This window comes from Curtobacterium sp. KBS0715 (assembly GCF_005938005.2).
GTDB classification, from domain to species: Bacteria; Actinomycetota; Actinomycetes; order Actinomycetales; family Microbacteriaceae; genus Curtobacterium; species Curtobacterium flaccumfaciens.
In genome coordinates this window covers 2495285-2552087 of sequence record NZ_VCCA02000001.1, presented here as the reverse complement: position 1 = coordinate 2552087, position 56803 = coordinate 2495285, and the positions used below count along the sequence as shown (strand labels likewise).

Sequence of the window (56803 nt, the reverse complement as noted above, 5' to 3'; positions counted from 1 at the left end):
AGTCGCTCGGAGACGGCGCGCTCACGATCCCCGGGTACGGGACCGACGGGTGGAACGTGCGGCTGTACGCCGAGTCGGGCTACTTCGACCGGGACACCCCGATCCGTGACTTCACCGAGCAGGAGCGGCAGGACTTCCTGTACCGCGAGCCGACGAAGCAGAAGATCGCCGGCATCAACATGACCTACGAGGGACTCGTGCACCGGGTCCGGCGCTCGTTCCTGCAGAAGGACCGCGAGGCGATGCAGCCGCACATCCGGGCCTTCGTCGACCGTGCGGTGACCTTCACGACGTGTCCGGCCTGCGACGGCACCCGGTTGAACGACACCGCCCGATCGTCGAAGATCGCGGACCGCAGCATCGCCGACGTCTGCGCGATGCAGATCACCGATGCCGTCACCTGGCTTCGGAGGCTCGACGACCCGGGGGCCGGGCCGTTGCTCGAGGCGCTCCGCGACCTGCTCGAGTCCTTCGTCGAGATCGGACTCGGCTACCTGTCGCTCGACCGTCCGACCGGCACGCTGTCCGGGGGAGAGGGGCAGCGCGTGAAGATGGTGAAGCACCTCGGCTCCTCGCTCAGTGACGTCACCTACGTCTTCGACGAGCCGAGCACGGGGCTGCACCCGCACGACATCGAGCGGATGAACGAACTGCTCGTCCGGTTGCGCGACAAGGGCAACACCGTGCTCGTCGTCGAGCACAAGCCCGAGGTGATCGCGATCGCCGACCACGTCGTCGACCTCGGACCCGGTGCCGGATCCGGCGGTGGCACGCTCTGCTACCAGGGGCCCGTCGACGGGCTGCGTGCCAGCGGCACCGTGACCGGTCGGCACCTGGACGACCGCGTCACCGTGAAGTCCGCGGTGCGTCGTCCGGACGGGGCGATCGCGATCCGCGGTGCCTCGGCCCACAACCTGCACGACGTCGACGTCGACGTCCCCACGGGGGTGCTCACCGTCGTCACGGGGGTCGCCGGCTCGGGCAAGAGCACGCTCATCCACGGGTCGCTGGCCCGGCGCGACGACGTGGTCGCCATCGACCAGAGCGGGATCCGTGGCTCACGGCGGAGCAACCCGGCGACGTACACGGGCCTGCTCGAGCCGATCCGGAAGGCCTTCGCGAAGGCCAACGGCGTGAAGCCCGCACTGTTCAGCGCCAACTCCGAGGGCGCTTGCCCGGCGTGCAACGGTGCCGGTGTCGTGTACACCGACCTCGGCATGATGGCGGGCGTCGCGAGTCCCTGCGTCGAGTGCGACGGCAAGCGGTTCGACCAGTCCGTGCTCGGGTACCACCTGGGCGGGAAGGACATCAGCGAGGTGCTCGGCATGTCCGTCGCCGACGCGCTGGCGTTCTTCGCGGCGGGGGAGCCCGCACTGCCGGCGGCCCACACGATCCTCGCCCGGCTCGCCGACGTGGGGCTCGGGTACCTGACGATCGGGCAGCCGCTCACCACGTTGTCCGGGGGAGAGCGGCAGCGGCTCAAGCTCGCGACGCACCTCGGCGACCGCGGCGGCGTCGTGGTGCTCGACGAGCCGACCACCGGCCTGCACCTGGCCGACGTCGACCAGCTGCTCGGCCTGCTCGACCGGCTCGTCGACGCCGGTCGGACGGTCGTCGTGATCGAGCACCACCAGGCGGTGATGGCGCACGCCGACTGGATCATCGACCTCGGGCCGGGTGCCGGTCACGACGGCGGGCGGATCGTGTTCGAGGGGACGCCCGCCGAGCTCGTGGCGGCACGCTCGACCTTGACCGGCCAGCACCTGGCGGCGTACGTCGGAGCCTGAGCCGGGGGACAGGCTCAGGGGGCGAAGCTGGGCACCAGCCGTGTGCGAGGACTATTCTTCTGACCGACGCTCACGATCGGCTACCCGGCCTGGATCAGCGTCCTGACCAGAAGGAGCTCCACCATGTCCAACCCCGGCAACGCGCCCGCGCAGTCGAACACCTTCGCCGTCGTCTCCCTGGTGCTCGGCATCGTCGGGACCGTCGGTGGCATCTTCCTCGCGATCATCGGTGTGGTCGCGGGCATCGTCGGTCTGGTGCTCGGCATCCTCGCGCGGAAGCGCGGCGGCAGCCGGGGGATGATCCTCGCGGGCATCATCCTGTCGGTCGTCGCGATCGTCGTCGGCATCATCGGCTACATCGTCACCGCGGCCTTCCTGACCCAGGCGTGAGTCAGAGCCCGCCGAACTCGCAGCTGTTCAGGAACGCGGGCGTACCGTCCGGCGCATGAGCTACAGCCAGCCTGACCCAGCCGAAGAGACCACCCAGAGCGAGTCGCCGGAGCAGCCCGACACCGACCAGGACACCCTGGAGGAACAGGGCGGCGAGCCGGCGGCGCTCGAGATCGACGCCGACGACGTCCCGACGAAGCCCGTCGACTGACGCCGTCGTCACCCAGTGAGCAGAAAAGGTCGAGTCCGGAGAACGGACTCGACCTTTTCTGCTCACTCAGCGTTTTCCGCGGACTTCCGCCTGTGCGCCGATAATGCATATTATGTCAACTCGGAGGTTACGAGTGAACTCGCTCGGCTGACGGCACGCTCGACATCGCTTCCCTAGCGTGGACGTGTGCACGATCACCGAGATGCCCAACGCCGCTCACGGACCGCGACGCGCCGGGTCCTGTTCGCCGTCGCCCTGTCCGCGTTCCTCGTGCTGATCGGCACGACACCCGCATCGGCGCACGCGGCACTGACCTCGAGTGATCCCGCGGACGGCGTCACGGTGAGCACCGACCTTGAGCGAGTCACGCTCACGTTCAACGAGGCGCCGCTGGCCGGGCTCGAAGCCGGTCTGCGCGTCGAGGTCCGCGACGACGGCGGCACCGACGAGTCCTCCGGAGCGGTGACCGTCGAGGGCACCTCGATGTCGAAGGCGGTGTCGCTCTCCCCCGGCCCGCACACCGTCGTCTGGCGCTCCGTCTCCCCCGACGGCCATCCCATCGAGGGGCAGCTCGCGTTCACGGTGGAAGCGGCCGCATCGCAGTCCGTTCCCGCGCCCACGACCAGCCCGACGGCCGCGACCACGCCGTCCTCGGATCCCACCGCAGCGGCAGCCGCATCGAGCACGGGCGACGGTACGCACGCGCACGGGCACGGCGGCCAGACGCTCCTGTTCGGGGTCGTCGGGATCCTCGCGGTGCTGGTCATCGGCGCGGTCGTGCTGCGCATCCGCCGAGGCGCGGACGCGCGGACCGAGGGCTGACGCGAACGCCGAGCCTCAGAACACCGCGACGGTCATGCCCGACGACGTCGCGGGTCGGTCCATCGCGACGAGCGCCTCGGGCAGGTCGTCGAAGTCGATGGTGCGGCCGATCGTCTGCTCCGGACGCAGCCGCCCGGCCACGACGGCGTCGAGCATCGCGCCGTACTCCCCGACCGCTGCGCCGTGGCTGCCGAGCAGTTCGAGTTCGTCGGCGATGACCCGGCCCATCGGGATCGCCGGAGCGGCTTCGTCGTCGAGGAGCAGCCCGACCTGCACGTGCCGGCCGCGCGGACGCAGGGACGCCACGGCGGCGACGGAGGTGGCACGGCTGCCGTAGGCGTCGAGCGAGAGGTGCGCCCCGCCACCCGTACGGGACCGGACCGTCGTGACGGCATCGGAGTCCATCAGCACGGTGTCGGCGCCCAGGGCGGCGGCGCGCTCGAGTGCGGCCGTGGAGACGTCGACGGCGACGACGTGTGCTCCGGCGGCCACGGCGACCATGACCGCGGAGAGCCCGACTCCGCCGCAGCCGTACACCGCGACCCACTCCCCTGCTACGACGCGTCCCCGGGCGTGCAGAGCGTGGAACGCGGTGCCGAACCGGCAGCCGAGCGCCGCCGCCACCGCGAAGTCCACGGCGTCCGGCAGCGCGACGAGGTTGAGGTCGGCGTGCGGGACGACCAGGGCGTCCGCGTACGAGCCCTGCAGGTCGAACCCGGGCTGCTGCTGGGCGGTGCACACCTGGGTGGCACCGTCGAGGCATTCCGCGCAGGTCCCGCAGGCGAACACGAACGGGGCCGTGACCCGGTCGCCCACGGCGAAGCGCTGGACGCCCGCCCCGATCGCCGCGACGACACCGGCGAACTCGTGGCCGGGCACGTGCGGCAGCCGGATGGAGTCGTCGTGCCCCTTCCACGCGTGCCAGTCGCTGCGGCAGACACCGGTGGCAGCCACCCGGACGACGACGCCGTGCTCGGGCGCGACCGGTTCCGGCAGGTCGACGATCGAGGGGACGGAACCGAACTGGGCGTACTGGACGGCGCGCATGCGGCCATCCTGACAGACGCCGGACGCCGGACCAGCGCGACCAACCGCCCGACGCGACCCGCGCGTCGGGGTCCCCTCGGGCCTCCAGGCCGACGGGCACCCGGCCACCCGACCACGCGAGCGGTCCACCCCGACCCGATCGGCCGTTGCGCCGCAGGCGCGTCCGCCGGTTGACTCGTCACGTGACCGATCTGCGCTTCTCCGCCGACCCTGCCGACCTCGACGTCGACCGCGTGCACCGCTGGCTGAGCGAGGAGTCGTACTGGGCCCGCGGGCGTGACCGGGCGACGCAGGAGGCGATCATCGCCGGCTCCCGGAACTTCGGCGTCTACGACGCGACGACCGGCGCGCAGCTCGGCTACGCGCGGGTGATCACCGACGGCGTGACGTTCGGGTGGCTCGCCGATGTGTTCGTGGACCCCGACGCCCGCGGCCGCGGTGTCGGGGTCGCACTCGTGCGCGGCGTCACCGAGGCGGTCGACCCGCTCGGCCTGAAGCGCTTCGCCCTGTTCACCGCGGATGCCCACGGGCTGTACGAGCGGTTCGGGTTCCGCCCGCTGCCCGACCCGGACGGCTGGATGATGCGCCCCGGGCCGGGGTTCGGTGCCGACGTGCACGACTGACGGAGCGCTGCCCCTCAGTACTCGATGCGGCCCTCGCGGTTGTGGAACTCCCCCGTCGGCCCGTCGGTGCCGATCGTCGCGAGCATGACCGTGGCGTCGGTGCCCTCGGTGATCGTCTGGTGTCCGCCGAACCCGTTGAACTCCGTCGCGGTGTAGCCCGGGTCGCTCGCGTTCACCCGGAACCCGGGCAGGTTCTTCGCGTACTGCACGGTCAACGCGATCACGGCCGCCTTCGACGCCGCGTACGGCACCGCCGGCACCCCGTACTCGTCGTGCCCCGGCGTCGTCAGCCAGCGCGGGAACCCCACCCCCGACGAGACGTTCACGATGACGGGTGCTGCCGAGCGTCGCAGCAGGGGCAGCGCGGCCTGGGTCACCCGGACGATGCCGGTGACGTTGGTGTCGAGCACGGTCGCCATCGCGCTCGCGTCGAGGTCGTCGACCCCGAACGAGGTGCCGAGGATCCCGGCGTTGTTCACGAGGACGTCGAGCTCGGGGATCGTCGCGATCGCCGCGTCGATGCTGGCCTGGTCGGTGACGTCCAGGCGCACGACGTGGGCGCCGAGTGCGCGGGCGTCGTCGCCGCCGGCCGGGTCGCGCATGCCGGCGTGGACGGTGTGGCCGGCCTCGATCAGTCGGCGTGCGGTCTCGAGTCCGAGGCTGCGGTTGGCCCCGGTGATCAGTGTCGTTGTCATGTGCCCAGCCTGCCCCCGCCGGCCCGGCTCCCCCAGGCACGGTGCGACGGTGGGACCGGCAGTACCAGGACGGACAGGAGGCGCGGGGCGATGATGGTGGACATGAGCGAGTTCGCGAACGTGTTGCGTTCCTGGCGTGACCGGGTACGTCCCGAGGCGGTCGGCCTGCCGACCGGCCCCGGCAGACGGACCCCGGGCCTCCGCCGCGAGGAGCTCGCCGCGCTGGCGGGCGTGAGCGTCGACTACGTCGTCCGCCTCGAGCAGGGCCGGGCGACGAACCCGTCGCCGCAGCTGCTCGCGGCCCTCGCGACGGTGCTCAGGCTGTCGTCCGAGGAGCGGGACCACCTGTGCCGGGTGGCCGGCGTCGCCCCGCCGTCGCGTCAGGTGGTGCCGCGGCACATCACGCCCGGCGTGCAGCGGCTGGTCGACCGGCTCGGCGACGTGCCACTCGCGGTGTTCACGGCGACCCACGACATCGTGCTCTGGAACGAGCTGTGGGCCGCGGTGAACGCCGACCCCTCGCGGTACGTCGGGCTCGATCGCAACCTGGTCTGGCGGCACTTCATGCGGGAGCGCGACGGGGTGGACTGGGACGACGAGCACCAGGAGGAGTTCTCGAGCGACCTCGCCGCCGACCTGCGGCAGGCCTACGGGCGCTACCCGGCGGACCGTGACCTGGCGGACCTGGTCGAACGGCTGCTGCGGGAGTCCCCCGAGTTCGCCCGCCGCTGGGAGACCGGCCGGATCGCCGAGCACCGTGCGAGCCGCAAGGTCGTGCACACGCCCGTCGGGCCGGTGGAGATCGACTGCGACGTGCTGAGCGTCCCCGGCGGTGACCTGCGGATCGTCGTCTACACGGTCGTCCCGGGTTCCGAGGACGCCGCGAAGCTCGACCTGCTCCGGGTCACCGGGCTGCAGGAGCTCACGCCGCGGTGAACACCAGCGACGCGTTCTGACCGCCGAACCCGAACGAGTTGTCCAACGCTGCACGGAGCGGAGCCGTCCGGGCGCTGCCGGAGACGACGTCGAGGTCCACCGCCGGGTCGAGCCGGTCGAGGTTCAGGGTCGGCGGCACGGTCCCGGTCTCGAGCGCCCGCAGGGTCAGGATCGCCTCGACCGCGCCGGCAGCGCCGAACATGTGCCCGATGGCGCTCTTCGGAGCGGTGACCAGCGCTCCGGTCCCCACCGCACGGCTGATGGCGGCTGCCTCGCCGACGTCGCCGACCGGCGTACCCGTTGCGTGCGCGTTCACGTGGTCGACGTCCGCACCGGTGAGGCCCGCCATCCGGATTGCGGCGCCCATGGCCCGCTCCTGCTCGCTGCCGTCCGCCAGCGGTGCGGTGATGTGGTGCGCGTCCGAGGTGATCCCCCACCCGGCGAGCGTGCCGTGCGACCGCTGCCCTCGGGCGGCGGCGTGGTCTGCTCGCTCGAGCACGACGATGCCCGCGCCCTCGCCGAGGACGAAGCCGCGGCGGTCGGCGTCGAACGGCCGGGACAGGGTCGTCGGGTCGTCGCCGTCGGGCTTCGCGAGGGCCTGCGACTGGGCGAACGACGCCATCGTCACCGGGGTGACGGCGGCCTCGGTCCCGCCGGTGATGACGACGTCGGCCTCACCGGTGGCGATGAGTCGCGCGGCGGTGGCGATGGCCTCGGCCCCCGAGGCGCAGGCCGACACCGTCGTGTAGGCGCCGCCCCGCGCCCCGTACGCGATGCTGATCTGCGCGGCGGCACCGTTCGCCATGAGCATCGGCACCGTGCGCGGTGAGACCCGCCGGGCACCGGACGCACCGAGCACGTCGTGGGCGTCGAGGAGCGTCTCCACTCCCCCGATCCCGGTGCCGATCACCACGGCGAGGCGGTCGCCCTCCACCGCGGGGGCACCGGCGTCGGCCCAGGCCTCGTCCGCGGCGACGAGTGCCAGCTGCTGGCTGCGGTCGAGACGGTTCGCACGGACCCGCCCGAGCGCACCCTCGGCGTCGAGTGCGGCATCGGCCCCGACCCGGATCGGCACCTGTTCCCAGAGCGCTCCGTCGCGGTGCAGGGCGCGGACGCCGGAGCGACCGGCGACCAGGGCGTCCCAGAGCGGCGCGACGCCGTGGCCGAAGGGTGAGACCGCGCCGTAGCCGGTGATGACGATGTCCAAGGGAACTCCTCTTGTACGTTGAACAAGTGGAGTTGTACCACGTACAATTCCGACATGGCAACCACGGTGGAGGGCTCCGGCACGGCTCGCGGCGCGGCGACACGGGCGAAGATCCTCGCCGCGACGGCCGGACTGCTCAGCGCGGGCGCTCGGAGCGTCACCGTCAGCGAGGTCGCCCGGGCCGCGGGTGTCTACCCGAACCAGATCACGCACCACTACGGCTCGAAGGACCGCCTGGTGCTCGACGCCGCGTTCGCGCTGTTCCTCCGCGACACCACGCGACTGCAGGCGGCCGGCCGTCGCGCGCGCTCGCCGGAGTCGTTCCGACAGGTCCTCGCCCGCACCGCCCTCGCGATGCCGTCGACCCCGCTCGTGGTCCGCGCGCTCGGGGCAGCCGGGGACGACCCGGCGCAGCGTGAGCGCGTGCGGCTGCTGCTCGCCGTGCTGTTCCGGCAGTCCGAGCGCTACCTGGAGCGCGTCGTCGGCGACCAGGGCTGGACGAGCCCCAGCGGTGTCGCCCGGGACGCCCGCACGTTCTGGAGTGCCGTGTTCGGTGCCACCCTGCTCGCGGACGCCGGGGTCACCGGCGGCCCCTCGGACCTCGACCTGGCGGGGACGATCTCGATCCGTTGACCGGGACGGGCACCGCCGCCGGGGGCTCCCCCGGCGGCGGGGTCACTCGCCCGGCGGCGGTGTCACTCGCCGAAGCCGGAACGGACCAGTTCCACCAGGGCGTCGACTGCGGCCTGCGCGTCCCGCCCGGTCGCGTCGATCGACACCGTCGCACCCTTCGGCAGCGCCAGGGCCATGATCGCCAGCAGGCTCTTCGCGTCAACGTCGTTGACGTGCACGCTCGCGTCGTACTTCGCCGCCGTCTTCACGAACTCCGCGGCGGGCCGGGCGTGCAGCCCGGTCTCGTTGACCAGCTCGACCGACGCGCTGACGCGGTCCGTGCCGGCCGCGTCGTCGACGGGGGCAGCCCCGTCGGCCGGCCCCGTGCCTCCAGGCTGGTCACCGGACGGACGGGAGGCGCTGCTCGCGTCCGCCTCGGAACCCGCGGCCGATGCCGCGGCAGCCAGGACCGCGTCGGCGTCACCGCCCGTCTGGGCGGCGACCGCTGCCGCCACCGTGCCCTCGACCAACGGGGCCTGCGACACGTGGACGCGGGCTCGGACGTCGTCGTCCAGGAAGTCGAGCGCGGTGTCGGTCGTCAGGTAGGCGGAGCCGAGGTCGCACAGGACCACGACGGCATCCGCCTGGGCGAGTTCCTCGATGCCGGCGGTGATCGCCTCGAACGACGTGCCGATGCCGCCGTCGTCCGTGCCGCCCGCGGCGACGAGCGGCACGTCCGCAGCCATCTGCCGTGCCAGCTCGACGGTGCCCGTCGCGATCGCCGCGCTGTGCGAGACGACCAGGATGCCGACGGTCACGCTGCGTCCACCGCTGCGCGCAGGATGTACGCGGTCGACTGCGCACCGGGGTCGCGGTAGCCGATCGCGCGGTCGCCGAGGTAGCTCGCGCGGCCCTTGTGGGCGACGAGCGGCTCGGTGTCCGCCGCACCCTGCGCGGCGGCGTCGGCTGCTGCGGTGAGCACGGCCTTCGGGTCGTCGCCGGCACCGGCAGCCGCTGCTGCGGCGTCGACCGCGGGGCTCCACGCGTCGACCATCGTCTTGTCGCCGACCGCGGCCTTGCCGCGCGAGACGACCCCGTCGCGGGCGGCGGTGAGGACGGCGACGAGGGTGTCCGCGTCGAGTTCGGCCGCGTCACCTGCAGCCTGCGCCGCCTTCAGGTAGGCGGTGCCGAAGAGCGGGCCGGCCGCTCCGCCCACGGTCGAGATGAGCTTCGTCGCGACGGTCTTGAGCACGGCACCCGGGGTGTCGAAGGACCCCGAGTCGACGGCTGCGAGCACGGCCCGGAACCCGCGGTCGAGGTTCTCGCCGTGGTCGCCGTCCCCGATCTCACGGTCGAGCGTGACGAGCTCGGCGCGGTGATCGTCGATCGTCGCGGCGGTGCGACGGACCCAGTCGATGGCCCATGCGGTGTCGAGCGCCAATGCGGTTCCCTTCGTGTGTCCGGCCCGGTGGGCCCGGTGTCGTGGTCCGGTGGTCGAGCGGTCGTGGTCGGTTGCGGTCGCGGTCGCGGTTGCGGTCGCGGTCGCGGTCGCGGTAGCGATCGCGGTTGCAGTCGCGGTTGCTCAGCGTCCCCAGCGCAGGGCCGGGGTCTCCACCGGGGCGTCCCAGAGGACAGTGAGTTCGTCGTCGAGCACCGTGACGGTGAGCGAGAACCCCTGCATCTCGAGGGACGTGACGTAGTCGCCGACCAAACTACGCGTGACCTGGTAGCCGCGGTCGGAGAGGACCTCGGCGGCGCGTCGGTACGCGATGTAGAGCTCGGACAGCGGGGTGCCGCCCATGCCGTTCACCAGGAGCAGCAGCGACGAACCGGCCGGGGCGTCGAGGTCGGTCAGGATCGGCTCGAGCACGCGGTCGACCAGCTCGTCCGCCGGTGCCATCGCGATCCGCTCACGGCCCGGCTCGCCGTGGATGCCGATGCCGAGCTCGACCTCGTCGTCGGCCAGCACGAACGACGGCTCCCCCGCGTGCGGGACGGTGCCCGACGCCAGCGCGAGCCCCATCGACCGCGTGACGTCGTTGACGTGCCGGGCCACGGCGGCGACGGCGTCCAGGTCGTCCCCGCGCTCGGCGGCGGCGCCGGCGCACTTCTCCACCACGACGGTCCCGGCGACACCGCGACGGCCAGCGGTGAACAGGGAGTCCTGCACCGCGACGTCGTCGTCCACCACGACGGACTCGACGCGGACGTCGTCCATCGCCGCGAGCTCGGCCGCCGTCTCGAAGTTGAGCACGTCGCCGGTGTAGTTCTTCACGATGTGCAGCACGCCCGCACCGCCGTCGACGGCCTTCGTCGCGGCGACGATCGGGTCGGGCGTCGGGCTCGTGAACACCGGGCCGGGCACCGCGGCGTCGAGCATGCCGTACCCGACGAAACCGGCGTGCAGCGGTTCGTGGCCGCTGCCACCGCCGCTGACGATCCCGACCTTGCCGGCGACGGGTGCATCAGCGCGGTGCAGGTGGATCGGGTCCTCGACCAGGACGACGTGTCCGGCGTGTGCCCGGGCGAAGCCCCGGACGGTCTCCTCGACCACGGCCTGCGGGTCGTTGATGAGCTTCTTCATGCGGTGCCTCCACGGGTACGGGGTCGAACCGTGGCGGTCACACCGCGCGTCGTCGACCGGAGTGCGCCCAATCTACATCGGCGGCTCGGGCAGCCGTCCGCTCCCGATGCACGTTCGTGCAGTGCGCCGAGGACGCGTCACCGCTCCCGGATCGTGCAGGGGACACCCGTCCTGCACGTTCGTGCACGATGCCGCCCTTCGCTCACGAATTCATCGCCGGGCCGTCAACCGCATCACTATGGTTGGCCTCAATCACTCAACGGGGAGTGCGGCGCAGCACGGCCGGACCCCCACCTCACGCACTGGAGGTCACCGATGGACGACATCGGCGTCAAGTTCCTGTCCGAGCTCGTCGGCACGGCGATGCTCATCATCCTGGGTGGCGGTGTCGTCGCCGCCGTCTCGCTCTCGAAGTCGAAGGGCTTCGGGGCCGGCTTCCTCATGGTCACGATCGGCTGGGGCTTCGCGGTCTTCGCCGGTGTGCTCGTGTCCTACAAGTCCGGCGGACAGCTCAACCCGGCCGTCAGCCTCGCGCAGGCGATCCTCGGCAACATCACCGTGGGCACCATGCTCATCTACTGGCTCGCCCAGATGATCGGTGCCGTCATCGGTGCGGTCATCGTCTGGCTCGCCTACAAGCAGCACTTCGACGAGGAGCCCGACGCAGCCGCCAAGCTCGGCGTCTTCTCGACCGGCCCCGCGATCCGCTCGTACGGCTGGAACCTCGTCACGGAGATCATCGGCACCTTCGTGCTCGTCTTCGTGATCCTCGCGATGACGAACGGCAAGGCACCCGCCGAACTCGGCGCCGTCCCCGTCGCCTTCCTCGTGATCGCGATCGGTGTCAGCCTCGGTGGCCCCACCGGCTACGCCATCAACCCCGCCCGTGACCTCGGCCCGCGCCTCGCGCACGCCTTCCTGCCCATCAAGGGCAAGGGCTCGAGCGACTGGGCCTACGCCTGGGTGCCGGTCGTCGGCCCCCTCGTCGGTGGTGCACTCGCCGCCGTGCTGTCGCTCGCGCTGCTGCCCGTCGTCAACTGACCCACCCCACCCCGAAGGCGTGACCGGTCGTCCCGCACGACCGACCGCGCACCGCACCGAACACCCGTAAGGAGCACCAATGGCCGACTACATCGTCGCCATCGACCAGGGCACGACCTCGACCCGAGCAATCGTGTTCGACCACTCCGGTTCGATCATCTCGACCGGGCAGAAGGAACACGAGCAGATCTTCCCGCGCGCCGGGTGGGTCGAGCACGACCCCGCTGAGATCTGGGACAACACCCGCGAGGTGATCGGTCAGGCACTGTCGCGTGCCGACATCACGCGCCACGACGTCGCAGCCGTCGGCATCACCAACCAGCGCGAGACCGCCGTCGTCTGGGACAAGACCACCGGCAAGCCGATCTACAACGCGATCGTCTGGCAGGACACCCGCACGCAGGCGCTCGTCGACAAGCTCGCCGACGGCGACACCGACAAGTACAAGGCCATCGTCGGCCTGCCGCTCGCGACGTACTTCGCCGGGACCAAGATCATGTGGATCCTCGAGAACGTCGAGGGTGCTCGTGAGAAGGCCGAGGCGGGCGACCTGCTCTTCGGCACCACCGACACCTGGGTCCTCTGGAACCTGACCGGTGGCGTCGACGGCGGCGTCCACAAGACCGACGTCACGAACGCGTCCCGCACGCTGTTCATGGACCTCGAGACGCTGCAGTGGCGCGACGACATCCTCGCCGACTTCGGCGTCCCGAAGTCGATGCTCCCCGAGATCGTCAGCTCCTCCGAGGTCTACGGCCACGTCGAGTCCTCGAGCCTGCTGCGCGAGGTCCCGATCGCCGGCATCCTCGGCGACCAGCAGGCCGCGACCTTCGGTCAGGCCGCGTTCGACCAGGGCGAGTCGAAGAACACCTACGGCACCGGCAACTTCCTGATCTTCAACACCGGTACCGAGATCGTCCGCTCCGAGAACGGCCTGCTCACCACCGTCGGCTACAAGCTCGGCGACCAGGAGACGCACTACGCCCTCGAGGGTTCGATCGCCGTCACGGGCTCGCTCATCCAGTGGCTCCGCGACAACCTCGGCCTGATCGGCAGTGCCCCGGAGGTCGAGGCCCTGGCCAAGACCGTCGAGGACAACGGTGGCGTGTACTTCGTGCCGGCGTTCTCCGGGCTCTTCGCGCCGTACTGGCGTCCGGACGCCCGCGGTGCGATCGTCGGCCTCACCCGCTTCGTCAACAAGGGGCACATCGCGCGTGCCGCTCTCGAGGCGACGGCCCTGCAGACCCGCGAGGTCCTCGACGCGGTCAACGCCGACTCCGGCGTGGACCTGACCGAGCTCAAGGTCGACGGTGGCATGACCGCGAACAGCGAGCTCATGCAGTTCCAGGCCGACATGCTCAACGTGCCGGTCGTCCGGCCGGTCGTCGCGGAGACGACGGCGCTCGGTGCGGCCTACGCCGCCGGTCTCGCGGTCGGCTTCTGGGCCAACCTCGACGAGCTCCGCGCCAACTGGCAGGAGGACAAGCGCTGGGAGCCCCAGCTGGACGCCGCCGAGCGCGAGCGCACGCTCCGCCTGTGGAAGAAGGCCGTCACGAAGACCTTCGACTGGGTCGACGAGGACGTGCAGTAATCAAGCACGCGCACGCTGACCGCGTGCACTGAACGCACCGACGGGAGGCCCGGTGCCGGTTCCTGGAACCGGCACCGGGCCTCCTGTGCGTTGCGTCTCCTGCACGTCGGTCGCGGTCGCGGTCGTCCGGTCGGTCGGGTCGTCGGCCGGCCGGCCGGGTGGTTGCCGGCACGGCACGGCACGGTGCGAGTTTGTTCGGCGGGTGCAGCGGTGGCTGCCTGGTGCGCGCTCGTGGCGCAGCACCGAGCAGCCAGGCTCGCACTGGGTGACGCACAGCGCACGGTGCGGCTTGCGCGGACGCGACACGGGATCGCGGACTGCGCACGGTGCGGACTGGAGGCGCGGGGCGGGCCCGCCACGGGCCTCCCGGCCAGCAGGTGGTTCCCGGCACAGCACGGTGCGGTCTTGTTCGGCGGGTGCAGCGGTGGCTGCCTGGTGCGCGCTCAGGCGCAGCACCGAGCAGCCAGGCTCGCACCGGCTGACGCACAGCGCACCGCGCACCGTGCGCGGGACGGCGTGGACTACGCGGCGGGAGCTGCGCCGACCCAATCAGCCAGTTTGCGCGCACCGGCGCCGGAGTCGATCGCCTCGGCGGCGATGACCAGCTGCTCGCGGAAGCGCTGCAGGATCGGCCGGTCGGACTCGTTCGGGTCCTGCGCCAGGCGGAACGAGACGAGGCCGGCCGCGGCGTTCAGCAGGACGATGTCGCGGACGGGTCCGGTCTCCCCCGCGAGCACCCGGTGGACGACGCCGGCGTTGTGCTCGGGGTCGCCGCCGAGCAGGTCGTCCGTGCGTGCCCGGGCGATGCCGAGGTCCCGCGGGTCGAGGTCGTGCTCGGTCACGCGGCCGCCGGTGACCTCCCAGATGTGACTGTGCCCGGTGGTGGTCAACTCGTCGAGTCCGTCGTCGCCGCGGAACACGAGGGCCGTCGCGCCGCGCGTCTGGAACACGCCCGTGATGATCGGGACGAGCTCGAGCTGGGCGACACCCACGGCGTTCGCCTCGCACCGCGCGGGGTTGACGAGCGGGCCGAGGAAGTTGAACACCGTCGGCACGCCGATCTCGCGCCGGACCGGGCCAGCGTGGGCGAAACCGGGGTGGAACGCGTTGGCGAAGGCGAAGGTCAGCCCGACACGCCGGAAAGTGTCCGCGACACGCGCGGCGTCCATCGTGAGATCGAGTCCGAGGGCGGCGAGCACGTCGCTCGACCCGGACTTCGACGAGCTGGCCTTGTTGCCGTGCTTCACGACGGGGACCCCGGCGGCCGCGATCACGATGGCCGCCATGGTCGAGATGTTCACGGTGCCGACCACGTCGCCGCCGGTCCCGACGATGTCGAGCGCCATCGGGTCGACGTCGAGCGGAACCGCGGCGTCCAGGATCGCGTCGCGGAACCCGACGACCTCGTCGACGGTCTCGCCCTTCGCGCGGAGCGTCACGGCGAAGGCTGCGATCTGTGCCTGGGTGGCGCGCCCGTGCACGATCTCCTCCATGGCCCATGTGGATTGCCTGATCGTCAGGTCCTCGCGCGCCATGAGCGCGCTGATCACCGCTGGCCAAGAAAGTGCGTCAGGCATGGCTCGATCGTAGTGAATTCGAGAGACCCGCCAGTCTCCTGCGAAAACACTGTCGGGGGTTTCGGCCATAATGGAGGACGTGACTAGCACCTCTCTCTCCAGATCAGCCAGCGGTCCGGCCCTCAACAGGCCGAACGCCGTGGCCGTGGGGACGATCGTGTGGCTGGGCAGCGAGGTCATGTTCTTCGCCGGCCTGTTCGCGATCTACTTCACGCTCCGCAGCACGTCCCCTGAGCTCTGGGCGACCGAGACCGCGAAGCTCGAGGTGCCCTTCGCCTCCGTGAACACGATCATCCTGGTGCTGTCCAGCTTCGCCTGCCAGTTCGCCGTGTTCGCTGCGGAGCGCTTCCAGGTGCACCGGACGAGCTGGAACCCGCGCCACTGGGGCATGACGGAGTGGTTCTTCGTCACCTACGCGATGGGTGCGATCTTCGTCTGCGGCCAGATCTTCGAGTACGCCAACCTCTGGCACGAGGGCGTGACGCTCTCCTCCAGCGCCTACGGCTCGGCGTTCTACATGACCACCGGGTTCCACGGGCTCCACGTGACCGGTGGCCTCATCGCCTTCCTGCTGACGCTCGGCCGCGGTTTCGCCGCCAAGAACTTCGGCCACAAGGAAGCGACCACCGCCATCGTCGTGTCGTACTACTGGCACTTCGTCGACGTCGTGTGGATCTTCCTCTTCGCCGTCATCTACCTTCTCAAGTAGGAACTGGACACCCCCCAGCACATGTTCAACAGAACCAAGTCCAAGAAGGGCCGCCGTTCACCGATGGCGACCGTGTCGCTCATCGTCGTGGGTCTCATGACCACCGGTGGCGCGTACGCACTGTTCAGCTCCACGGCGAACGCCGACGACAGCACGAACACCGTCGCCGCCTCGAGCCAGTCGCAGGTGAACGAGGGCGAGAAGCTCTTCGCCTCGAACTGCGCCACCTGCCACGGTCTCTCCGCGCAGGGCACGAGCGAGGGCCCGTCCCTCATCGGTGTCGGTGCCGCGTCGGTCGACTTCCAGGTCGGCACCGGCCGCATGCCGATGGCTGCCCAGGGCCCGCAGGCCGAAGAGAAGCCCGCGCAGTTCACGGACGAGCAGGTCGACGCACTCGCGCAGTACGTCGCCTCCCTCGGCCCCGGCCCGTCGGTCCCGTCCACCGAGCTCACCAACGGTGAGGACGGCGACGCTGCCGAAGGCGCCGAGCTGTTCCGCATCAACTGCGCCATGTGCCACAACGTGGCCGGTGCCGGTGGTGCACTGACCGAGGGCAAGTACGCCCCGAGCCTCGAGACGGTCTCCGGCAAGCACATCTACGAGGCCATGGTCACCGGCCCGCAGAACATGCCGGTCTTCAACGACCTGAACCTGACGCCGGAGCAGAAGGCCGACATCATCACGTACCTCAAGTACGTGCAGGACAACAAGTCCCCCGGTGGCTTCGCACTCGGCTCCCTGGGGCCGGTCGCCGAGGGTCTGTTCATCTGGATCTTCGGGCTCGGCGCGGTCGTCGCGATGACCGTCTGGCTGACCGCGAAGTCCAACTGATCGTCCGTGTCGAACGACACTGAAGGGAACACCATGGCAGAGCACGACGACGAGACGCTGAACTCGTCCTCGGCTGTCGAGAAGCACGGCACGACCACCTCCCCCGGGATCGCGGTCCTCCCCGTCGACCCGTTCGAGAACCCGGGCGAGCCGCCGCACCGCCCGCGTCGCACCGATGTCGACCCGAAGAAGCAGCGGCTGGCCGAGCGCCAGGTCGCCGCCTACTTCTACCTGTCGATCGTCGGCAGCGTCCTGTCGATCGCGGCGTACGTCGCCTTCCCGATCGACCCGAGCGACTTCGGGACGGTCCGCACCGCGAACCTCTTCCTGGGCCTGTCGATCGCCCTCGCGCTCCTCGCCCTCGGCCTCGGTGCCGTCTACTGGTCGAAGTCGCTCGTCGTCGACCGCGAAATCACCGAGCTCCGTCACGGCACCCGCGGCACCGACGCGACCCGCGCCAAGGCGGTCGAGGCGTTCCAGCTCGCCGACAAGGAGTCCGGCTTCAGCCGTCGCAAGCTGATCCGCAACTCGATGATCGGTGCCCTGGCCGCGTTCCCGCTCCCCGGCATCGTCCTGGTCCGTGACCTCGCTCCGGCCGAGGACCCCAACGAGCTGCTCCGCCACACCTTCTGGAAGCAGGGCCTGCGCCTGACGAAGGACCCGACGGGTCTGCCGATCAAGGCCTCCGACGTCACCATCGGTTCGGTGTTCCACGTCATCCCCGAGGGCATGCTCGAGTCCGAGCACATGCTGGAGGAGAAGGCGAAGGCCTCCGTCCTCCTGATGCGTCTGGACCCGAAGGACCTCAACCCGTCCAAGGGTCACGAGAACTGGGGCTACGACGGCATCGTCGCGTACTCCAAGATCTGCACCCACGTCGGTTGCCCCGTCGCGCTCTACGAACAGCAGACGCACCACCTGCTGTGCCCGTGCCACCAGTCCACCTTCGATGTCTCGAACAACTGCGAGGTCATCTTCGGTCCGGCAGCACGCCCCCTCCCCCAACTTCCGATCGCGATCGACGACGACGGCTACCTGGTTGCCCAGAGCGACTTCCACGAGCCGGTCGGACCGTCCTTCTGGGAGCGTGAACGCTGATGACCAGCACCACCACCACCGCACCGAACACGTCGACGAACAAGCCGGCGCCGGAGCGCGGATCCCGCATCATCGGCGGGGTCGCCAACTACATCGACGAGCGCACCAGCATCTCGGGCCTCGTCAAGGAAGTCGGCCGGAAGATCTTCCCGGACCACTGGAGCTTCATGCTCGGCGAGGTGGCGCTGTACAGCTTCGTCGTCGTGCTGCTCTCCGGGACCTTCCTGACGTTCTTCTTCCAGGCGTCCATGACCGAGGTCGTCTACAACGGCTCGTACGTCCCGCTCAAGGGCGTTGCGATGTCGACGGCCCTGCAGTCCACGCTCGACATCTCGTTCGACATCCGCGGCGGGCTCTTCGTCCGCCAGGTCCACCACTGGGCGGCCCTGCTGTTCGTGGCGTCGATCATGCTGCACATGGCCCGCGTGTTCTTCACCGGCGCCTTCCGCAAGCCGCGTGAGCTCAACTGGGTCTTCGGCTTCCTGCTCTGGGTCCTCGCCATGGCCGAGGGCTTCACCGGTTACTCGCTCCCCGACGACCTGCTCTCCGGAAACGGACTGCGGATCATCGTCGGCATGATCGAGGGTGTCCCGGTCATCGGCGTGTGGATCGCCTACCTGCTCTTCGGCGGCGAGTTCCCGGGGACCGACATCGTCGGCCGTCTGTACACGCTGCACATCCTGCTGCTGCCGGCGATCCTCGTCGCGGTGCTCGGTGTCCACCTCGTGCTCGTCGTGATCAACAAGCACACGCAGTTCGCCGGTCCGGGCAAGACCAACGAGAACGTCGTCGGTGTCCCGATCCTCCCGGCGTTCGCCGCGAAGGCCGGCGGGTTCTTCTTCATCGTCGCGGGCATCCTGGCCCTCATCGCGTCGCTGTTCACGATCAACCCGATCTGGAACTACGGCCCGTACGACCCCTCCCCGGTGTCCGCCGGTACCCAGCCCGACTGGTACATCGGCTTCGCCGACGGCGCGCTCCGACTGGTCCCGCCGCACTGGGAGGTCGTGTGGTTCGGCTACACGGTGTCGTTCAACATCCTGGCGCCGATCGCGGTCCTGGTGCTGCTCATCCTGGCGATCCTGCTCTACCCCTTCATCGAGGCGTGGGTCACGGGCGACAAGCGTGAGCACCACATCCTCGACCGCCCGCGCAACGCCCCGACGCGCACGGCGTTCGGTGCCGCTGGCATCACGCTCTACGCCAGCCTCTGGGCGGCGGCTTCGTCGGACATCATCGCGACGCACTTCCTGGTGTCGATCGAACACGTGATCCACGTGATCCAGGCGACGACGGTCCTCGGTCCGTTCATCGCCTTCTGGATCACGAAGCGTGTCTGCCTCGCCCTCCAGAAGAAGGACCGCGAGATCGTCCTGCACGGCTACGAGTCGGGTCGCATCGTCCGACTCCCCCACGGCGAGTACATCGAGGTGCACGAGCAGCTCGACGAGTACGAGCGCTGGAAGCTCCTGCAGTTCAACGAGTACAAGCCGCTGATGATCCGCCCGAACGCCAAGGGCAAGATCACGGGTCTGCAGAAGGTCCGCGCCGGCGTCTCCCGCTTCTTCTTCGAGGACCGCATCGAGCCGGTCTCGAAGGCTGAGCTCGAGGCAGCGCACGCCGCGCACCACGGCCCGAACCTCGAGGGTGGCCACCAGGCTCCCCAGGTCGGCCCCGGCGATCACTGATCAGTAGCACGAAGCAACCCCCGTCACGATGTGGCGGGGGTTTCTTCGTGTGAGGGGCAACACGCCGCCCCCAGTTCACGGCTGGTTCACTCCCGCGTGCTGGACTCGTCCAGGACGGTGTGGCAACGTGTTGCACCACGCATCCGCCAACGGAATGAGACCCCGATGGACAGCCGGACGGCCGAACACCCCAGGCCGAACCACTTCCTCCTCCACCTCAGCGACACGCACCTCGTCTCCGGGGACCGCGACTTGTACGGCGATGTCGACTCCGCCGCTCGGCTCACGCAGATCGTCGCTGACATCGAAGCCTCGGGCACCCGTCCCGAAGCGATCGTCGTCACCGGCGACGTGGCCGACAAGGGCGAGCCGGGCGCGTACGCCCGTGTCCGCGAGATCCTCGAGCCGGCCGCGCAGCGCATCGGCGCGCAGGTCATCTGGGCCATGGGCAACCACGACGAGCGCGGCGCCTTCCGCCAGGAGCTCTTCGGCCTGCAGCCCACCGATCGCCCGGTCGACTTCGTCTACGACGTCAACGGTCTCCGCGTGATCACCCTCGACACGAGCGTGCCGGGTCACCACCACGGCGAGGTCTCCCCCGAGCAGCTCGACTGGCTCGCCGAGGTCCTGTCCGAGGCTGCGCCGCACGGCACCATCCTGGCGATGCACCACCCGCCTGTGCCGAGCGTCCAGGACCTCACCGTCCTCGTCGAGTTGCGCGACCAGCAGGCCCTGGCCGAGGTCGTCGAGGGCAGCGACGTCCTCGCCATCATCGCCGGTCACCTGCACTACTCGACCAGTGCCGTGTTCGCCGGCATCCCGGTGTCCGTCGCCAGTGCCACCTGCTACACCCAGGACCTCACCGAGTACCAGGGCGGCACCCGTGGCCGTGACGGTGCGCAGTCCTTCAACCTGGTGCACGTCTACGGGCACAACGTCGTCCACTCGGTGGTGCCGATCGGGCACTACGCCACCGTCGGACAGCCCGTCTCCGCGCTCGAGACCGAGGCCAAGCTCGCCGCGCACGGCGTGACGATCCCCGCGGCGGTCGAGCCGGCACCGGTCACCTCGAGCATCCCGGTGTTCACGCTCGACTCGGTGCCCGTCTCCCCCGTCCACCGGTAGCGCCGCGCACTTCGCGTGCAGAAGAGGTCGGGTCCGACATGCGGACCCGACCGCTTCTGCTCACCAATGGCGGGCGTGTGCGGTCACGACTCCCCGTCACTCCGCGGCGAGTGGTCACGTTCCGTCCGCCGGAGGCTCGGCAATCAACAGTTCGTGACCGCTCGGCGGGCACACGCGCGGGCGCGTCCCGACGGCGGACCCGACGGCCGGGAGGCCCGTGGCGGGGTCGGCTCGCGCCTCCCGGCCCCCGGGGTGGTCGCGACACACCGCAGGTGCTGCGTCGCGTGGTCGTGTTCCGTTGTTTGCGGGCGGCGCAGCCGACGGGCTGTGACCGCTCGGCGTGTGGACGGCGGGGAGTCGTGACCGGTGGACGTCGGCTCCGGGCTCGCAGGCTCGCCCGGAGCGCCCCAGCAGGCCGCTGGCGCGTCCTAAGCGCTGGGACGCTCCCACGGCGCGGGGAACGGGAAGTAGCGCTCCAGGAAGTCCGTCACGCGCTGCGTGCGCTCCTCGTCGCTGACCTCCGGGAAGCTGCCGTCGTTGAGGCAGAAGAAGTCCACGTTCCGCTTCTTCAGCAGCTCGTCGAGGGCCTTGAGGCCGGAGACCATGGTCGTGTCGATGTACCCGACGGCCGCGTTCTCCTGGATGATCGCCCGACCGGTGAGCAGCGAGTAGTAGTGGTACAGCGAGTTCGTCACCGAGATGTTGTCGGCGGCGCGGAAGCGCGAGGCCGCAGTGGCCGCGAACTCGTCGGCGAACTCGTGCTCCATCTCGGTCATGATCGAGGCGCGCAGGGGCGTCGGCGCGTGCTCGAGGTGCCGGGTCGTCACCGCACCGAAGCGCTGCTGCAGCAGCTTGCGGTTGACCCGGGCGGAGTTCTCGAAACCGCTGCGTGCCGGGTTGTTGGAGCCGAGGCCGATCCGGGTCGACGCGAGGATGAACTTCGTGACCGATCCGGGGCTGTAGAACGCCGAGGGGTCGACGAGGCGCCCGAAGAACATGTCGTCGTTCGAGTAGATGAAGTGCTCGCTGATGCCCGGGATGTGGTGCAGCTGCGACTCGACGGCCTGCGAGTTGTGGGTCGGCAGCACGGACGGGTCGGCGAAGAACTCCTCGCTGCGGACGATGCGGACCTTCGGGTGCTCGGCGAGCCAGTGCGGCGCCGGGGAGTCCGTCGCGATGTAGATCTGTCGGATCCAGGGCGCGAAGGTGTGCACCGAGCGGAGCGCGTACTTCAGCTCGTCGATTTGGCGGAACCGGGCAGGGGCGTCGTCGCCCTCGCCCAGGACGGCGTTCGACTGTGCGGCCTGGCGGGCGCGCTGGTACTCGATGGCGTTGCCGTCGACCCACGAGAAGACGATGTCGATCGGGAACCGGATGTCCGAGACGTGGTCGTCGAACATGTGCTCGACGGTGCGCCAGGTGCGGCCGTAGCGTTCGATGTCGACGAGCACGAACTCGTCGATCGGCAGGCTGCGACGCATCAGGGCGTTCTCGACGGGAGCGAGGACCTCGGTGTCGGTGACGCGCCAGAACTCGAGCTGGACGCTCGTCTCGGCGCCGTAGCGCAGACGTCCGAGCGGCTCGAGCCGCGGGCGGAACACGCGGAGCACCGGTTCTTCGACGGAGCCGAGTCCGTCGTCCTGCACGAGCACCGCCGGCTTGCCCGGGGGCTTCGCGTAGAAGGGCTCGTTGACGGCCGCGGACATCACGGCGCTCTCGGCGCGCTGGCGGTCCCGCTCGTCGAGGGCGATCACCGGGCGCTGGTCGTTGCCGCGGATGAGCAGGTGGTCGACGTCAGCCGCGGTGAGTGCGTCGTCGAGGAACAGCAGGTCCTCGATCATCGACTGCTGCGGCGTGAGGTGTCCGTTGATCAGGGTCAGTCGCCCCTTGCGGACGACGACGTCGGATCGATCGAGACCGCCGGAGGACGGTCGAGGGTTCAGCAGAGGACTCTCGGTCACCGGCTCGGTCTCGTCGTTCATCCATGCCCTTCGGGTCGTGCGGTCGGGTCCTGTACCCGACCTGCCGATCCTACCGTCCGTCCGACTCGCGGGGCACCTTGACGACGATGCCCACCACGATGAAGAGCGCGGCGGCCACCAGTTGCAGGGCCGCCCACACCTGTCCGGGGATCGGCACCGTGACGAGCGGGTTCCAGCAGACGGCGACGGCGGCCATGAGCAGGGCTGCCCACCAGACCTTCCCGCGCACGCTGAAGACGAGCACGATCAGCGCGAGCACCGTGACGCCCCAACGGGCGAAGACGAAGCCCGACGAGTCGACGATGGCGACGCAGGCCAGCAGCACGATCGCCGCGATCATCGACGGTGCCAGTGCGGGGCGGGTGAAGGGCGGCGTGGCACGGGCGCCGCTGGCCGGTGCGATCGGTGCGGGTCGAGGGGACCCTGCGGGCACGCCGTGCTGGGACGACCCCACCGGGGGCCGCCCCTTGCGTGCTGCCATCAGTCCGAGGAACCGTCGAGGTCGATCGCCTGGATCGACCGCGACATCGGCGGCAGGTCGCGGACGCGCTCGAGCGCCGGCACCAGTTCACCGACCAGCGCGCGGTAGCCCTCTTCGGTCAGGTGCAGGCCGTCCTCGGTGAAGCGGGCGTCCAGGTGGTCGCCGTCGGCCAGGGCGGGCCAGGCGTCGAGGTACTGCGCGTGGCAGGTGGCGACGAACTGCCGGAGGTGCCGGTTGGCCTGTTCGATCTTCGTGGCGTACTCGGCCTGCCGCGGCAGGATCGACACGAGCAGCAGACGCACGCCCGGCAGCTCACGGCGGAGCGTGACGAGGATCGTCTCGACGTTGCGGACCACGTGCTCGGCGCTGGCGCGGTGGTTGCCGAAGTCGTTCGTGCCGATGAGCAGCACGATCACCTCGGGCTGCTCGGCGACGACGGCGTCGAGGCGCGTCAGCACGCCGTCGGTCGTGTCGCCGCCGATGCCCTGGTTCAGCGTGTGCTCGTCGGGGAGCCACGTGTCCCAGTCACCCTGTTCGGTGATGCTGTCCCCCAGGAAGAGGACGGGGCTGCGGTCGTCGGTCATGCTGCCTCCTCGTGCGCCGGCTCGGGGGTCTCGGTCTGCTGCGTCCGGTTGCGCTGCGTGGACCCGGTGTGGTCGGACTCCCGCTCGGCGGCGGCGGTGATGCGCTCGACCATACCGGGGAAGATGATGCCGTGGAACGGCAGGATGCCGTACCAGTACAGCCGGCCGGCGAGTCCCTGCGGGAAGTAGATCGCCCGTTGGTGGTAGTCACTGCCGCCGTCGGGGTTCGGTGTGACGGTCATCTCGAGCCACGCACGGCCGGGCGACTTGAACTCGGCTCGGAGCCGCAGGTACCGGCCGCGCTCCAGCCGTTCGACGCGCCACCAGTCGAGCGCGTCGCCCTGCTCGAGGCGCTGCTGGTCACGACGCCCGCGGTTCAGGCCGACGCCGCCGGCGATCTTGTCCATCCAGCCGCGGGCGACCCAGGCGAGCGGGAACGAGTACCAGCCGTTGTCGCCGCCGATCGACTCGACGACGCGCCAGACGTCCTCGGCGGAGGCACTGGAGTGCCGCTTCCGGTCGTCGACGTAGACGGTGTGCCCGGCCCAGTCGGGGTCGTTCGGCATCGGGTCGGCCGAGGCGCTCGAGAGCGTCGCGCTCCGCCAGCTCGTCTGGACCTGGCCGGTGCGCATCTTGTTGAGCGCGAGGCGGACGGCCCGACGGTACGAGGTGAGCCCGCCCTCGGGCTGCGGCACGACGTCGTCGATGTCGTGCTCGCGTTGCACGCACTCGAACTGCAGCGACTCGATGATCGGCGTCGCGAGCTTGCGCGGGATCGGGGTGACGGCGTTGAACCAGTGTGCGGCGAGGCGCGGGGTGAGCACCGGCAGGACCGTGATCGGGCGCTGGGGCAGCTTCGCCTCGACCGCGTAGCCGTTCAGCATCTGGCCGTACCGCAGGACGTCGGGGCCGCCGATGTCGAAGGTGCGGTTGACGTCGGCGGGGACGTCGAGCGCGGCCACCAGGTAGTACAGGACGTCGCGGACCGCGATCGGCTGGATGTGGTTGCGGACCCAGCGCGGCGCGGGCATCCACGGCAGGACGTCGGTCAGGTGCCGGATCATCTCGAACGAGGTGCTGCCCGAGCCGATCACGACCCCGGCCTGGTACGCCACCGTCGGCACACCCGAGCCGAGGAGGATCTCCCCCACCTCCTTGCGGCTGCGGAGGTGCTTCGACAGCTCGCCGTCGGGGTGCAGCCCGCCCAGGTAGACGAACCGGCTGACGCCGGCCGCCTTCGCCTCGCGTGCCATGGTCTCGGCGGCCTCGCGCTCGGCCGACTCGAAGTCGCCGTCGGCCCCCATCGCGTGGGCCAGGTAGTAGACCGCCTCGATCCCGTCGACGGCGGCGCGCACCGCCTCGGCGTCCTGGAGGTCGCCCTCCGCGACGTCGACCTCACTGCTCCACGGGACGTCCTGGAGCTTCCGGGGGTTGCGCACGAACACCCGGACGGAGTGGCCGGCTTCGAGGAGACGAGGGACGAGACGACCACCGATGTACCCGGTGGCGCCGGTGACGAGGACCTGCATGCCCTGCACGCTACGCGGCACGCCTGACGGGTAGGCTTGCCGGGTGGACAACGCAGCCTTCCCCGTCACCGTCGATGCCGTCCGCGGCCTCATCGACCACGCGATCCTGAAGCCCGAACTCACCCGCGCGGACGTCGACGCCCAGCTCGACGAAGCCGCCGCCCACCGCGTCTTCAGCGTCTGCGTCCGTCCGAGCGACGTCGCCCACGCCGTGGAGCGCCTCACGGGCACCGGTGTCGGCGTCGGCACCGTGATCGGCTTCCCGCACGGCACCACGTCCACCGCGGCGAAGGTCGCCGAGTCGCTGCAGGCCCTGGCCGACGGCGCGTTCGAGCTCGACATGGTGCAGAACATCGGCGCCGCGAAGTCGGGCGACTGGCAGCGCGTCGAGCAGGACGTCCGCGCGGTCGTCGACGCCGCCGGCGACACCGTCGTCAAGGTGATCCTCGAGACCGCGTTCCTGACCGACGACGAGATCGTCGCGGCCTCGCGTGCGGCACAGACCGCCGGCGCGGCCTTCGTGAAGACCTCGACCGGGTTCGCCGGCGGCGGCGCGACGGCCGAGCACATCGCGCTCATGCGCCGCACGGTCGGTGCCGACACCGGCGTGAAGGCCTCCGGCGGTGTCCGCGGGCTCGACACCCTGCTCGAGATGGTCGAGGCGGGCGCGAACCGCATCGGCACGAGCGCGTCGGCCCGCATCCTCGACGAGGTCGCGCACCGCGCCGAGACGGGTGCCGCCTCGGCGCTCGGCGACGACACGACGTCCTACTGAACCCACGGGCTGAGCCGACCTGGCTGAGCCCACAGTGCTGAGCCCACGCGACCAGCACGACCCACCACGACCAGGCCGGTGCCCACCGGACGCGACGACGCGTCGGCGACCCGCACCGTGCCTCCAGACCGCCGCATCGGAGCGCGCATGTCCAGCACCGCACCCCAGTCCCCCGCCCTCGCCCTGGCCGTCGACCTCGGCGGCACGAAGGTCGAGGCCGCGCTCGTCACCGACCAGGGCGTCGTGCTGCCGGCGACCCGGTTCCGCAGCCCCACGGGGCCGCAGCGCACCTCCGACGAGCTGCAGGCCGCCGTCGACGAGGTCGTCACGGCCGCGCTCGGCGCGCTGCCGGCCGACGCGACGCTCGTGGGCGTCGGCGTCGGTTCCGCCGGGCCCGTCGACGAGGAGCACGGCCTCGTCTCCCCGCTCAACATGCCGGTCTGGCGCGGCCACCCGCTGCGCGAGCGGATCGCGGCGCTCGTGCCGGACGAGGTCCCGGTGACGCTCCGCATGGACGGCCTGGCGATCACCCTCGCCGAGCACTGGGTCGGCGCGGCCCAGGGCTACGAGCACGTCATGGGCATGATCGTCTCCACCGGTGTCGGCGGCGGGCTCATCCTGCACGGTCGCACCGTCAGCGGACCCACGGGCAACGCCGGCCACATCGGACACGTCGAGTGCGGCGGCTACGACGACCCGTGTGCCTGCGGGGGCACCGGCTGCCTCGAGGCGATCGCCAGCGGCCCGAAGACCGTGGCCTGGGCACGTCGTCAGGGCTTCGCGGGCACGACAGGCGAGGAACTCTCGGCCGCCTACGCCGCCGGCCACGAGATCGCCGTCGCCGCGGTCCAGCGGAGCGGCCGCGCCCTCGGGCAGGCCATCGCCGCCGCCACGAGCTTGGTCGACCTCGAGATCGTCGCCATCGGCGGCGGGTTCTCGCACGTCACGCCGGACCTGTTCGAGTACGCACGGCAGGCCGTGGCGGAGCGTGTCGAGTTCGGGTTCGTCACGAAGGTCCAGATCGTGCCGACCGGGTTGTCCCAGGACGGTCCGCTCATCGGTGCCGCTGCGCTCGTGCACCGCGCCGACGTCCTGCGCTGAGCGCGCACGTCCCGTCCGGTCGGGCTCGATCCGGCGCGCGGGCGCGGCTGGTCGCGTCGTCGACGCGGCCGACGCCGTGGACGTGACCGGCGACGGCCTGGAGGCGCGGTGCGGGCCCGCCACGTGCCTCCCGGCCGGTCGACGGCTTGTCCACAGGGCTGTCGGTCGTGCGCGCAGGTCAGGCAGGATGTGCGGGTGCCCCGCCCGCGACTGCTGACCAGTGACGACTGGCCGGAACCCGAGCTGCGTGCGGCGGTCCTGGCCGGCGAGCTGGTCGCCGTCGGTCCCTGCTGGGCCTCCCCCGCCGAACCGCAGACGCCGTGGTTGCGCGCCGCCGCTGCAGCCTGGGTTCTGCGGGACTCACGCCTGATCGCCTGCACGCTGACCGCCGCGTGGATCTGGGGTGCGGTGTCCCGGCCGCCGGCGCCGCTCGAGGCCTGCATCCCGCCGCAGGTGCGCGTGCACGTCGGGCCGGACGTCCGCCTGCGAGAGGTCCGGATCGACGTCGACGACACCGTCGAGCTCTCGCGGCTGCGGGTCACGCTGCCGGGGCGGACCGCGGTCGACCTGCTCCGGACGCCGGGGCCGACGGCCGGTGCGTTCGGGGTGGCCGAGGCGACGGCCGTGCACGGGCTGCTCGCGATCGGGGCGGTCACGGCCGACGAGCTGCAGGCGCGTCTGAGGTCGCTCGGGAGGATCCCCATGGTGCGGCAAGCCGAGCGGCGGTTGCGGGGGCTGCCGGGGCTGCCGGGGTTGCCGGGGCTGCCGGATGCGGCTGGGGGCGCTGCGCGCTAGGGCGGCGCGCGGGCGTTCGCCGGGCGGTCACGACACCCCGCTCACTTCCGCCGAGTGGTCGCGAACTGTCGGTTGGCGGGGCCGCAGCCGACGGTTCGTGACCGGTCGGCGGTGCCCGTGCGACGAGTCGTGACCGGTGGACGAGCGGGAGGCACGGGAGGCGCGGGGCTGCCGCGGGCCTCCGGTCCGGCGCGTGCGGGCGTAGCGGCGGTCAAGACACCCCGCTCGCGTTCGGCGAGTGGTCGCGGACCGTCGATTGGCGGGGCCGCAGCCGACGGTCTGTGACCGGTCGGCGGTGCCCGTGCGACGAGTCGTGACCGGTCGACGGGCGGGAGACGCGGGAGGCGCGGGGCGGGGCTGCCGCGGGCCTCCGGTCCGGCGCGTGCGGGCGGTCAGGACACCCCGCTCGCGTCCGCCGAGTGGTCGCGGACCGTCGATTGGCGGGGCCGCAGCCGACGGTTCGTGACCGGTCGACGGACGGGCCGCGCGGGGCCCTGCCGCTAGCCGGCGCTGACGCGGTAGACGTCGTAGACGGCGTCGATGCGTCGCACCGCGTTCAGCACGCGGTCGAGGTGGATGGTGTCGCCCATCTCGAACACGAACCGGCTGAGCGCGAGACGGTCGGACGAGGTCGACACCGTCGCGGACAGGATGTTCACGTGGTGGTCGGTCAGCACCCGGGTGACGTCGCTGAGCAGACCCGACCGATCGAGCGCCTCGATCTGGATCTGCACCAGGAACACCGACTTCGACGACGGGGCCCACTCGACCTCGATCATCCGGTCGGGTTCGTTCATGAGCGACTTCACGTTGGTGCACGACGACTGGTGCACGGAGACGCCCTGGCCACGGGTGATGAAACCCACGATCTGGTCGCCAGGCACCGGTGTGCAGCACTTCGCGAGCTTCACGAGGATGTCGGGCGCACCGCGGACGAGCACGCCACTGTCGCTCGTGCGCAGCTGACGACTGGTGACCTGGCGCGGGAACGCGAGTTCGGGTTCGTCCGTCTCGGTCTCGGTCTGGACGTTGCCGAGGACCTTCTCGATCACCGACTGCGTCGACACGTGGCCCTCGCCGATGGCGGCGTACAGGGCGGAGACGTCCTCGTACCGCATCGACGAAGCGACCTCGGCGATGCTGTCCTGGCTCATGATGCGCTGGAGCGGCAGGTTCTGCTTGCGCATCGCCCGGGCGATGGCGTCGCGACCCTGCTCGATCGCCTCTTCGCGGCGCTCCTTGGTGAACCACTGCTTGATCTTGTTGCGCGCGCGCGGACTGCGGACGAACTGCAGCCAGTCCTGCGAGGGGCCGGAGTCGGGGTTCTTCGACGTGAAGATCTCGACGACGTCGCCGCTGGACAGCTGGCTCTCGAGCGGGACGAGCCGGCCGTTGACCTTCGCACCCATCGTGCGGTGGCCGATCTCGGTGTGCACCGCGTAGGCGAAGTCGACCGGGGTGGCGCCGGCGGGGAGACCGATGACCTTGCCCTGCGGCGTGAAGACGTAGGTCTCCTTGGCGCCGATCTCGTAGCGAAGCGAGTCGAGGAACTCGCCCGGGTCGCTGGTCTCGGCCTGCCAGTCGGTGATGTGGGCGAGCCACGCCATGTCCTGGTCGTCCGTGGTCGACGAGGTCCCGGCGTCACGGCCAGCAGCGCGCTGCTTGTACTTCCAGTGGGCGGCGACACCGAACTCGGCGCGCTGGTGCATCTCGTGCGTGCGGATCTGGATCTCGACCGCACGACCCTGCGGTCCGAGCACCGTGGTGTGCAGCGACTGGTACAGGTTGAACTTGGGGGTCGCGATGTAGTCCTTGAAGCGACCGGGCAGCGGGGTCCAGCGCGCGTGCACCGAGCCGAGCATGGCGTAGCAGTCGCGGACGGTCGGCACGAGCACGCGGATGCCGACGAGGTCGTAGATCTCGTCGAACTCACGACCCCGCACGATCATCTTCTGGTAGATCGAGTAGTACTGCTTCGGCCGGCCCATGACGTCGCCACGGACCTTGGCGGCCTTCAGGTCCTTCTTCAGGGTCCCGATGACGTTCTGGACGAACTGCTCGCGCTTCGGCTGACGTTCCTTGACCAGGCTGTCGATCTCGACGTAGAGCTTCGGGTGCAGGACCGCGAACGACAGGTCCTCGAGCTCGAGCTTGATCATCTGGATGCCGAGCCGGTGCGCGAGCGGCGCGTAGATCTCGAGCGTCTCCTTCGCCTTGCGCGTGGCGGAGGCGGACTCGACGAAGCCCCACGTGCGGGCGTTGTGCAGGCGGTCGGCGAGCTTGATGACGAGGACGCGGATGTCCTTCGACATGGCGATGACCATCTTGCGGACGGTCTCGGCCTGCGCGCTGTCGCCGTACTTGACCTTGTCGAGCTTGGTGACGCCGTCGACGAGCATCGCGATCTCGTCGCCGAAGTCGGCCCGCAGCTGGTCGAGCTGGTAGTCGGTGTCCTCGACCGTGTCGTGCAGGAGCGCCGCCGCGATGGTGATCGTGCCGATGCCGAGGTCGGCCAGGATCTGCGCGACCGCGACGGGGTGCGTGATGTACGGCTCACCGGACTTGCGCTTCTGCCCGTCGTGCGCGCGCTCGGCGACCGAGTACGCACGCTCGATGAGCGTCACGTCGGCCTTGGGGTGGTGCGAGCGGACCGTGCGGATCAGCGTGTCCACCGCGCCGGCCGGCTGGGCGCGCGAGAACAGGCGCGGCAGCAGCGAGCGGAGGGAACCGAGGTTGCCGGTGGTGTTCGGACCGATCGGACTCGAGGGCCGTGGAGCGGAACCCGGGCGGCTCGGCGCGGACGGCTCTTCGCGGGTGTCCGTCATGATGCGCCTCCCAGGACTCGGTCCGAGAGCTCGATCCGAGCTCGATCCGACAAGACTACGCGTCCCCGGTCAGTGCCCGTGACGCGGTTCGCCCTGGGCGTCGCGCTCCACCGGCGCTCCCGCCTGCTCCCACGCGAGCATGCCGCCGGAGAGGTTGACGGCCGACACGCCCGACTGCTCGAGCGCCGCGACGATGCGCGACGACCGGCCGCCGGAGTGGCAGACGATGATTGCCGGCTGGTCGCCGCCGTCGATCTCCTGCCAGCGGTCCACGAACTCCGACATCGGCACGAGCGTGGCCTGGGGAGCGTGGACCTCGTCCCACTCCCCCTGCTCGCGGACGTCGAACAGGCGGGCTCCGGCGTCGAGGCGGCGCTGCGCCTCGGCAACGTCGATCTCCTGGATCTCGATGGGCATCAGACGCTCGCCTCTGCCGCGTCGACCTCACGCCGGCGCTTCTCGGCCGCCGCGGTCTTCTTGGCGTCGGACTCCTTGATCTTCGGCTCGTTCTCGCGCAGCTGCGCGTACATCGGCGACGCGATGAAGATCGTCGAGTAGGTGCCGACGATGATGCCGATGAACAGTGCGAGCGAGATGTCGCGCAGGGTGCCGGCGCCGAGCACGTACGACCCGATGAAGAGGATCGCCGCGACCGGCAGCAGTGCCACGACCGAGGTGTTGATCGACCGGACGAGGGTCTGGTTCACCGCGAGGTTGACCGACTGCTTGAACGTCCGGATGGATTCCTGCGCGGTGTTCTCACGCACCTTGTCGAAGACCACCACGGTGTCGTAGAGCGAGTACCCGAGGATCGTCAGGAACCCGATGACCGCCGCGGGCGTGACCTCGAGCCCGACGATGCCGTACACGCCGGCCGTGATGAGCAGGTCGTGCAGCAGCGCCGCCATCGCGGACAGCGACATCTTCCAGGTGCGGAAGTACAGCGTCATGAAGACCGCGGCGAGGGCGAGGAAGATCACGAGACCACGGATGGCCTGCGCGAGCACGTCGGCACCCCACGTCGCACCGATGAAGGTCGCGGCGACCTGGCTCTCCGGGACGTCGTAGGCCTTCGCCAGGGCGTCCTGCACCTCGGTCGTCTGCCGGTCGGTGAGCTGCCCGGTCTGCACGCGGATGCCGTGCGTGCCGAGCTGCGAGACGCGCGGGATGGACTCCGGGACGACGTCCTCGACGGTCTCGGTGGCGAGGTTCTGGTCGAGCGTCTTGACGTCGGAGATCGTGAACTCCGAGCCGCCGGTGAACTCGATGCCGAGCTGGTACCCGCCACGGAGCCACGGGGTGACGAGTGAGATCACGATCATCGCGAGGGCGATCAGGTACCAGGTCTTCCGGCGCCCGATGATGTCGTACGACCGCTTCCCCGTGTAGAGGTCGCTGCCGAACTGGCTGAAGCTGGCCATCAGTCGTCCTTCCCGTCCGGCGTCGAGCCGTTGTCGCCGGAGGCCTGCTGGGCCTTCCGCTCCGCGATCGTCTGTCGGCGCTGTGCCTCACCGGCACTGCGCTGGCGTTTGCCGTCCACGACGGGTGCGCGGAACTGGGCGCGTCCCCGGTAGACGGCACCGAGTGCTGCCGGGTCGAGACCACTGAACCGGTGCCCCTCGCCGAAGAACCGGCTGCGGGCGATGAGCTGCATCATCGGGTGGGTGAAGAGCGCGACCACCACGATGTCGATCAGCGTCGTGAGGAGCAGCGTGAACGCGAAGCCCTTCACGTCGGCGACCGCGAGCACGTAGAGCGTGACGGCGGCGAGGAAGTTCACCGCGTCGGACGCCAGGATCGTGCGGAGGGCGCGCTTCCAGCCGGACTCGACCGCGCTCTCGAGGGCACGGCCGTCGCGGAGTTCGTCACGGATGCGCTCGAAGTAGACGATGAACGAGTCCGCCGTGATGCCGATCGCGACGATCAGACCCGCCACACCCGCCAAGGACAGGCGGTAGTCGACGCGCCACGACATGATCGCGATCACCAGGTAGGTGAGCACCGCGGCGATCCCGAGCGACAGCACGGTGACGAAGGCCAGGGCCCGGTACTGGATGACCGAGTAGATGATCACCAGGATCAGCCCGATCAGGCCCGCGACGAGGCCACCGATGAGCTGCGCGGTGCCGAGCGTCGCCGAGATGTTCTCGTTCGACTGCACCTGGAAGTTGATCGGCAGCGCACCGTACTTGAGCTGGTCCGCCAGGGTCTTCGACGACTCGGCCGTGAACGAGCCGGTGATCTGCGCCTTGCCGTTCGTGATCGCGGAGTTCGTCGTCGGCGCGGTGATGACCGAACCGTCGAGCACGATCGCGAACTGGTTCTGCGGCTGCTGGAGCGAGACGAGACGGTTCGTGACGGTGCGGAAGTCCTTCGAGCCCTCGCCGTTGAACGTCAGGTTGACGGCCCACTGGCCGGTCGACGTGCCCTGCGAGTCGGTGGCGAGACCCGAGGTGGCGTTGCTGATGTCGGCACCGGAGACCTCGACCGGTCCGAGGATGTACTTCCCCGCGCCGTCCTGGTCACAGGTGACCAGGGGCTCGTCGTCGGGCGCCGTGGTGACGTCGTCCGGAGCAGCGCAGTTGTAGTTGGTGTACAGGTCCTGCAGCTTCGGCGTGACCCAGTTCAGGTCGCTCGCGTTGGTCGGCTTCGCGCTCGGCGTCGCGGCGAGCGAGGCCGGCGGCGAGTACGGCGTGGCCGATGCGGTGCCCTTGCCGTCGTCACCGACGGCGGAGTTCGTCGCGGCCTCGGTGAAGAGCACCGGACGGAAGGTCAGCTTCGCGGCTGCCTCGATGCGGTCGATCGTGGCCTTGTCGGGACGACCCGGGATCGAGACGACGATGTTGTTCGCGCCCTGGGTGTTGATCTCGGACTCGGAGACACCGGTGGCGTCGATGCGCTGGCGGATGATGTTCACCGCCTGCTGCAGCTGCTGCGAGGTGACGGAGTCGCCCTCGGTGTTCTGCGCCGCGAGGGTCAGCTGCGTGCCGCCCTGCAGGTCCAGAGCCAGCTCTGGCACCCAGCTCGCGCCCTGGTACCACTTGTCGGTGTCGTCCTTCGAAGAGCCGGCGAGGATCGACGCGGCGGTGTTCACGCCGGCGAGGATCGCCATCAGGATCACCAACCAGGTGAGCGAGCGCAGCGCCTTCTTGACGGGTGTCGATCGTGCCACCGGTCGTCTCGTCTTTCTGTTCAGGACCGTCGGCACACCGTGCGACGGCAGAGGGAAGCCACCGGGTCAGACGACCCGGCGGCCGAGGGCGTCAGTCGTCGGACTTGCGCTTCGTGGCGTCGGTCTCGTCGACACGGTCGGTGTCGACCCGCTCGCCGTAGACCGGCTCGCCGTTGAGCTCGGCCACCGGCTTCGGCTCGTCCTCGGTGGTCGTGGTGGTCTCGACGTCGGACGCGTTGTCGTCGACGACGCGGGACAGGGTCTGACGGTGCACGGTGACGACGGTCCCCGGTGCGATCTCGACGTCAGCGGTGACCTTCTCCTCGTTCACCGAGAGGAGCGTGCCGTAGAGGCCGAAGGACAGCATGACCTTGGCGCCCGGGACCATCTTGTCCACGAGTTCGGCCTGCTGCTTCTTGCGCTTGCGGCTGTTGTAGAACATGAAGGCCGCGAACGCCACGACGATGACGATGAGGATGACTTCTTGACCCATGATGCGTTGCCTTCTCTGGTTGCTCGGTTTCGGGCCGTAGCAGTCTAGGGCACGCCGGTGTCCGTGGCATGTCACCCGACTGATCGGCGGTCAGGCGGTGGGTTCCGGGTCGTCGAAGAGCCCCGGCTGCCCGCCGTCGCCCTGCCCCGGGGTGAGGCCGAGGTGTCGCCAGGCCCGCGGTGTCGCGATGCGCCCGCGGGGGGTGCGGGTCACGAGTCCGACGCGGACGAGGAACGGTTCGACGACCGACTCGATGGTCTCGGACTCCTCGCCGACGGAGACGGCGAGGGTGTTCAGGCCGACCGGGCCCCCGTCGAACCGGGTCAGCATGGTCTCGACGACGGCTCGGTCGAGCCGGTCGAGGCCGAGTTCGTCGACGTCGTACAGGTCGAGCGCACCCTGGACCGCGGCCATGCCGTCGGTGGTGCGGTGCACGAGGGCGTAGTCGCGCACCCGGCGGAGCAGGCGGTTCGCGATGCGCGGGGTGCCTCGGGAGCGCCCGGCGATCTCGCGCAGGGCGGTCCGGTCGATGTCGAGTTCGAGCAGGTGGGCCGCACGGATCAGGACCTGCTCGAGCTCGTCCTTCTCGTAGAACTCGAGGTGGGCGGTGAACCCGAAGCGGTCGCGCAGCGGGTTCGGCAGCAGGCCGGCCCGGGTGGTGGCCCCGACGAGCGTGAACGGTGCGAGGTCGAGCGGGATGCTCGTGGCACCGGCGCCCTTGCCCACCATCACGTCGATGCGGAAGTCCTCCATCGCCAGGTAGAGCATCTCTTCTGCCGAGCGGGCCATGCGGTGGATCTCGTCGATGAACAGCACTTCGCCCGGGACCAGCGACGACAGCACGGCGGCGAGGTCACCGGCGTGCTGGATGGCGGGGCCGCTCGACATGCGCAGCGGTCGCCCGGTCTCGTGCGCGACGATCATCGCGAGCGTGGTCTTGCCGAGGCCGGGAGGACCCGCCATCAGGATGTGGTCGGGCGTGCGCTCCTGCATGCCCGCGGCCTTGAGGAGCAGGTCGAGCTGCCCCCGCACCTTGCGCTGCCCGACGAACTCGTCGAGCGAGCGTGGACGGAGCGCGCCTTCGAACGCGAGTTCTTCCTGCGACTCGGCGCCGGCGGACGTGATGCCGCTCACCGGCCGGCTGCCGCGGGTCGGAGGGCACCGAGGGCGGCGCGGAGCAGGGCCTGGGTGCCCATCGCGGCGGCACCGGGCTCGTTGGCGACGGCGTCGTCGACCGCGCTCTGCGCCGCGTCTTCGCGCCAGCCGAGGCCGATGAGCGCCGAGACGACGTCGAGCGCGGCGGGGTGGACTGCGGTCCCCCGTGCGGCGGCGACCACGGCAGCCTGCTCGAAGGCCACGAGCTTGCCGGAGAGCGCGACGATGATGAGCTTGGCGGTCTTCGGGCCGATGCCGGAGACCTTGCGGAACGCGCCGTCGTCCTCGTTCGCGACGGCGTTCGCGATCTGTGCCGGGTCCATGTGGGCCAGGACGCCCATCGCGGACTTCGGGCCGACGCCGGAGACCCCGCGGAGCAGGTCGAACACCTGCAGCGCGTCGGTCGACTCGAAGCCGAAGAGCAGGTGCTCGTCCTCGCGCACGATCATGGCGGTCCGCACGAACACCTCGGACCCGTGGCGCATCGTCAACGCGTGTGCGGGGGTCACGGTGACGGCGTACCCGACTCCCCCGACCTCGATCACCACGGCCGAACCGGCGATGTCGATGCAGGTGCCCCGGAGACTCGCGATCATGCTCCGAGCCTAGGGCCGCCCACCGACGACGCCGACCTGCCACGCTGCGGGCGGGCTGCGGCGGCGGCCGCGCGGGCCAGCGGCGAGTCGACGGTACCGCCCTGCGCGTCCCGCCAGGCGCGCTGTGCGGGGGTGAGGTTCGTGGCACGCGAGCCAGCGGCGTCGGGTGACCCGAGCCTCCAGGCATGGCACACGGCCAACGCGAGCGCGTCGGCGGCGTCGGCCGGCTTCGGGGCCTCGTCGAGCCCGAGCACGCGCGCGATCATGGTCTGCACCTGACGTTTGTCGGCGTTGCCGTAGCCGGTGACGGCGGCCTTGACCTCGGACGGGGTGTGCAGCCCGACGGGCAGGCCGCGGGCGGCCGCGGCGTGCAGCGCCAGGCCGGCAGCCTGCGCGGTCCCCATCACGGTGCGGACGTTCGCCTGCGCGAACACCCGCTCGACGGCGACCGCATCGGGGTGGTGCTCGTCGATCTCGGCGGCGATGCCGTCGGCGATGCGGAGGAGCCGCTGCTCGAGCGGCATGTCCGGCGGGGTGCGCACGACCGTCACGTGGACGAGTCGTGCGCGCCGGTTCGGTGCGACCTCGACGACGCCGACGCCGCACCGGGTGAGCCCGGGGTCCACCCCGAGCACACGGAGCACGGCTACTCGCCCTCGTCCTCGTCGAGCTCGGCCTGGACGTCCGCGGGGATGTCGAAGTTCGAGTAGACGTTCTGCACGTCGTCCGAGTCCTCGAGCGCGTCGATCAGGCGGAACACCTTGCGGGCGGTCTCGGCGTCGACCGGGACTTTGAGGCCGGGGACGAACTCGGCGTCGGCGGAGTCGTAGTCGATGCCGGCGTCCTGCAGCGCGGTGCGGGCGGCGACCAGGTCGCTCGCTTCGGTGATGATCTCGAAGCCGCCGCCCTGGTCGATGACGTCCTCGACACCGGCGTCCAGCACCGCGGTCATCACGGTGTCCTCGTCGAGGCCGTCGGTCTTCGTGACCGAGATGACGCCCTTGCGCGAGAAGTTGTAGGCGACGCTGCCCGGGTCGGCCATGGTGCCGCCGTTGCGCGACATCGCGGTCCGGACCTCGGCCGCGGCACGGTTCTTGTTGTCCGTGAGGCACTCGATGAGCATCGCGACGCCGTTGGGGCCGTAGCCCTCGTACATGATCGTCGTGTACTCGATGGTCTCACCCGTGAGACCCGCACCGCGCTTGACGGCGCGGTCGATGTTGTCGTTGGGGACCGAGGTCTTCTTCGCCTTCTGCACGGCGTCGACCAGGGTCGGGTTGCCGGACATGTCGGCACCGCCCATCTTCGCGGCGACCTCGATGTTCTTGATCAGCTTGGCGAACGACTTGGCACGGCGCTGGTCGATGACCGCCTTCTTGTGCTTGGTCGTTGCCCACTTGGAATGCCCGGACACGGTTCTCCTTGCGTCTTGCGGAAAGTCCCGCTCAGTTTAGCGGCCCTGTGGGCCGAACACCGGCCTGGAGGCGCGGCGCGGCTTCCGTCCCGCCGGTCCGGCGGGCGGGCGGTGACGCCTCAGGCGCTGCGCACCAGGTCGAGGAACCGGCGGTGGAAGCGGTCCTCGCCGGCGACCTCGGGGTGGAACGCGCTGGCGATGACGTTGCCCTGCTGCACCGCCACGACCTGCCCGTCCGGCAGCGCACCGAGGACGTGGACGTCGTCGCCGCGCTGCTCCACGACGGGGGCCCGGATGAACACCGCGTGCACCGGAGCGTCTCCGAGGTCGGGCATCGGGATGTCGATCTCGAACGAGTCGTTCTGCGTTCCGAACGCGTTGCGGCGCACGGTGGTGTCGAGCACGTCGAGGGTCTGCTGCCCGTTGATGCCGTCGGTGATCCGCGACGAGAGCATGATCATGCCGGCGCAGGTGCCGTACGTGGGCAGGCCACCGCGGATCGCGTCGGCGAGGGGCTCGGCGACGCCGAACGCGCGGGACAGCTTGTCCATCACGCTGGACTCGCCCCCGGGGATCACGACACCGTCGAGGGTCTCGATCTCCTCCGGGCGACGGAGCGGCACCACGTCGGCGCCGAGCTCGGTCAGCGAGGCGATGTGCTCGCGGAAGTCACCCTGCAGCGCCAGGACCCCGATGCGGGGCCGAGCGCCGCTCGTCGGACTACCAGCCACGCTCGGCGAGGCGGTGCGGTGCGGGGACGTCGGCGACGTTGATGCCGACCATCGCCTCGCCCAGACCACGGGAGACCTCGGCGATGACCCGGGGGTCGTCGTGGAAGGTCGTCGCCTTGACGATCGCGGCGGCACGGGCCGCCGGGTCGCCGGACTTGAAGATGCCGGACCCGACGAAGACACCGTCGGCGCCGAGCTGCATCATCATCGCGGCGTCGGCCGGGGTGGCGACACCACCGGCGGTGAACAGGACGACGGGGAGCTTGCCGGTGCGGGCGACTTCCTGCACGACGTCGATCGGCGCCTGGAGCTCCTTGGCGGCGACGTAGAGCTCGTCGTCACGCAGGTTGCGGAGCGCCGCGATCTCCTTGGTGATGGTGCGGATGTGCTTGGTGGCCTCGGACACGTCGCCCGTGCCGGCCTCGCCCTTGGAACGGATCATGGCCGCACCCTCGGTGATGCGACGGAGCGCCTCGCCCAGGTTGGTGGCACCGCAGACGAAGGGGGTGGTGAACTTCCACTTGTCGATGTGGTTCACGTAGTCGGCCGGCGACAGCACCTCGGACTCGTCGATGTAGTCGACACCGAGCTCCTGCAGCACCTGCGCCTCGACGAAGTGGCCGATGCGGGCCTTCGCCATGACGGGGATCGACACCGCGGCGATGATCTCCTCGATCATCGAGGGGTCGGACATGCGGGCGACGCCGCCCTGCGCACGGATGTCGGCGGGGACGCGCTCGAGGGCCATGACGGCGGTCGCACCGGCTTCTTCCGCGATGCGGGCCTGCTCGGCGTCGACGACGTCCATGATCACGCCGCCCTTGAGCATCTCGGCGAGTCCGCGCTTGACGCGGTCAGAGCCGGTGATCGAGGTGCCAGGGGTGCCGGAGGTGCTGGTGCTGTCGCTCATGATGCCGACCAGTCTAGTGCGCCCGGGGCCACCCGTCGGCGACGAGTCGACGGGTCTCGCCGAGCAACTGCGACATGGACTTGGTCCGGGCGATGATCGGGAAGAAGTTCGCGTCCGACTGCCACCGCGGAACGATGTGCTGGTGCAGGTGTGCGGCCACGCCGGCACCGGCGACCTCGCCCTGGTTCATGCCGATGTTGAACCCGTCGCAGTGCGAGACCTCGCGCAGGACCCGCATCGCGGTCTGGGTCAGCTCGCCGATCTCGCGCAGTTCGTCCGGCGTGGCCTCGTCGTAGAGCGGGACGTGGCGGTACGGGCAGACCAGCAGGTGCCCGTTGTTGTACGGGAACAGGTTGAGCAGCACGTAGGCGTGCTCGCCCCGGGCCACGATCAGGGCGTCCTCGTCGGACATCCGCGGGGCTTCGCAGAACGGGCAGTCGTCGTCGTGGCCGCGACCCCGGCCTTCGCGGCCGGCGTCGATGTAGGCCATCCGGTGCGGGTTCCAGAGCCGCTGGAACGCGTCCGGGACGGCTGCACCGGTGGCCGCATCGCGGATCACCAGCGGATCGGTGTCCGCGCCCTCGGTGCCCGCGGCGGTGGGACCGGCCACGTCGTCGACGTGACCGGTCCCCGCGGCCTGCTCCGGGCCTCCCGACGGAGCCATCAGACCTGCGTGCGCTCGCGGATCGCGGTGAGGATGCGGTCCACGGCCTCGTCGACGGGCACCGCGTTGTCCTGGCGGCCGTCGCGGAAGCGGAAGCTGACGGCGCCGGCGTCGCGGTCGTCGCCACCGGCGATGAGCTGGAACGGCACCTTCGCCTTGGTGTGCGTGCGGATCTTCTTCTGCATGCGGTCGTCCGAGTGGTCGACCTCGGCACGGACACCGTGGGCACGGAGCTTCGCGATGACCTCGTCGAGGTAGTCGCCGTACTCGGCCGCGACTGGGATGCCGACGACCTGGACGGGCGACAGCCACGCCGGGAACGCACCCGCGTAGTGCTCGGTGAGGACCCCGAAGAAGCGCTCGATCGAGCCGAACAGCGCGCGGTGGATCATCACCGGACGCTGACGCGAGCCGTCGGCCGCGGTGTAGTCGATGCCGAAGCGCTCGGGCAGGTTGAAGTCGAGCTGCACGGTCGACATCTGCCAGGTGCGCCCGATGGCGTCGCGGGCCTGCACCGAGATCTTCGGGCCGTAGAACGCCGCACCGGCGGGGTCCGGCACCAGCTCGAGGCCGGACTCCTCGGCGACCTGGCGCAGGGTCTCCGTCGCCACGTCCCAGACCTCGTCGTCACCGACGTACTTCTCCGGGTCCTTCGTGGAGAGCTCGAGGTAGAAGTCGTCGAGGCCGTAGTCGCGCAGGAGCGAGAGCACGAACGCGAGGGTCGTGGTCAGCTCCTCCTTCATCTTCTCCTGCGTGGTGAAGATGTGCGCGTCGTCCTGGGTCAGGCCGCGCACGCGCGTGAGGCCGTGGATGACGCCGGACTTCTCGTTGCGGTACACCGTGCCGAACTCGAACATCCGGAGCGGCAGGTCGCGGTAGGAGCGGGGCTGCGACCGGTACGCCAGGATGTGCATCGGGCAGTTCATCGGCTTGAGGTAGTAGTCGGCGCCCTGCCGGGTGACGTTGCCGTCCTCGTCCTTCGCCTCGTCCATGTGCATGGCCGGGAACATGCCGTCCTTGTACCAGCCGAGGTGCCCGGAGGTCTCGAACAGGTCGCCCTTGGTGATGTGGGGCGTGTAGACGAACGAGTAGCCGTTCTCCTCGTGCCGACGGCGCGAGTAGTCCTCCATCTCGCGGCGGATGATGCCGCCCTTCGGGTGGAAGATCGCCAGGCCGGAACCGATCTCGTCGGGGAACGAGAACAGGTCGAGTTCGGCGCCGAGCTTGCGGTGGTCGCGCTTGGCGGCTTCCTCGAGGCGCGCGAGGTACGCCTTGAGCTGGTCCTTGTCGGGCCAGGCGGTGCCGTAGATGCGCTGCAGCTGCGGGTTCTTCTCGGAGCCGCGCCAGTACGCAGCGGCGACGCGCATGAGCTTGGCGGCGTTGCCGATCCAGCGGGTGTGCGGGACGTGCGGGCCGCGGCAGAGGTCCTGCCAGAGCACCTCGCCCGACTTCGGGTCGACGTTCTCGTACACGGTGAGCTCGCCGGCGCCGACCTCGACGCTCTCGCCGGAGTCGCCGTCGGACGCCGCACCCTTGAGGCCGATGAGCTCCTGCTTGTAGGGCTCCCCCGCCATCAGCTCGCGTGCCTGCTCGTCGGTGACGACCACGCGACGGAAGCGCTGGGCCTGCTTGACGATGCGGTCCATGCCCTTCTCGATCGCCTTGAGGTCTTCGGGGGTGAAGGGCTCGGCGACGTCGAAGTCGTAGTAGAAGCCGTCGGTGACGGGCGGCCCGATGCCGAGCTTGGCGTCCGGGTTGATCTGCTGCACGGCCTGCGCCAGCACGTGGGCGGCCGAGTGCCGGAGGATGTCGAGTCCGTCCTGCTCCTGCAGGGTGACGGCCTCGGCGGTCTCGCCGGCCTGCACGTCCGCCGCGAGGTCCTTCAGGACACCGTCGACGCGGATCGCGACCACGCCGCGCTCACCGTCGAAGAGCTCGGTGCCGGTCGTGGTCGTCGTCGCGGTCCGGGGCTCGGGTGCCTGGGGAAGCTCGGCGGGCGCGGGTGCGACTGACTCGGTCACGATGATGGGACTCCTCGATCGAAATGGTGCGTCAAGACTAGTGCGAGACGTGCTCGCGTGCGGACGCCGCGGATGCGCCTGTGGAGAGGACGGATGCCGCCCCGACCGCGCAGTCGGCCCCACTCAGGCCGGGACGGCGCCGAGCGTCGCGACGGGCAGCCGCGGCTCGAGACGCTCGCGCCCGTTCAGGCCGTCGAGCTCGAGCAGGGCGGCGAAGCCGATGGCCTGGTAGCCGGCGCGTTCGAGCAGCGTGATGGTGGCGGCGCCGGTCCCCCCGGTGGCCAGGACGTCGTCGACGACGAGCACCCGCGTGCCGGCGGGCAGCTGACCGGGGCGCAGTTCGAGTTCGGCCTCGCCGTACTCCAGCGCGTACTGCTCGCTGAGGACCTCGCCGGGGAGCTTGCCCGCCTTGCGCACGGTGAGCACGCCGACCTGGTGCTGGGCGGCGATGCCCCCGGCCAGTGCGAAGCCCCGGGCCTCGATGCCGGCGACCGCGTCGAACCCGGCTCCGACCGCGAACGGTGCCGCGAGTGCTTCGCACACGCGGCCGAACGCGACGGCGTCGGAGAACACCGGCGTCACGTCGCGGAAGAGCACCCCCGCGTTCGGGAAGTCCGGTACGAGGGCGGTGAGGCGTTCGACGAGTGCAGCTGCGGTTTCGGTCACCCACCAACGGTACGGGAGGCCCGGGGTGCGTCCGACACGTCGGCGCACGGTGCGAGGGTGGTCGCCTCGTGCGGAGCTGACCGTTCGCTGCACGGTGCAGGCTTCGCCGGACGGTTCGCCGAAGACGGCTCGGTGCGAGGTTGTTTCCTCGCACCGAGCCGTTCAGGCCGCACGGGCTTCGGAACGACGCACGGTGCGTTCGTGCCCGCGTGCATGCGTGACGACGACGCCGACGACGGCGCCGGCGAGCAGCACCGTGGGTCAGCGCCACATCCGCATGGCGGCCCCCTGGGTGATCCAGTCGGCCTCGCGCTGCTGGCGTTCGCGCTCCATGCGCGCCAGCGTGGCGAGGTCGACCTCGGGCCGCTCCTTGCGGGTGCGTCGGCTCCAGATGATGAGCGACATCCCGACTCGGAGTGCGATGCGGTCGGCGAGTGAGACCCGGCGGCGCACCGCGCGGGTATCGGGTGGACGGGTGGTGGTCTTCGTGGACACGGTGTTCCCCTTCAGGGCACGGCAGAGCTGCCCGGGTGTCGGGCAGGACGAATCCGCCCGGGTTGCGGGCAGCAGGAATTGAATGCGTGAGAATGCACTCCGGGGTGGTCCGGAAATGTTCGGACAACGATCGCGGAATGCTCGTCGACGCCGAGAGCGTCGCACTGTCCACCGACATTCTTCCGGCGTCGTCCGCGCAGATCGGACGGCACGCATCGACGAGTCGACGAGCCGTTCAGCAGACGAACGAACCGGTGCTGCGCGAGCCTGATCGGCTCAGCGCACAGTGCCCGGAGGCACAGGTGTCAGGAGAGTGGGACGCCCCGGGTCAGCGGACGCGGAACGGGGTACCGACGCGTCCACGGATTCCGCGGAACGGAGTGGTCGTTGTGATCATCATGGGTCGGCCCCCTTTCGGTCTCGAGCTGGCGGAGTCGTCTGGGTCGAATGTTCGACCGTTCGCGACGAGTGAACACTATCGGCACCGCAATTCAGAGCGCAACCCCTTTTCCGGAAAACATCCGGAATTGCATTCACGAACAGGCTGATCACGGTGCGAGGTTCCTGTTCTGGTGTCGACGAGCCGACTGCGTGCCGAGTTCCCGTCGCGCACCGAGCGGTCGACCCCGCACCCGGTGGCGGGGCGTGCGCCGACGACGGGCTCAGAGGCGTGAGCGAGCGGCGCCGGGCCTCGCGGCTGCACCGTGCGCCGTCGGCGGACCGGTGGCAGCCTGCGCGCTCGGAGCGGGATCGCAGGCGCGCACGGTGCGGGCAACCTCGCACCGTATGACGGAGCACGCACGGTGCGCGGCGGCGGCGGTGCGCGGCGGCGGCGCGCGGCGCAACACCGCGGCGGTCCGTGCACGCCGAAGGCCCGGTACCGAATCGGTACCGGGCCCTCGCGTGCGCGCGACCGGACTAGACCGCCGCGTGCTCCGCGACGCTCGCCGTCAGTGCATCGCCCTCGACGTCGATCCGCACGGTGTCACCCGCGGTGATCCCGCCCTCGACCACCAGGGTCGCGATGCGGTCGTCGACCTCGCGCTGGATGAGCCGACGGAGCGGGCGGGCGCCGTACTCCGGCTCGTACCCGTGCTCGGCGAGCCAGTCGACCGCCGCGTCGGACACCGACAGGAGCATGTCCTGTGCGACCAGCCGGAGCGCCGTGTCCTGCAGCAGCAGCGACACGATCGACGCGATCTGGGACCGGTCGAGCTTGCGGAACAGCACGATCTCGTCGATGCGGTTGATGAACTCGGGCCGCATCGCCTCGCGCAGCTTGCCCATCACGCGGGCCCGCAGGTCGTCTTCCGCGTAGCCGTCCGTCGCACCGACCGGGGAGAACCCGAGCGCCCCCGAGCGGGAGGCCAGGAACTCCGAGCCGATGTTCGACGTCATGATGACGACGGTGTTCCGGAAGTCGACCGTCCGCCCCTGCCCGTCGGTGAGCCGGCCGTCGTCGAGGACCTGCAGCAGCAGGTTGAAGACGTCCGGGTGGGCCTTCTCGACCTCGTCGAGCAGGATCACCGAGTACGGGTTGCGGCGGACACGCTCGGTGAGCTGGCCGGCCTCGTCGTAGCCGACGTACCCGGGAGGGGCACCGACCAGGCGGGACACGGTGTGGCGTTCGCCGAACTCGCTCATGTCGAAGCGGAGCATGGCGGACTCGTCACCGAACAGCGACGACGCCAGGGCCTTCGCGAGTTCGGTCTTGCCGACGCCCGTCGGGCCGAGGAACAGGAAGCTGCCCACCGGACGACGCGGGTCGCCCATGCCGGTCCGGCTGCGTCGCACCGCCTTCGCGATCGCCCGCACGGCGTCGTCCTGGCCGACGACTCGGTCGTGCAGCTCGGACTCGAGCGCGGCGAGCCGCGTCTTGTCGGCCGAGCCGAGGCGGGTCACCGGGATCCCGGTGGCACGCGACACGACGGCGGCGATGTCGGCCTCCGTGATCGACGTGTCCGCGGACTCGGGACGGGAGGCGCGGGTGGCGTCGGCCGACGAGGCGGCGGTGATCCGGGCCTCCAGTCCGACGATCTCGTCGCGCAGGTCGGACGCTTCCTCGTAGTGCTCCTCGGCGACAGCGCGGTCCTTGCGGGCCGTCAGGTCGGTGACCTGGGCACGCAGCGCCTCGACGTCGACGTCGCCCGACAGGGCGAGGCGACGGCGTGCACCGGCCTGGTCGATGAGGTCGATGGCCTTGTCCGGCAGGTGTCGGTCGGTCACGTAGCGGTGCGAGAGCTCGACGGCGGCGCGGAGTGCCTCGGGCGTGTAGGCGACGCTGTGGTGCTCCTCGTAGCGCGGGGCGAGGCCGGTCAGGATCGCGACGGCGTCCTCGACGTTCGGCTCCCCCACCGTGACGGGCTGGAACCGGCGCTCGAGTGCGGCGTCCTTCTCGATCCGGCGGTACTCGTTGAGCGTCGTCGCGCCGACCAGGTGCAGGTCGCCGCGGGCGAGCCGGGGCTTGAGGATGTTGCCGGCGTCCATCGAGCCGCCCTCGCCGCCGCCACCGGCGCCGACGACGGTGTGGAGCTCGTCGACGAAGACGATGAGCTCGTCGGCGTGCGCCGCGATCTCGTCCATCGCCTTGGTCAGGCGCTCCTCGAAGTCGCCGCGGTAGCGGGTGCCGGAGAGCATCCCGGGCAGGTCGAGCGCGACGACCCGCTTGCCCTGCAACAGGGCGGGGACGTCACCGTCGACGATGCGCTGGGCGAGGCCCTCGACGATCGCGGTCTTGCCGACGCCGGGCTCACCGATCAGCACCGGGTTGTTCTTGGTGCGGCGGAGCAGGATCTCGACGGTCTGCTCGATCTCGTCGGCGCGGCCGATCACCGGGTCGACGTGCCCGTCACGGGCGCGCTGGGTGAGGTCGGTGCCGAACTGGTCGAGCGTCGGGGTATCGCTGTCGGTGGCCTGGTCGGTGTCGACGGCGTCGGGTGTTCCGGGCATGGGGCGCCCCTCTCGTGCTGCTGCCGCGGCCTGCTGGGCGTAGTCCTGCATGACCTGCGGGGTGATCCCGGCGCTGGCGAGCAGCTGGCCGGTCACGGTCTCCTGGTCCATCACGAGCGCGAAGAAGACGTGCTCGGGGTCGGTGTAGGTGCTGCCGAAGCCCCGCGCGGCCTGCGTCGCCTCGACGAGGATGCGCTGGGCGGTGCCGGTCAGTGCCGGGCGGCCGGTCTGCTCGGCCAGCGGCTCGTGCGCCATCGGCAGGCGCTGCTCGATCTCCTCGGCGAGTCGCCGGGGGTCGACCCCGGCGGAACGCACGACGGCGTCGAACGGTTCGGTGCGGACGAGCACGTGCAGGATGTGCAGTGCGTCGATCTCGCGCTGCCCCTGCGCGACCGCGTACTCGGCGGTGTGCTGGAGCAGCTCGTGGGTCCGGCGGCTGAGCAGCCGGGTGATGTCGACCGGTCGACCGAACGCGCGGACGCGCTGCTGGTCACCGGTGCGCTGTGCCGCGAGCAGGCGGGCGAGGAACTCGTCGAACGAGTCGTTGCCACCGGTCGGGCCGAACGTCTCTGGCAAAGGGACCTCCTGGGGAACTTGAGTGCCTTCGACTCAATGCAACGCAGGAGGGCTCGGGTCATTCCCGGGTCCCGAAAAAACTTGCGGCGACTCGACTCAGGTCCGCGCGATGGGTGCGGCGACCGCCTCGGTGATCCGCGCGAGGTCCGTCGGTGCCACCTCGACGTCGAATCCGCGACGACCGCCGGACACGAAGATGCTCGCGTACGACAGCGCAGACTCGTCGAGCACGGTGCGGAGCCGGGTCTTCTGGCCGACCGGGCTGATCCCGCCGACCACGTAGCCCGTGCGCTTCTCGGCGAGGGCGGGATCGGCCAGCGTCGCCTTCTTGCCCCCGACCGCGGCGGCGATCGCCTTGAGGTCGAGCCGGTTCGCCACCGGCACGATCGCGACGGCGAGGGTGCCGTCGACGGAGACGACCAGGGTCTTGAAGACCTGCTCCTCGCGCAGCCCGAGGGCGGCGGCCGCCTCTTCTCCGAAGTTGGTGGCGCTCTCGTGGTGCTCGTACACGTGCGGCGTGTACGGGACCCCGGCCGCCTCGAGCGCGACGGTCGCTGGGGTGCTCGGCGAACCTGCGGTCATGCCGTGATCCTCCCCCGCCGCACCTTCCGGTCCTCGACGGCACGCGGGCGTTACGCTGAACGGACCATGACCGCCGTCCTGCTGCTGCTCCGCGCCACCGTCGCGCTGGTGCTCGGCGACCCGGCCGCCGGGGTGCTGCCCCTGCTGGCCGTGGCGGCACTCGGGCTGACCGCGGTCGCCGTGACCGTCGTCGTCGCCCGACTGCTCGTCGCGGTGCTCGCGGCCGTCCTCGGGGTCGGATCGGCATCCGTGTCGGATCGGTCGGCGGTGCCCGACCTGGTCACCCGGATCGGGTGGAGCCACCCCGACGCCGACGGCCACGTCCGCTCACGGGCACCGGGGGTCGCGACCCCGGCCTGACCACCGACCGGTGGCCGGGCCGCTCGCGCACCCCGCTGACCCACCACTGATCGGAACCGTCATGGACCTGTCCACCCTGCCCCTCGTCGGCCCGCTGCTGCACGGCGGCGCAGACCTCGTCACCGCCCTCACCGCGGCGCTCTCCCCCGTCGCCGGCTCGTTCGCCGCGGCGATCGCCGTCGTGCTCCTCACCCTGGCCGTCCGCCTGGTGCTCGTCCCGCTGTCCGTGCTGCAGGTGCGGGCCGAACGGGACCGCCGGCGCCTCGCACCCCGGCTCGCGGCGCTCCGGAAGCGCCACGGCCGTGACACCCAGCGGCTGCAGCGAGCGGTGCAGCAGCTGTACACCGACGAGAAGGTCTCGCCGCTGGCCGGCTGCCTGCCCGTCCTGGCGCAAGCACCCGTGGTGTCGCTCGTCTACGCCCTGTTCACGCACGCCTCGATCGACGGCACCGCGAACGCCCTGCTGGAGGCGACGCTCGTCGGGGTCCCGCTCGGCCACTCGCTCATCGTCACGCTCACGTCGCCGCTCTGGCTGCACGCCTGGGTGGTGCTGGTCCTACTGGCGGTGCTGGCGGTCGTCGTCGAGCTCAGCCGTCGGTCGAACGCCCACTGGAACCCGGCGCCGGCGCCGGAACCGGGCGTCCCCGGGGCCGCCGCGACCGCCGCCGTGGGTCGGTACGTGCCGTTCATCACGGTCGTGTTCGCGGCGATCGCACCGCTCGCCGCCGCGCTCTACGTCGTGACGAGTGCGGCCTGGACCTACGGCGAACGCGCCGTGCTGCGACGGTTGGTCCGCTAGCCGCCCTGGCCCTCCTGCTGCGGTCCCTGGTCGACCGGGTCGTACTCGGTGCCGCGGCCCTGCTCCTCGTCGGCGGTCGGCACGTGGCGTTCCGTGCCGGCGCCGCCGGGGCTGGTCGCCACGTAGTCGGCCTCGCCGGACTGGGTGTCGTGGCTCAGCGGCTCGAGGGTCTCGGCGTCGGCGTCGTGCTGCGGCATGGAGTCGGTGCTCATGCACCACGCCTACTCCCTCGTTCTGGGTGCGCGCGCACGGCTGCGCGGTGCCACGATGGACCTGTCCACGCGACCGGCAGAGCGGGAGTGCGCATGGCCCACGACGACGTGGCAGCGGAACGGGCACGGCTCGAGGCCGTCGCATGGGGAGCAGGATCGAGCCCGGCGGACGCGGCGCGCGCCCGGATCGCCCTGCAGGACCTGGAACGCGGACGGCGACCCCGCGCGCGTGCGGTCGCGACGGCGCGGGATCCATGGCCGGGAGGCCCGGAGCCGGTCCGCACGTCCGTCCCGTCCGCGACGCGATCTGGTCCAGGGCCCGTGCCGGTGCCGGTGCCCGTGTCCTCGCCCGCTGACGCGGCGGTCGTGTCCTTGCCCGCCAGTGCGGCGGTGCCTGCCGGAGCCGACGTGTCGGAGGCGACCGACGGCGGTGGGGGCGACCACGTCGACGACGCGAGGGGCGGCGGCGGGGACGAGCCGGGCCTCCAGGCCGAGCCGACCGGACGGACCCGGTGGCGGCGGTGGTTGTGGACGGAACGACCACGCGCCTGGATCGCGGGCGGCGCGGCAGCGGCGGTGGGCGTCGCGTTCGCCGCCGGGACGCTCGTCGGGACGGCGCGACCGGACGTCGCCGCAGCGCCGAGCGTCACGCCGACGGCGGGGACGATCACGCTCGAGCAGCTGCTCGACGTCCCGCAGACGTACGCCGACCAGTTGCCGGGGCCGGTCGCTGCGCCGGTGAGCCTGCACACGACGCGACTGGTCTTCACGAACCGCGCGCTCGACGGCGGGACCGCGGAGACACCCTGGAACGTCTGGGCCGGCATCGGGACGGACCGGTCGACGATCTGCCTGGTGGCGACGGCAGACCGCATCGAGTCGTCGACGGCGTGCTTCCCGCGGCAGGCCGCGCTGCACGGATCGGTGTCGATGTCCGCGCAGTCCAGGAGCGGCACGTTGACGATCGAGCTACGCGGCGGCGGGGTCCAGGGCCGGGTGACGAACGAGTACTGAGCGAGCGACCGGCAGCTGAGTGTTTCGTTGGAGCGCTCCGATGTATTTGCTGGATGCCCTCGCGAGAGTCGTTCCATCGTGCAACACTGGATGAGCGCACTCGTCGTGGAGTCGTACCCACATCATCCACATCCGCCAGCGAGCGCGCCCCGCAGACCCTCCCGGTCACCGCCGTCAGAACGATCGGCATCGTCGCGCGCTCCACCGTGCCTCGGAGGAGGTCAGCAGCGTGTCCACCAACACCACCACCTCGGCCGTGTCGACCCACACGCGGCCGATCACCGTCACCACCCAGTCGATCGTCGGCATCGCCGTGCTCGGACTGGCCACGTTCTTCGCCATCACCACCGAGCTCATGCCCGTCGGGCTGCTCGGCACGATGAGCGCCGACCTCGGCGTGACCGAGGCCACCATGGGCATCGTCATCACCGTGTACGCCGCGGCCGTCGCGCTCCTCGCGCTGCCGCTCACCGCGTTCACCGCGAAGCTGCCCCGCAAGACCGTGCTCGTCGCCACGCTCGTCGGCTACACCGTGTCGAACCTGATGGTCGCGCTCGCACCGTCGTTCGCCGTCGTCTGCGCCGGACGCGTCGTCGGCGGCATCGCGCACGCACTGTTCTTCTCGGTCGCCTCGGCGTACGCCACCCGGATCGTCCCGCCTCGGCTGGCGGGACGGGCGATCGCGTTCGTGTACTCGGGCAGCTCGCTCGGGTTCGTGCTCGGCGTGCCCGTCGCGACCTGGGTCGCGCAGCACATCGGCTGGCGCCAGGCCGTGTTCTCCGTCGGTGTCGCCGCAGCGGCACTCGCGGTCGTCGCACTGCTGTTCCTGCCCGCAGTCCGCGGTGCCTCGTCGCCGCACATCGGATCGCCGAAGGCCTGGGCGCGCACCGGACTGCTGTCCGTCGTGATCGCCGACATGCTGCTGTTCGGCGGGCACTACGTCGTCTACACCTACATCGGGCCGTACGCGATCGACGCGGGGCTCGACGCGGGCATGGTGAGCGGGGCACTGCTCGTGCTCGGTGGCACCGGTGTCGTCGGGCTGTGGCTCGCCGGCATGTTCGTCGACCGCGCACCCCGGCAGACGCTGATCGCCTCGGTCGCCGTGATGGCCGTGGCCTTCGCGACGATGCCGTTCGTGCACGGCTCCCTGATCGGGACGATGGTCGTCGCGGGCATCTGGATGGCCGCGAACGGCACGACCGGCACGCTCTTCATGGCCGCGGCGATCCGTGCCGGAGGCGTCTCCCCCGACATCGCCGGGGCGCTGGTCAACGGCGCGTCGAACATCGGCATCGCCGGTGGTGCTGCGTTCGGCGGGCAGGCCCTCGGGATCGTCGGGCTGCAGTACCTGCCGTTCGCCGGTGCCGCGGTGCTGGTCGGTGCACTCGGGGTCGTGGTGCTGGCGCGCCGTGGGTTCCCGGTGCACACCCACACGCAGGAGCACCTGTCGACCTCGTCCATCGAGGCCATCACATCGTCGCTCGCGGTCGTCACCACGTCGGTGCCGGTCGTCGGGCGGGCGATCCAGACGGTCACGGGGTCGATCGGCGTCGTCACGGGTTCGGTGCGGCGACCGCGGACGCGCTAGGGGCCGGCGCGGGCGTGGTCGGCGCGTCGACTGGTCACGACATGCCGTTGCCGGGGGCGTCGGGGGCGCACGAACTGTCGTCTGCGGGGGCGCCGGGCGACGGTTTGGGACCGCTCGGCGTCCCCGCGGCGGCGTGTTGTGCGGCTGCGGGGGACGCGCGCGGTGCCCGGGCTCCGTGTGGTCGCGACATGCCGTCGACGGGGCGTCGGGGGTGCTCGAACTGTCGTCTGACGGGTCGGCGGGCGACGGTTCGTGACCCCTCGGCGGACACGCGGCGGCGTGGTGTGCGGCCGCGGCGGACGCGCGCGGTGCCCCGGCCCCGTGTGGTCACGACTTGCCGTCGGCGGTCCGTCGGGGGTGCTCGAACTGTCGTATGACGGGTCGGCGGGCGACGGTTCGTGACCCCTCGGCGTACCCGCGGCGTCGTGTCCTGCGCCCGCCGCGCGGTCAGTCCTGCAGGTGGTCCGTGCGGCGGCGGTTGCGCACCGCGCGGTAGGTCAGCAGCGCCGCACCGAGCAGCACGAGCACCCCGGCGGCGATGAGTCCCGGGCCGAGGTCCGCGCCCGTGTAGGCGAGCGGTCCCCCGTCCCCCGCATCGCCCTGGCCCGAGACCGGCGCGGAGCCGGAGCCCGAGCCGGCGGCGGGGTCGGTCGGAGTCGCCGAAGGAGAACCGCTCGGCGACGGCGACGGTGCGGGAGCGGGAGCCGCCGCAGCCCGCACCACGAACGCCAGCGGCGTCGCAGCCCCCGACTCCGGCGTGACGACGGTCGCCGTCTCGGCACCCTCGACGTCGACCGAGACGGCGTACTCCGTCGTGGGCTCCAGTCCGGTCAGGTCGAACGCACCGTCGTCGTCCGTGACGACCGACACGGGATCGCCGGACTGCGGGTCCGTCGGAGCCGCGACGACCTCGACGTCGGGAACGGGTTCGCCGTTCGTGTCGACGACCGTGCCGGGCTGGTCGGTGGTGACCTCGGCGGCGGGGGCTGCGGAGGCGAACGGCAGGTCGGACGAAGCACGCTCGCCAGCGACGGCCGGCACACCGGTGTTCGACGTCGCCCCGGTCGCCCCTGGCTCGGGTCGTTCGGTCCGGACGGTGTACGTGCCCGCCGCGGTGGCGAAGACGTAGCGGCCGTCGGCATCGGTCTCCGTCGAGGCGACCACGGCGCCCGTGCCGTCGACGAGCTCGACCACCGCGCCAGCGGGCACGGGCGAGCCGTCGAGCGAGACCACACCGGCGACCGTCGCGACGACGGCGGCCGGGGCATCGACCTCGTCGGGGACGACCGGTGCCGCGCCGTCGTCGCCGGTCGTGATGGTCACGGGCGGCTCGTCGGCGACGGACACGTCGAGGTCGGTGTCCGCCGGCAGGTCCGAGCCGGTGTAGACGCCGTCGCTGTTCGTCGTCGTGTCGACGAGGACGTCCCCGGAGTCAGGGTCGGTGATGACGACCTCGAGGTTCGAGACCGGTCGGCCGTCCTCGTCGACCACGGTGCCGATGACCGACACGGTGTCCTCCGGCGACGTGAACGCGAAATCGGCCTGCTGGTCCACGCCGCCCGGCGAGCCGGTCTGCGCGAGGGAGACCCGAGCGGGCTGGTCAGGGCCCTCGGCACCGTCCGGCGGGGTGATCTCGACGCGGTAGTTCGCGATGACCGGCAGCTGCGGGAACGCGTAGGTGCCGTCGGCGTTGGTCGTCGTCGTGTACACGGTGCCGCGCGGGGCGGTGACGCGGACGATCGCCCCGGGGATCGGCGCTCCGTCGAGGGTCGCCGTGCCGGTGATCGCGGCGGTGCGGTTGGCGAACCAGGTCTGGTACACCGGGAACCCACTGCGCTGCTGGTACGTGATCGTCAGGCTGGTGAGCGAGACGGTCGGCGTGAACCACGCCGTGGCGCCGGCGGTGTCGACCGCGCCGGTGTTGCCCGTCAGGGTCCGGGTGGCGGGGTCCCAGGAGGGCAGGTCCTGCCCGGTCGTGCCGTCGGGGTCGGCGGTGCACGACGGTCCTCCGGCGACGGCGGCCGAGCACGAGTTGTAGGAGCTCTCGTAGCCGAGCTGCTCCGCGGTCGCAGCGCCGCCACCGGAGACGGTGGCCGAGATGGTCGCCCGATCGGCGTCGACGTCGCCGAGCACGAACGACCAGCTCTGGGCGCCCGGCGTCGGCTCGGCGAACGTGTAGGTGGTGGTCGATGCGCCGGACGTGGGCGAGTCGACGTTCGGCCGCTGGTTCATGTAGGTCTGGCCGCGGCTCGTCCCGTAGACCGCGCCCGACGGGGTCGACGCCGACTGCCAGGTCGATGCCCCGCTGACGACGGTCGACTGCCGGGAGTCCGACGTGAAGGTCGTCTCGGGGAACCCTGCGAGCGTCATCGTGCCGGTGTAGGCCCGGCTCGCTCCGCTGAGGGTGAAGGTCCCCCAGTTGCCGACCGGCTCGGCCGACGCACTGGTCGCGCCGCCGATCGCGAGTCCTGCTCCGAGTGCGAGGGCCGTCAGCCCAGCCGTGATCGCGCGCCAGCGCCGCATGCGTACTCCCCTGGTGTGGCGCCGGAGAACCCGACACCCCCTCAGACTATCCAGTGGGCGCGGCTCGTGTCCGGGGCACGACACGAGCAAGAAGGTCCCGCCGAGTGGTCAGGACCTGCCGCGCGCCGATCGCCGAGCGGCCGAGAAGTGTCGCCTGGAGGCCCGCCGGACGACAGTTCGTGACCGCTCGACCAACATGAGCGGGGCGTCAGGAACCGCCAGCACCCCGACCGAGCGCGACCAGGGCGTCGAGCGCCGCGACCTGCCCGGCCACCACCAGCTCCCGCGCCTCGTCGAGGCCGACCCACCGGGCGTCGTCCACCTCGGGCACCTCCACGAACCGCCCCGACCCGCGCGGCAGCTCGAGCCGCACGGTGTTGCTCCGCACGGTGTCGACCGAGAACCCCGACGCCCGTGCCGCGAAGACCCGCACGCGCTTGCCCGACGCCTGCCGGAACTCCCCCAGGTCGGTCAGGTCCGCGGCGCTCACCGGTGCGGGCACGCCGATCTCCTCGGCGAACTCGCGCAATGCGGTGCCGAGCGGCTCCTCGCCCGCCTCGACCAGCCCCTTCGGGATCGACCAGGCACGCGGCCGGTTCCGCCAGAACGGTCCGCCCATGTGCGCGAGGAAGACCTCGGGCCCGGACGGACCGGTCCGGTGCAGCAACAGTCCGGCGCTCACGACCACGCCCCGAGACTACGCAGACCCGGCCGGGAGGCCCGGATCACCGCACACGCGCCGCGCACCACCCGACGTGCCCGGTTCCACCGCCGGTTCCCCACGTGCGCGCCGGGAGTACCGTGTGGCGCACGGAGCGCCGTGTGACGCCCCCGGAGGACCTGCGATGGAGGAGGCCGATCGGGATGGACGAACGATGGACGACGGTGACGCTGGCCGCGGACGCCGCCATGCCGCACGACGAGGCGCTGCGGTGGATCGCCGCCCGCGCGGACAGCGGGATCGAGCGGATCCGGATCATCGGTGCCGACCCGGCGATCGAGGGCCCCGAACCGGTCGCCGACCGCCTGGCCGAAGCCGCTCGCGCCGCCCTGCCAGGAGCCACCGTCGAGGTGCACCGGCACGCGGGGCCGTTCGCCAGCGCCCTGGTCGAGGAGTCCGACGGCGGTGACCTGCTGGTGATCGGGACCTTCCGGAGCCGACGGGGCTCGACCGCCGGCGGCGACCCGGCGCGCGTGGCGGTCCGTGCGGCCGTGCCGACCGTGATCGTCCCCGAGGGCCCGCACCCGATCGACGGCGACGTGGTGCTGGCGGTCGAGGAACCCATCGACGAACGGGCCGTCTCCATCGCCGTGGCCGAGGCCGTCCGGCTGCACCGACGACTGACGCTGCTCCGGGCGTGGGAGATGCCCGTGCTGACCCGGACCGGACTCACCGACTTCGCCGAGGACCCCCTGCGGTGGCGCGCCCGGAACGCCGAACTGCTGCAGCGGGTCACCGAGTCGCTGACCGCGCGGTTCCCGGCGGTGCGGATCCGGCCGCTGCTCGTCGAGGGACACCCGGGTCACGCCATCGCATCGCGTACCCGGCGGGCGTCGCTCGTGGTGCTCGGACGGGGCCACGTGCGGGTGCTGTCCGGCGCACTGCTCCACGACGTCGTCCGTGAGACGGCGGCGCCGGTCTGCGTCGTCCCACCGGCGGCCCACACGGACAGCGCGGGGTCCGGACGGGTCAGCCGGCGAGTTCCCGGATCGCGTCGGCCATCTGGTCGGTGAGGTACGCGACTCCGCGGCCGTTCGGGTGCAGGGCGCCGGCCTTCAGGTCGATGCGTCGCAGGTCGCTCGAGCCGGTCAGGCTGACACCGGCGACGTAGCGCTCGTCCCGCGGGGCGCAGGCCGAGTGGGCCTCGGTGCGTTCGAGGACGTCGACGAACCGCACCCCGGCGGCGTCCGCGGCGGATGCGGACACGGCGTCGAGCTCCTCCTGCACACCGTGCAGGTACGCCACGTCGTCGTCGGTGAACGGGAAGGTGTCCGAGGGGAACGATCCCGCGAGCGTGCCGAGGTCGAGCGCCGAGCGGAAGCAGCCCTTCGCCGGGGTGTGCTCGGCGTCCGGGAAGATCGCCGGGTACCCGAGGAACACGACGACGGCGTTCGGCGCGGCCCGTTGCACCGCTGCGAGGGTGTCGGCGATCCCGAGCGCGACACGCGACTGGATCTTCACGTTGAGCTGGTCCTCACCGTCCTGCACGAGCGTGCTCTCGCACGACGGCGCGTCACGTCCGGAGAACACCGGGCCGTCGGCCGAGATCGCCAGGCACGACGCGGCCGTGCCGAACAGGTCCGCGTCGTTGCCGCCGATGGTCAGGGTCACGAGCCGGGTGCGCGCGGACAGCGACTCGATCTGCGGGGGGACGCCCGTGAACTGGTGTCCGGTCGTGACGTCCTCGCTGGTGGCGCCCGCGCACGTGACGTCGGTCAGGTCGAGGCCGAACCGCGCCGCGAGCCGGTGCGGGTAGTCACGGGCCGACTGCACGCACGCGCTCGTGGGCAGCCGGGTCCGGTCGCCCAGGCCGTAGCCGGCGGAGTACGAGTCACCCAGTGCGACGTACTCGCTGCCGGGCGGGAGGTCGGCGAGCGGCTCGGACGGGTCGTCCGGCACCGCGTAGGGCTGCGGGACGGGCCACATCGGCGCGGCCGACGCGGGTTCCACCGGTCCCGGCGCCGTGACCCCGGCCACCACCAGCCCGACGACGGCGACCGCCGCCAGGGCGGCGAACAGCGTCGTACGGGCGGTGCGGAGCAGTTGCGGCCTCCGGGCGGGTGCGGCGGATCGGTCGGTCGGATCGGGTCGGTCGGTGGGGCGGAACGGGCTCAGCGGCGTCCGAGTCGGCGTTCGCCGCCGCTGCCGGTGCGGTACTCCAGCCCGTAGTGCTGGAACAGCTCGGGCTCGGTCGCGGCGTCGAGCTCGCCGTCGGTCGAGATCGACGGGGCGTCCTTGACGAGCTTCTTCGGGAACGTCACCCGCAGGTGCTTCGGGGCGACGGTGGCGCCGAACAGCGGGACGAAGACGAGCTTCTGGAACCCGACCATGCCGGTGGTCAGGGCACCGAACGCCGGCTCGGACGTGGCGGTGTCGTAGTAGATGCTCTCGAGCGTGCCGACCTTGTCGTCGGCCTCGTCGACGACCGGCAGACCGATCCAGTCACGGATGTTCGCGGCTTCGAACACGAAGGACTCCCTCCGAGCGTCCGGCAGGTCCGGGTGGCTCGCGGT

At 71.0% G+C, this 56803-nt stretch carries 55 protein-coding genes (1 of these 55 only partly in view); 22 read left to right on the top strand and 33 right to left on the bottom strand.

Annotated features, from left to right (window positions below):
- The 4 genes from FFG40_RS12230 to FFG40_RS12220 all read left to right on the top strand — a co-directional run.
- Positions 1 to 1787, top strand: partial view of an excinuclease ABC subunit UvrA gene (locus FFG40_RS12230; protein WP_138803360.1) — the 3' portion only. Its footprint begins 607 nt before the window's first position; only the last 1787 of its 2394 coding nucleotides appear in the window; its start codon lies beyond the left edge, outside the window; its stop codon occupies positions 1785 to 1787.
- 123 nt (positions 1788 to 1910) lie between these two features.
- Complete coding sequence (locus FFG40_RS12225) at positions 1911 to 2177, top strand: hypothetical protein (RefSeq protein WP_138803359.1); 267 nt, start codon at positions 1911 to 1913, stop codon at positions 2175 to 2177.
- 55 nt (positions 2178 to 2232) lie between these two features.
- Positions 2233 to 2388: a hypothetical protein gene (locus tag FFG40_RS17155; protein WP_185974177.1), complete on the top strand. Its 156-nt coding sequence runs from the start codon at positions 2233 to 2235 to the stop codon at positions 2386 to 2388.
- A gap of 186 nt (positions 2389 to 2574) precedes the next feature.
- Entirely contained in the window at positions 2575 to 3210 is a 636-nt protein-coding gene (locus tag FFG40_RS12220; protein WP_138803358.1) for a copper resistance CopC family protein, read from the top strand.
- Between the two features lie 15 nt (positions 3211 to 3225).
- On the opposite strand, the gene FFG40_RS12215 is transcribed toward FFG40_RS12220, so the two are convergent.
- Positions 3226 to 4257, bottom strand: a complete 1032-nt coding sequence (locus FFG40_RS12215; RefSeq protein ID WP_138803357.1) for an alcohol dehydrogenase catalytic domain-containing protein — start codon at positions 4255 to 4257, stop codon at positions 3226 to 3228.
- 182 nt (positions 4258 to 4439) lie between these two features.
- Here FFG40_RS12215 and FFG40_RS12210 point away from each other — a divergent pair, with 182 nt between their 5' ends.
- Positions 4440 to 4880: a GNAT family N-acetyltransferase gene (locus tag FFG40_RS12210; protein ID WP_138803356.1), complete on the top strand. Its 441-nt coding sequence runs from the start codon at positions 4440 to 4442 to the stop codon at positions 4878 to 4880.
- 14 nt (positions 4881 to 4894) lie between these two features.
- On the opposite strand, the gene FFG40_RS12205 is transcribed toward FFG40_RS12210, so the two are convergent.
- The gene (locus FFG40_RS12205) at positions 4895 to 5575 is read right to left on the bottom strand and encodes an SDR family NAD(P)-dependent oxidoreductase (protein WP_138803355.1); all 681 of its coding nucleotides are present in this window, start codon (positions 5573 to 5575) and stop codon (positions 4895 to 4897) included.
- Between the two features lie 102 nt (positions 5576 to 5677).
- On the opposite strand from FFG40_RS12205, the gene FFG40_RS12200 reads away from it, so the two are divergent.
- A complete protein-coding gene (locus tag FFG40_RS12200; protein WP_185974176.1) occupies positions 5678 to 6511 on the top strand; it encodes a helix-turn-helix domain-containing protein in 834 nt (277 codons plus the stop codon).
- Here FFG40_RS12200 and FFG40_RS12195 read toward each other — a convergent pair.
- Positions 6498 to 7718 carry a beta-ketoacyl synthase gene (locus FFG40_RS12195; RefSeq protein WP_138803353.1) on the bottom strand — a complete coding sequence of 407 codons (1221 nt, stop codon included), beginning with the start codon at positions 7716 to 7718 and terminating at the stop codon, positions 6498 to 6500. The two genes, FFG40_RS12200 and FFG40_RS12195, sit on opposite strands and share 14 nt — an antisense overlap.
- 54 nt (positions 7719 to 7772) lie before the next feature.
- Between FFG40_RS12195 and FFG40_RS12190 the strand changes: the two genes are divergently transcribed.
- Complete coding sequence (locus FFG40_RS12190; RefSeq protein WP_138803352.1) at positions 7773 to 8351, top strand: TetR/AcrR family transcriptional regulator C-terminal domain-containing protein; 579 nt, start codon at positions 7773 to 7775, stop codon at positions 8349 to 8351.
- Between the two features lie 62 nt (positions 8352 to 8413).
- Here the strand turns inward: FFG40_RS12190 and dhaM are convergent, their stop codons facing one another.
- From dhaM to dhaK, 3 genes are all read right to left on the bottom strand, one after another.
- Complete coding sequence (gene dhaM / locus FFG40_RS12185; protein ID WP_138803351.1) at positions 8414 to 9148, bottom strand: dihydroxyacetone kinase phosphoryl donor subunit DhaM; 735 nt, start codon at positions 9146 to 9148, stop codon at positions 8414 to 8416.
- The gene (gene dhaL, locus FFG40_RS12180) at positions 9145 to 9771 is read right to left on the bottom strand and encodes a dihydroxyacetone kinase subunit DhaL (protein WP_138803350.1); all 627 of its coding nucleotides are present in this window, start codon (positions 9769 to 9771) and stop codon (positions 9145 to 9147) included. The genes dhaM and dhaL overlap by 4 nt, the downstream gene beginning before the upstream one ends.
- A gap of 141 nt (positions 9772 to 9912) precedes the next feature.
- On the bottom strand, positions 9913 to 10914 hold the full coding sequence (gene dhaK / locus FFG40_RS12175) for a dihydroxyacetone kinase subunit DhaK (protein ID WP_138803349.1): 1002 nt from the start codon (positions 10912 to 10914) through the stop codon (positions 9913 to 9915).
- A gap of 315 nt (positions 10915 to 11229) precedes the next feature.
- Here dhaK and FFG40_RS12170 point away from each other — a divergent pair, with 315 nt between their 5' ends.
- Together FFG40_RS12170 and glpK are read left to right on the top strand one after the other, a co-directional pair.
- Positions 11230 to 11955, top strand: a complete 726-nt coding sequence (locus tag FFG40_RS12170) for an MIP/aquaporin family protein (RefSeq protein ID WP_138803348.1) — start codon at positions 11230 to 11232, stop codon at positions 11953 to 11955.
- 79 nt (positions 11956 to 12034) lie between these two features.
- Positions 12035 to 13546 carry a glycerol kinase GlpK gene (gene glpK / locus FFG40_RS12165; protein WP_017887334.1) on the top strand — a complete coding sequence of 504 codons (1512 nt, stop codon included), beginning with the start codon at positions 12035 to 12037 and terminating at the stop codon, positions 13544 to 13546.
- Positions 13547 to 14067: 521 nt separating this feature from the next.
- Here glpK and trpD read toward each other — a convergent pair.
- Entirely contained in the window at positions 14068 to 15123 is a 1056-nt protein-coding gene (trpD, locus tag FFG40_RS12160; RefSeq protein ID WP_138803347.1) for an anthranilate phosphoribosyltransferase, read from the bottom strand.
- A 70-nt stretch (positions 15124 to 15193) separates the two neighbouring features.
- On the opposite strand from trpD, the gene FFG40_RS12155 reads away from it, so the two are divergent.
- The 5 genes from FFG40_RS12155 (at position 15194) to FFG40_RS12135 (ending at position 20574) form a co-directional block, all read left to right on the top strand.
- Entirely contained in the window at positions 15194 to 15832 is a 639-nt protein-coding gene (locus FFG40_RS12155; RefSeq protein WP_027465617.1) for a heme-copper oxidase subunit III, read from the top strand.
- 21 nt (positions 15833 to 15853) lie between these two features.
- Entirely contained in the window at positions 15854 to 16663 is an 810-nt protein-coding gene (locus tag FFG40_RS12150; RefSeq protein WP_138803346.1) for a cytochrome c, read from the top strand.
- 33 nt (positions 16664 to 16696) lie between these two features.
- Positions 16697 to 17761, top strand: a complete 1065-nt coding sequence (locus FFG40_RS12145; RefSeq protein WP_027465615.1) for a ubiquinol-cytochrome c reductase iron-sulfur subunit — start codon at positions 16697 to 16699, stop codon at positions 17759 to 17761.
- A complete protein-coding gene (locus tag FFG40_RS12140) occupies positions 17761 to 19449 on the top strand; it encodes a ubiquinol-cytochrome c reductase cytochrome b subunit (RefSeq protein WP_071403835.1) in 1689 nt (562 codons plus the stop codon). The genes FFG40_RS12145 and FFG40_RS12140 overlap by 1 nt, the downstream gene beginning before the upstream one ends.
- A gap of 165 nt (positions 19450 to 19614) precedes the next feature.
- Positions 19615 to 20574, top strand: a complete 960-nt coding sequence (locus tag FFG40_RS12135; RefSeq protein WP_111031720.1) for a phosphodiesterase — start codon at positions 19615 to 19617, stop codon at positions 20572 to 20574.
- A 428-nt stretch (positions 20575 to 21002) separates the two neighbouring features.
- Here the strand turns inward: FFG40_RS12135 and FFG40_RS12130 are convergent, their stop codons facing one another.
- From FFG40_RS12130 to FFG40_RS12115, 4 genes are read right to left on the bottom strand one after another with little or no spacing between them, the layout of a single operon-like run.
- Positions 21003 to 22556 (bottom strand): stealth conserved region 3 domain-containing protein, encoded by a 1554-nt coding sequence (locus FFG40_RS12130; RefSeq protein WP_138803345.1) that lies wholly within the window; start codon positions 22554 to 22556, stop codon positions 21003 to 21005.
- A 49-nt stretch (positions 22557 to 22605) separates the two neighbouring features.
- The gene (locus FFG40_RS12125; RefSeq protein WP_138803344.1) at positions 22606 to 23037 is read right to left on the bottom strand and encodes a DUF6804 family protein; all 432 of its coding nucleotides are present in this window, start codon (positions 23035 to 23037) and stop codon (positions 22606 to 22608) included.
- Entirely contained in the window at positions 23037 to 23621 is a 585-nt protein-coding gene (locus FFG40_RS12120) for a GDSL-type esterase/lipase family protein (protein WP_071244688.1), read from the bottom strand. The genes FFG40_RS12125 and FFG40_RS12120 overlap by 1 nt, the downstream gene beginning before the upstream one ends.
- Positions 23618 to 25150 carry an SDR family oxidoreductase gene (locus FFG40_RS12115; protein ID WP_260678867.1) on the bottom strand — a complete coding sequence of 511 codons (1533 nt, stop codon included), beginning with the start codon at positions 25148 to 25150 and terminating at the stop codon, positions 23618 to 23620. The genes FFG40_RS12120 and FFG40_RS12115 overlap by 4 nt, the downstream gene beginning before the upstream one ends.
- Positions 25151 to 25193: 43 nt before the next feature.
- Between FFG40_RS12115 and deoC the strand changes: the two genes are divergently transcribed.
- The 3 genes from deoC (at position 25194) to FFG40_RS12100 (ending at position 27821) form a co-directional block, all read left to right on the top strand.
- Complete coding sequence (gene deoC / locus FFG40_RS12110; RefSeq protein WP_083404120.1) at positions 25194 to 25925, top strand: deoxyribose-phosphate aldolase; 732 nt, start codon at positions 25194 to 25196, stop codon at positions 25923 to 25925.
- Positions 25926 to 26072: 147 nt separating this feature from the next.
- The gene (locus tag FFG40_RS12105) at positions 26073 to 27026 is read left to right on the top strand and encodes an ROK family protein (protein ID WP_138803343.1); all 954 of its coding nucleotides are present in this window, start codon (positions 26073 to 26075) and stop codon (positions 27024 to 27026) included.
- 195 nt (positions 27027 to 27221) lie between these two features.
- Positions 27222 to 27821 carry a hypothetical protein gene (locus FFG40_RS12100; protein WP_185974175.1) on the top strand — a complete coding sequence of 200 codons (600 nt, stop codon included), beginning with the start codon at positions 27222 to 27224 and terminating at the stop codon, positions 27819 to 27821.
- 500 nt (positions 27822 to 28321) lie between these two features.
- Here the strand turns inward: FFG40_RS12100 and FFG40_RS12095 are convergent, their stop codons facing one another.
- The 17 genes from FFG40_RS12095 to ybaK form a co-directional block, all read right to left on the bottom strand.
- The gene (locus tag FFG40_RS12095; protein ID WP_231495664.1) at positions 28322 to 30646 is read right to left on the bottom strand and encodes a bifunctional (p)ppGpp synthetase/guanosine-3',5'-bis(diphosphate) 3'-pyrophosphohydrolase; all 2325 of its coding nucleotides are present in this window, start codon (positions 30644 to 30646) and stop codon (positions 28322 to 28324) included.
- 69 nt (positions 30647 to 30715) lie between these two features.
- The gene (locus tag FFG40_RS12090; RefSeq protein ID WP_138803341.1) at positions 30716 to 31063 is read right to left on the bottom strand and encodes a rhodanese-like domain-containing protein; all 348 of its coding nucleotides are present in this window, start codon (positions 31061 to 31063) and stop codon (positions 30716 to 30718) included.
- The gene (gene secF, locus FFG40_RS12085) at positions 31063 to 32067 is read right to left on the bottom strand and encodes a protein translocase subunit SecF (RefSeq protein WP_138803340.1); all 1005 of its coding nucleotides are present in this window, start codon (positions 32065 to 32067) and stop codon (positions 31063 to 31065) included. The genes FFG40_RS12090 and secF overlap by 1 nt, the downstream gene beginning before the upstream one ends.
- Positions 32067 to 33818, bottom strand: a complete 1752-nt coding sequence (gene secD / locus FFG40_RS12080) for a protein translocase subunit SecD (protein ID WP_110860016.1) — start codon at positions 33816 to 33818, stop codon at positions 32067 to 32069. The genes secF and secD overlap by 1 nt, the downstream gene beginning before the upstream one ends.
- 91 nt (positions 33819 to 33909) lie before the next feature.
- Complete coding sequence (gene yajC / locus FFG40_RS12075; RefSeq protein WP_111024399.1) at positions 33910 to 34311, bottom strand: preprotein translocase subunit YajC; 402 nt, start codon at positions 34309 to 34311, stop codon at positions 33910 to 33912.
- Positions 34312 to 34401: 90 nt separating this feature from the next.
- On the bottom strand, positions 34402 to 35445 hold the full coding sequence (ruvB, locus tag FFG40_RS12070; protein WP_027465603.1) for a Holliday junction branch migration DNA helicase RuvB: 1044 nt from the start codon (positions 35443 to 35445) through the stop codon (positions 34402 to 34404).
- The gene (gene ruvA, locus FFG40_RS12065; protein ID WP_138803339.1) at positions 35442 to 36062 is read right to left on the bottom strand and encodes a Holliday junction branch migration protein RuvA; all 621 of its coding nucleotides are present in this window, start codon (positions 36060 to 36062) and stop codon (positions 35442 to 35444) included. Before ruvA ends, ruvB begins: the two co-directional genes overlap by 4 nt.
- Positions 36059 to 36706, bottom strand: coding sequence for a crossover junction endodeoxyribonuclease RuvC (gene ruvC, locus FFG40_RS12060; RefSeq protein ID WP_035808297.1), 648 nt, complete (start codon positions 36704 to 36706; stop codon positions 36059 to 36061). The genes ruvA and ruvC overlap by 4 nt, the downstream gene beginning before the upstream one ends.
- A 2-nt stretch (positions 36707 to 36708) precedes the next feature.
- Complete coding sequence (locus tag FFG40_RS12055) at positions 36709 to 37476, bottom strand: YebC/PmpR family DNA-binding transcriptional regulator (protein ID WP_017887357.1); 768 nt, start codon at positions 37474 to 37476, stop codon at positions 36709 to 36711.
- Between the two features lie 119 nt (positions 37477 to 37595).
- A complete protein-coding gene (gene pdxT / locus FFG40_RS12050; RefSeq protein ID WP_138803338.1) occupies positions 37596 to 38207 on the bottom strand; it encodes a pyridoxal 5'-phosphate synthase glutaminase subunit PdxT in 612 nt (203 codons plus the stop codon).
- Entirely contained in the window at positions 38197 to 39117 is a 921-nt protein-coding gene (gene pdxS / locus FFG40_RS12045) for a pyridoxal 5'-phosphate synthase lyase subunit PdxS (RefSeq protein WP_027465600.1), read from the bottom strand. The genes pdxT and pdxS overlap by 11 nt, the downstream gene beginning before the upstream one ends.
- A 13-nt stretch (positions 39118 to 39130) precedes the next feature.
- Positions 39131 to 39781, bottom strand: coding sequence for an HIT domain-containing protein (locus FFG40_RS12040; RefSeq protein WP_260678866.1), 651 nt, complete (start codon positions 39779 to 39781; stop codon positions 39131 to 39133).
- Complete coding sequence (gene thrS, locus FFG40_RS12035; RefSeq protein WP_185974174.1) at positions 39781 to 41802, bottom strand: threonine--tRNA ligase; 2022 nt, start codon at positions 41800 to 41802, stop codon at positions 39781 to 39783. Before thrS ends, FFG40_RS12040 begins: the two co-directional genes overlap by 1 nt.
- Before the next feature lie 123 nt (positions 41803 to 41925).
- Positions 41926 to 42468 (bottom strand): adenine phosphoribosyltransferase, encoded by a 543-nt coding sequence (locus FFG40_RS12030; RefSeq protein ID WP_138803337.1) that lies wholly within the window; start codon positions 42466 to 42468, stop codon positions 41926 to 41928.
- 261 nt (positions 42469 to 42729) lie between these two features.
- On the bottom strand, positions 42730 to 42963 hold the full coding sequence (locus tag FFG40_RS12025; protein ID WP_138803336.1) for a hypothetical protein: 234 nt from the start codon (positions 42961 to 42963) through the stop codon (positions 42730 to 42732).
- A gap of 918 nt (positions 42964 to 43881) precedes the next feature.
- Positions 43882 to 46488, bottom strand: a complete 2607-nt coding sequence (locus tag FFG40_RS12020) for an ATP-dependent Clp protease ATP-binding subunit (RefSeq protein ID WP_138803335.1) — start codon at positions 46486 to 46488, stop codon at positions 43882 to 43884.
- Between the two features lie 96 nt (positions 46489 to 46584).
- A complete protein-coding gene (ybaK, locus tag FFG40_RS12015; protein ID WP_071244681.1) occupies positions 46585 to 47070 on the bottom strand; it encodes a Cys-tRNA(Pro) deacylase in 486 nt (161 codons plus the stop codon).
- 66 nt (positions 47071 to 47136) lie between these two features.
- On the opposite strand from ybaK, the gene FFG40_RS12010 reads away from it, so the two are divergent.
- Together FFG40_RS12010 and FFG40_RS12005 are read left to right on the top strand one after the other, a co-directional pair.
- Complete coding sequence (locus tag FFG40_RS12010) at positions 47137 to 47430, top strand: hypothetical protein (RefSeq protein WP_138803334.1); 294 nt, start codon at positions 47137 to 47139, stop codon at positions 47428 to 47430.
- A gap of 61 nt (positions 47431 to 47491) precedes the next feature.
- Complete coding sequence (locus FFG40_RS12005; protein WP_138803333.1) at positions 47492 to 48229, top strand: membrane protein insertase YidC; 738 nt, start codon at positions 47492 to 47494, stop codon at positions 48227 to 48229.
- On the opposite strand, the gene FFG40_RS12000 is transcribed toward FFG40_RS12005, so the two are convergent.
- Entirely contained in the window at positions 48226 to 48441 is a 216-nt protein-coding gene (locus FFG40_RS12000) for a hypothetical protein (protein WP_138803332.1), read from the bottom strand. The genes FFG40_RS12005 and FFG40_RS12000 overlap by 4 nt on opposite strands.
- A gap of 408 nt (positions 48442 to 48849) precedes the next feature.
- Between FFG40_RS12000 and FFG40_RS11995 the strand changes: the two genes are divergently transcribed.
- Both FFG40_RS11995 and FFG40_RS11990 read left to right on the top strand, forming a co-directional pair.
- Positions 48850 to 49455 carry a hypothetical protein gene (locus FFG40_RS11995; RefSeq protein WP_138803331.1) on the top strand — a complete coding sequence of 202 codons (606 nt, stop codon included), beginning with the start codon at positions 48850 to 48852 and terminating at the stop codon, positions 49453 to 49455.
- A gap of 229 nt (positions 49456 to 49684) precedes the next feature.
- The gene (locus FFG40_RS11990) at positions 49685 to 51046 is read left to right on the top strand and encodes an MFS transporter (protein WP_138803330.1); all 1362 of its coding nucleotides are present in this window, start codon (positions 49685 to 49687) and stop codon (positions 51044 to 51046) included.
- 447 nt (positions 51047 to 51493) lie between these two features.
- On the opposite strand, the gene FFG40_RS11985 is transcribed toward FFG40_RS11990, so the two are convergent.
- Together FFG40_RS11985 and FFG40_RS11980 are read right to left on the bottom strand one after the other, a co-directional pair.
- A complete protein-coding gene (locus FFG40_RS11985) occupies positions 51494 to 53569 on the bottom strand; it encodes a collagen binding domain-containing protein (protein WP_138803329.1) in 2076 nt (691 codons plus the stop codon).
- Positions 53570 to 53777: 208 nt separating this feature from the next.
- Positions 53778 to 54257, bottom strand: coding sequence for an NUDIX domain-containing protein (locus tag FFG40_RS11980; RefSeq protein ID WP_138803328.1), 480 nt, complete (start codon positions 54255 to 54257; stop codon positions 53778 to 53780).
- Positions 54258 to 54433: 176 nt separating this feature from the next.
- On the opposite strand from FFG40_RS11980, the gene FFG40_RS11975 reads away from it, so the two are divergent.
- On the top strand, positions 54434 to 55303 hold the full coding sequence (locus tag FFG40_RS11975; RefSeq protein WP_138803327.1) for a universal stress protein: 870 nt from the start codon (positions 54434 to 54436) through the stop codon (positions 55301 to 55303).
- Here FFG40_RS11975 and FFG40_RS11970 read toward each other — a convergent pair.
- Entirely contained in the window at positions 55260 to 56240 is a 981-nt protein-coding gene (locus FFG40_RS11970; RefSeq protein WP_138803326.1) for an SGNH/GDSL hydrolase family protein, read from the bottom strand. The two genes, FFG40_RS11975 and FFG40_RS11970, sit on opposite strands and share 44 nt — an antisense overlap.
- A 161-nt stretch (positions 56241 to 56401) precedes the next feature.
- Positions 56402 to 56758 (bottom strand): PRC-barrel domain-containing protein, encoded by a 357-nt coding sequence (locus tag FFG40_RS11965; protein WP_027465587.1) that lies wholly within the window; start codon positions 56756 to 56758, stop codon positions 56402 to 56404.
- Positions 56759 to 56803: the final 45 nt, after the last annotated feature.

Coding starts and splice junctions, on each gene's coding strand:
- FFG40_RS12225 (WP_138803359.1), top strand. CDS start 1,911: ATGTCCAACCCCGGCAACGCGCCCGCGCAGTCGAACACCTTCGCCGTC.
- FFG40_RS17155 (WP_185974177.1), top strand. CDS start 2,233: ATGAGCTACAGCCAGCCTGACCCAGCCGAAGAGACCACCCAGAGCGAG.
- FFG40_RS12215 (WP_138803357.1), bottom strand. CDS start 4,257: ATGCGCGCCGTCCAGTACGCCCAGTTCGGTTCCGTCCCCTCGATCGTC.
- FFG40_RS12205 (WP_138803355.1), bottom strand. CDS start 5,575: ATGACAACGACACTGATCACCGGGGCCAACCGCAGCCTCGGACTCGAG.
- FFG40_RS12200 (WP_185974176.1), top strand. CDS start 5,678: ATGAGCGAGTTCGCGAACGTGTTGCGTTCCTGGCGTGACCGGGTACGT.
- FFG40_RS12190 (WP_138803352.1), top strand. CDS start 7,773: ATGGCAACCACGGTGGAGGGCTCCGGCACGGCTCGCGGCGCGGCGACA.
- dhaK (WP_138803349.1), bottom strand. CDS start 10,914: ATGAAGAAGCTCATCAACGACCCGCAGGCCGTGGTCGAGGAGACCGTC.
- FFG40_RS12170 (WP_138803348.1), top strand. CDS start 11,230: ATGGACGACATCGGCGTCAAGTTCCTGTCCGAGCTCGTCGGCACGGCG.
- glpK (WP_017887334.1), top strand. CDS start 12,035: ATGGCCGACTACATCGTCGCCATCGACCAGGGCACGACCTCGACCCGA.
- trpD (WP_138803347.1), bottom strand. CDS start 15,123: ATGCCTGACGCACTTTCTTGGCCAGCGGTGATCAGCGCGCTCATGGCG.
- FFG40_RS12155 (WP_027465617.1), top strand. CDS start 15,194: ATGGAGGACGTGACTAGCACCTCTCTCTCCAGATCAGCCAGCGGTCCG.
- FFG40_RS12150 (WP_138803346.1), top strand. CDS start 15,854: ATGTTCAACAGAACCAAGTCCAAGAAGGGCCGCCGTTCACCGATGGCG.
- FFG40_RS12145 (WP_027465615.1), top strand. CDS start 16,697: ATGGCAGAGCACGACGACGAGACGCTGAACTCGTCCTCGGCTGTCGAG.
- FFG40_RS12140 (WP_071403835.1), top strand. CDS start 17,761: ATGACCAGCACCACCACCACCGCACCGAACACGTCGACGAACAAGCCG.
- FFG40_RS12135 (WP_111031720.1), top strand. CDS start 19,615: ATGGACAGCCGGACGGCCGAACACCCCAGGCCGAACCACTTCCTCCTC.
- FFG40_RS12130 (WP_138803345.1), bottom strand. CDS start 22,556: ATGAACGACGAGACCGAGCCGGTGACCGAGAGTCCTCTGCTGAACCCT.
- FFG40_RS12125 (WP_138803344.1), bottom strand. CDS start 23,037: ATGGCAGCACGCAAGGGGCGGCCCCCGGTGGGGTCGTCCCAGCACGGC.
- FFG40_RS12120 (WP_071244688.1), bottom strand. CDS start 23,621: ATGACCGACGACCGCAGCCCCGTCCTCTTCCTGGGGGACAGCATCACC.
- FFG40_RS12115 (WP_260678867.1), bottom strand. CDS start 25,150: ATGCAGGTCCTCGTCACCGGCGCCACCGGGTACATCGGTGGTCGTCTC.
- FFG40_RS12105 (WP_138803343.1), top strand. CDS start 26,073: ATGTCCAGCACCGCACCCCAGTCCCCCGCCCTCGCCCTGGCCGTCGAC.
- FFG40_RS12095 (WP_231495664.1), bottom strand. CDS start 30,646: ATGACGGACACCCGCGAAGAGCCGTCCGCGCCGAGCCGCCCGGGTTCC.
- FFG40_RS12090 (WP_138803341.1), bottom strand. CDS start 31,063: ATGCCCATCGAGATCCAGGAGATCGACGTTGCCGAGGCGCAGCGCCGC.
- secF (WP_138803340.1), bottom strand. CDS start 32,067: ATGGCCAGCTTCAGCCAGTTCGGCAGCGACCTCTACACGGGGAAGCGG.
- yajC (WP_111024399.1), bottom strand. CDS start 34,311: ATGGGTCAAGAAGTCATCCTCATCGTCATCGTCGTGGCGTTCGCGGCC.
- ruvA (WP_138803339.1), bottom strand. CDS start 36,062: ATGATCGCGAGTCTCCGGGGCACCTGCATCGACATCGCCGGTTCGGCC.
- pdxS (WP_027465600.1), bottom strand. CDS start 39,117: ATGAGCGACAGCACCAGCACCTCCGGCACCCCTGGCACCTCGATCACC.
- FFG40_RS12040 (WP_260678866.1), bottom strand. CDS start 39,781: ATGGCTCCGTCGGGAGGCCCGGAGCAGGCCGCGGGGACCGGTCACGTC.
- ybaK (WP_071244681.1), bottom strand. CDS start 47,070: ATGACCGCAGGTTCGCCGAGCACCCCAGCGACCGTCGCGCTCGAGGCG.
- FFG40_RS12010 (WP_138803334.1), top strand. CDS start 47,137: ATGACCGCCGTCCTGCTGCTGCTCCGCGCCACCGTCGCGCTGGTGCTC.
- FFG40_RS12005 (WP_138803333.1), top strand. CDS start 47,492: ATGGACCTGTCCACCCTGCCCCTCGTCGGCCCGCTGCTGCACGGCGGC.
- FFG40_RS12000 (WP_138803332.1), bottom strand. CDS start 48,441: ATGAGCACCGACTCCATGCCGCAGCACGACGCCGACGCCGAGACCCTC.
- FFG40_RS11985 (WP_138803329.1), bottom strand. CDS start 53,569: ATGCGGCGCTGGCGCGCGATCACGGCTGGGCTGACGGCCCTCGCACTC.
- FFG40_RS11975 (WP_138803327.1), top strand. CDS start 54,434: ATGGACGAACGATGGACGACGGTGACGCTGGCCGCGGACGCCGCCATG.